We start from the raw sequence: 57,671 nt of genomic DNA on the forward strand, positions 1-57,671 counted from the left end.
TAGGTCTCGACCGGCTCGGGGATGCCGAACTCGAGCGCCTTGTCGATGAGCGTCCACTTGTGCAGGTCGTCCCAGTCGACGAACGTGACCGCGATGCCGGTCTTGCCGGCACGGCCGGTGCGCCCGGCGCGGTGCAGGTACGTGTCCGGGTCGTCCGGGATCGTGTGGTTGATGACGTGCGTGACGTCGTCGACGTCGATGCCGCGGGCGGCGACGTCCGTCGCGATGAGCACGTCGCGCTTGCCGGCCTTGAAGGCGGCCATCGCGCGCTCGCGCTGTTCCTGGTTGAGGTCACCGTGCACGGCGGCGGCGTTGAAGCCGCGGTCCTTCAGTTCCTCGACGAGCTTCGCCGCGGCGCGCTTCGTGCGCGTGAAGATGACGGTCTTGCCGCGACCCTCGGCCTGCAGGATGCGGGCGATGACCTCGTCCTTGTCGAGCGAGTGCGCGCGGTAGATGACGTGCTTGATGTTCGCCTGCGTCAGGCCCTCGTCCGGGTCCGTCGCGCGGATGTGCACCGGGCGGGACATGAAGCGGCGGGCGAGCGCGACGATCGGCGCCGGCATGGTCGCCGAGAACAGCATCGTGTGACGCACGGCGGGGACGGCCTGGAAGATCCGCTCGATGTCCGACAGGAAGCCGAGGTCGAGCATGCGGTCGGCTTCGTCGAGGACGACCTCCTGCACGTGGGAGAGGTCGAGCAGGCGTTGGCGCTGCAGGTCGATCAGGCGCCCCGGGGTGCCGACGACGATCTGGGCGCCGGCCTTGAGCTGCTCGATCTGGCCCTCGTACGCCTTGCCGCCGTAGATCGAGACGATCGTGGTCGGGCGGTTCGAGGTGGCGAGCTCGAGGTCCTCGGTCACCTGCACCGCGAGTTCACGCGTGGGGACGACGACGAGCGCCTTGACGCCGGGCTCGGGGTCGGCCCCGAGGCGCTGGATGAGGGGGAGGCCGAAGCCGAAGGTCTTGCCGGTACCGGTCTTGGCCTGGCCGATGATGTCCTGGCCGGTGAGGGCGAGCGGGATCGTCTGCTGCTGGATCGGGAAGGGCTCGCTGATGCCCTTCGTCGCGAGCGCGTCGACGATGTCCTGCTCGATGGAGAGGTCTGCGAAAGTCAATGGATCACCTTGGTCCTGGTGGGAGTCCCGGCCAGTCTACCGGCGAGGTCGGCCCGCCCCGGTCCACGGGCGTCCGGAGCAGGCCGGGCCGGCCCGTATGCTGTGTCCGTGGTGTCGTGGTGGAACCGGAAGCGCGCTGCGCAGCTCGCCGCCGCGTGGCTCGCGTCGCGCAACCCGCGCGGCGCCTCGCCAGTCGAGCGGCTGCAGCTCGACGACGTCAGCCCCGAGCTCGACGTCTTCCTCGGGCAGGCCGCGTACCTGCAGCTCTCGCTGTACGAGACGATGGGCCGTGCCGGTGCCGCTGCGCCGACGATGTCCGGTCGCCTGGTGACCGGCGTGCTCGCCACGGCCGCCCTGGACCGGCACCGTACCCTCGTCGCCGAGATCGAGCGGTCCGGCGGTGACCCGGCTGCCCTGATGGAGCCGCACCGCGCCGCGATCGACCGCTTCCTGCTCCGCACGAGCGGCGCGGACTGGTACGAGTCGATGCTCACCGGGTACGTGACCGCGGGCATCCTCAACGACCTGTTCAGCAGCCTGCTCCGCTCCCTGCCCCTGGACGTGCGGCAGCGCCTGCGCTCCGTGTACGACGGGCGTGAGGAGCGCGCGGTCGTCGACGAGCTCGCGGCGCACATCGAGCAGGACCCGCGCGTCGGCTCGCGGCTCGCGATGTGGGGGCGTCGTCTGGTCGGCGACACGCTGCTCGTGGCTCGGTCGGCACTCGCGTCGCACGCCCGGCAGGACCAGGCCCGGCTCGAGCCGGTGTGGACCGAGCTCATCGCGGCGCACACACGTCGGATGGACGCGCTCGGGCTGACGGCCTAGTCGTCGGCCACCGCCGGCCTGGTCGGCCGCTGCGTCGGCGCATTCAGGCCTTGGCGTGCTCGAAGTACGTGTCGTCGGCTGCGGAGCGGCGCCGGCCGAGCACCCACTCGGCCACGACGGCCACGAGCAGCGCACCGACGAGCGCGACGACCCAGATCCAGGTGCCGTCGTAGCGCCAGCCGGCCCAGGTCAGGGCTTCCCAGACGACCGCGGCCACGACGCCGCCGACGACCGGGCCGAGCAGCACGCCGCGCGTCGACCGCCACGGCACCACGACGTGCGCGACGGCCCCGAGGATGAGGCCGCCGAGCACGGCGAAGAGCAGCTCCACGTCAGGCGACGAAGCCGATGCGGCGCGACTCCTCGGCGCCGACCTCGACGTAGGCCAGCGAGGCGACCGGCACGATGAAGCGACGGCCCTTCTCGTCCTTCAGCGACAGGTGGGTCGACTGCGACTCCAGGGCCTGTGCGACGGCCTGCTCGATCTCCTCGGCGGTCTGGGCGGTCTCGAACGCGATCTCGCGCGGGCTGTTGATGATGCCGATCTTGATGTCCACGTGCTCAGCGTACCCATGCGTCCCCCGGCCGGATCGACCGTTCGCCGCGGGCGCACGCGTTGGCGCGGGACCGTGGCTGTCGGCCGTGCTCGGTAGCGTGTGGCCGTGCCCCGGACCCTGCTGACGACCACGCCCGACGACACCGACGTCGTCCGGCCGCTCGGGGCGGACCCGGCGCAGGACGCCGTCCTCGCGCTGCCGGACGGGGCCCACGCCGCGGTCCTCGGTGCGCCGGGGACCGGGAAGACCACGACGCTCGCCCGACTCGTCGCCCGGCGCATGAACCGGTCGGACGCGGTCTCGTCGGACGGCCACGCCACGGTCGTCGCACTGACGTCGGCGCGCACCGCCGCCACGGCCCTGCGGGACCGACTGGCCGCCACGGTCGACCGGGTGGTCCCCGGTGCCCTCGCGCGCACGGTGAACTCGCTCGCCTTCCAGGTCGTCGCGCACGCGGCCGCCGCCCAGGGTCAGGACGCGCCGACGCTCCTGACCGGTGGCGAGCAGGACCGGATCATCGGTGACCTGCTCGCCGGGCACGACGCTGACGGCACCGGGCCCGCGTGGCCGGAGCCGATCACCGCGGTCGTCCGCGAGCGCGCCGGGTTCCGGACGGCGCTCCGGGACGTCATGATGCGTGCGGTGGCGGCCGGCATCGAGCCCGAGGACATGCGGGAGCTCGGGGACGAGGCAGGACGACCCGAGTGGCGTGCGGTCGGGGACTTCGTCGACGAGTACCGCGCGGCGCTCACCGCGTTCCGCTCGACCTCGCTCGACGCGGCGGAGCTCGTCGCGTACGCCACCGCCGCGGTGCTCCGCGGGCAGGCCCCACCGAGCGTCGCGGCACTGCGGCTCGTGGTGGTGGACGACACCCAGGAGCTGGTCGAGGGCGAGGTCGCACTGCTCGGCGCGCTCGCCCGGTCCGGCACGCAGGTCGTCGCGTTCGGCGACCCGGACATCGCGTCCTCGGCGTTCCGCGGAGCCGAACCGGACGTGCTCGGTCGGCTCGCGGTGCGCCTCGGCGTGCCGCGGGTCGAGGAGATCGTCCTCGGGACCGTGCACCGGCACCCGGCTCCGATCCGCGAGCTCGTCGGCGCCGTGACGGGCCGCATCGGCGCCGCGGCGGCCGGTCGCCAGCGGACGGCCGCCGCGTCGACCACCGACGCCCGCTCCGACGCGGTGCTGCACCTCGAGGCGGGCAGCCGGTCGGCGCTCGTCGTCGCCGTGGCCCGACGCCTCCGTGAACACCGCCTGCTCGACGGGGTGCCGTGGCACCGGATGGCCGTCGTCACCCGCAGCGGTGCGGCGATCCCCGAGCTCGTCCGTGCGCTCTCCGTCGCCGAGGTCCCCGCCACCGCCGGTGCCGCTCCGGTCCGACCCCGCGACGACTCCGCCGCACGTGCGCTCCTCGACGCTGCCGCGGTGTCGCTCGACGTCCTGCCGCTCGACGCCGACCTGGCCACCGCGTTCGCCACGGGACCGCTCGGCGGACTCGACACCCTCGCGATGCGCCGACTCCGACTCGCCCTGCGCCGCGAGGAACTCGCCGGTGGCGGGACCCGGACGGCGGACGAGCTCCTCGTCGAGGCGCTCGGGGCGCCGGAACGGCTCGCGACCGTCGACGCCGGGTTCGCCCGTCGCGCCACCCGTCTGGCCCGCAGCCTGGTGCAGGCGCGTGCCGACGCGGACGGCGGGGCGAGCATCGAGGAGATCCTCTGGGGACTGTGGGAGCGCAGCGGGCTGGCCGGGGTCTGGGGAGGACAGTCGGCGGCGGGCGGTGTCGGTGCGGCCGAGGCCGACCGGCACCTGGATGCCGTGGTCGGGCTCTTCACCGCCGCGAAACGCTTCGTCGAGCGGACGCCGGACGCTCCGGCACGCGTCTTCGTCGACGACCTGCTCGGGGCGGACCTGCCCGAGGACTCGATCGGACCCGACCGGACCGCTGGGCGGGTCCGCGTGCTGACCCCGTCCGCGACGATCGGGCTCGAGTGCGACGTCGTGGTGGTCCTCGGGCTGCAGGACGGCGTCTGGCCGAACACCCGCGTCCGGGGCAGCCTGCTCGACCCGGACGGGCTCGTGCGCGCCGCGAACGGGATCGCGCACGGTCCCGTCGACGACCGTGCCGCCGTGGTCGCCGACGAGCTGCGGCTCTTCGCCCGTGCGGTGTCCCGCGCCACCACCCAGGTCGTCGTCGGCACGGTCGCGAACGACGACGAGGCGCCGTCGCCCTTCGTCCGGCTCGTCCCGGTGCCGCCCGACCGCCAGCCCGCCGCGCACCCGCTCTCGCTCCGCGGGCTCGCCGGGTCGCTGCGGCGCCGGGTCGTGACGACCGGCGATCCCGAAGCGGCGTCGGCCCTCGCCCGGCTCGCCGAGGCCGAGGTGCCGGGCGCCTCGCCGGACGACTGGTACGGACTCGCCGAGCCCACGACCGACGACCCCCTCGTCGACCTCGACGCCCCGCCGGCACCCCTGCACGAGGGCGGCGAGCCGGTCGCACCGGCGGTCTCCGTGTCGCCGTCGCGGATCGGCACGTTCGAGGAGTGCCCGGTGCACTGGTTCGTGCAGACCTTCGGCGGTGGCGCTCCGAGTCCGGCGATGGGCATCGGCACGATCGTGCACGAGACGATGGAGCACGCGACCGACGTCGACGTCGAGTCCCTGTGGGCACGGGTCGAGGCGCGGTGGGGCGAGCTGACCTTCGAGTCGCCGTGGGTCGCCGACCGCGAGCGGGCCCGGACCCGTCGGATGATCGAGGGCCTCAGCGACTACCTCCGGACCTTCGCCGGGGCGGGGCGTCGACTGCTCGGCGCGGAGACGTCCTTCGCGCTCGAGACCGGCCCGGCGCGGCTGCGGGGGAGCATCGACCGGATCGAGGTCGACCCGGACGGGCGCGTCAGCGTCGTGGACCTGAAGACCGGCCGCTCGATGCCGAGCGAGAAGAACGACATGCCCGCGCACCCGCAGCTCGGCGCGTACCAGCTCGCGGTCGAGGACGGTGCGGTCGAGGGTGTCCCGGCCGGGTCCTCGATGGCCGATGCACGGCTCGTGTTCGTGCAGAACCCGCGGAGCGGCTCGGCCTACTCGGAGCGCACGCAGCACGCGTTCGACGACGAGGCGCGTGCGGCGTACCGGGAGCGGCTGCACGAGGTCGCCCGGGGCATGGCCGGCCGGACGTTCCTGGCGCGCGTCGACGACCACTGCGCCAAGGCCCGGACCGGGGTCGAGTGCCGGATCCACGTGGTGGGGGAGGTCACCTGGTGACGACGGACACGAGCGGGACGACGGACACGAGCGGCGCTGGGGCGCGTCCCACCGTCGACGCGCCCCTGACGCCCCAGCGCGACGCGGACGCCGTCGCCGACGCCCTCGGACGCCCCCGTCCGACCGCCCAGCAGCGCGCCGTCATCGAGTCCCCGCTCGCACCGGCGCTCGTCGTGGCCGGTGCCGGCAGCGGCAAGACCGAGACGATGGCGTCGCGCGTCGTGTGGCTCCTCGCGAACGGGTACGTCCGACCGGGCGAGATCCTCGGACTGACCTTCACCCGCAAGGCCGCCGGCGAGCTCTCGGTCCGGATCAACGACCGGATCCGTGCGCTCGAGGACATCGGACTGCTGGACGCCGGCGACGCGTTCGAGGCGCCGACCGTGTCGACCTACAACGCCTTCGCCAACGCGGTGTTCCGCGAGAACGCCCTGCTCGTGGGGCGGGACGGCGAGTCACAGGTGCTCACGGAGCCGTCCGCCTGGCAGCTCGCGCGCCGGGTCGTCGTGGCCGCCCGGGACGACCGGCTGGCCGGGCTCGACCGCGACGTCGACACCGTCACGGCCGCCGTCGTCGCCCTCGCCGGTGCCGTGTCCGAGCACCTGGTCGACCCGGACCGGCTCCGTCGCTTCGCCGTCGACTTCGGCGCCCTGCTCGAGCTGCCGGGCAACAACCGCGGCAACCCGTACAAGGCGGTCACCGACGCGGTGCGCGCCGTCGGGGCCCTCGAGCCGCTCGTCGAGCTCGTCGAGGAGTTCCGGCGGCAGAAGGTCGACCGCGGCTTCGTCGAGTTCTCCGACCAGATCGCGCTCGCCCTCGCGGCCGCCGAGTCCGCCCCCCGCGTGGTCGAGGACCTGCGCACCCGGTTCCGCGTCGTCCTGCTCGACGAGTACCAGGACACCTCGGTGGTGCAGACGCGCTTCCTCGCCCGGCTGTTCCGCGGGCACCCGGTGATGGCGGTCGGCGACCCCCACCAGTCGATCTACGGCTTCCGCGGTGCGAGCGCGGCGAACCTCGCGCGCTTCCCGCGGGACTTCGGCGACGGTGACACCGTCCCCGTCACCTTCGCGCTGTCGACGAGCTGGCGGAACCCGGTGGACGTGCTGGCCGGGGCGAACGCCGTCGTCGGGCCGCTGTCCGACGCGTCGGAGGTCGCGGTCGAGCGCCTCGCCCCGCGACCCGGTGCGGACGCCGGCACCGTCGACGTGGCCTTCCCGGAGACCCTGCCGGAGGAAGCCGACGCCGTCGCCCGGTGGTTCGCCGCGCGCCGCGCGGCCGACCCCGCCGCCTCGATGGCGCTCCTCCTGCGCTCACGGAAGGACCTGGCCGCGTTCACCGGCGCCCTGGCCGACCACCGCGTCCCGTTCCACGTGCTCGGCACCGGCGGACTCCTCCAGCGGCCGGAGATCGTCGACCTGGTCGCCTGCCTGCGGGTGCTGCACGACCCGGCCGCAGGGAACGACCTCATCCGCCTGCTCGCCGGCGCCCGGTGGCGTGTCGGTGCCGCGGACGTCAAGGAGCTGCACGGTCTCGCGCGCTGGCTGTTCAGCCGCGACCACACCCACCAGCGACTCGACGACGACGTGACGGCGGCCTTCCGGGCGTCGGTCGCGGTGGGCGAGCACGGGTCGATCGTCGACGCCCTGGACTTCGTCGCCACCGCCCCGGACGAGCACGGCGCGCTCGCCGCGATCAGTCCGGCGGGCCGGGCCCGGATGCGCGCGCTCGGGCAGCAGCTCGCCGCACTGCGCGCCCGGGCCGCCGGCGACCTGGTCGACTTCGTCACGCTCGTCGTGCAGGAGATGCAGCTCGACGTCGAGGTCGCGGCGCACGAGCAGGGGAGCGGCGCGTTCCTGGACGCCTTCGTCGACGAGCTCGCCGGCTTCGTGACGACCGACGACCGCGCCGACCTCGGGGCGTTCCTCGGGTGGATCGACGCGGCCGCGCGGCGCGACGACATGGGGCCGCGGTCCGAGGAGCCCGAGGCCGGCACGGTCCAGATCCTGACGATCCACGGCTCGAAGGGTCTGGAGTGGGACGCCGTGGCCGTGCCCCGGCTCGTCGAGGGCGCGCTGCCGGCCCGGCCGCAGGAGGGTTCGTCCGGCTGGCTCGGCTTCGGACGCCTGCCGTACGAGTTCCGCGGCGATGCCGAGGAACTCCCGCGGCTCGACTGGCGGGGACGCGCGTCCCAGAAGGAGGTCGTCGACGCGATCGACGCCTACCGCGAGCAGGTCGCCGCACGCAACGAGGACGAGGAACGCCGGCTCACATACGTCGCTCTCACGCGGGCGCGGCACGACCTGCTCGTGTCCGGCTCGTTCTGGGCCGGTGGCGTCCGGCCGACGGAGCCGAGCCGGTACCTGCGCGACCTGGTCGACGCCGGGGTCGTCGGTGCCGACGCGGTCCCGGACGGCACCGTGCACGCGGAGGACCCGCTCGGCACCGACGGCGCTGTCCAGTCCTGGCCGCACGCCCCGTTCGGTTCCCGGGGGACGCGGGTCGTCGCGGCGGCCGAACGGGTCCGGAACGCCAACCCGGGAGCGGCCGGCCGCTTCGCCGCGGACATCGACCTGCTGCTGGCCGAACGCCAGGCCCAGCGGTCCGCCCGGCACGCGGTCGCGATCCCGCACCGCGTGCCGGCCTCGGGCTTCAAGGACTACCTCGCGCAGCCGGAGCGCGTCGCGGAGCGGCTGCGACGGCCGATGCCCGAGCGGCCGTACCGGGCGACCCGCCTGGGGACGCTCTTCCACCAGTGGGTGGAGCAGCGCGTGGCCCGTGGCGGATCGCTCGAGACGCTCGACGCCTGGGACGGCGAGCTCGACCTCGATCCCGACGAGCTCGGTGCGGCCGACGCGGACGCGGCGGTGACCGACGACGACGCCCGCCGACTCGCCGCGTTCCAGGAGACGTTCTCCCGGTCCCGCTGGGCGGACCGCGTGCCCGTCGAGGTCGAGCGCGAGATCCACATCCCGTTCCTCGGGCACAGCGTCGTCTGCAAGCTCGACGCGGTCTACGAGATCGACGGGCGCGCCGAGGTCGTCGACTGGAAGACGGGGAAGGCGCCGTCCGGCGCCGAGGACCTCGCGGCACGGCAGCTGCAGCTCGCGCTGTACCGCGTCGCCTACGCCGAGTTCACCGGGCGGCCGGTCGACGAGGTCGATGCCGTCTTCTACTTCGTCGCGGACGACCTCGAGGTGCGGCCGACCGACCTGCTGGACCGGGACGGGCTCGAGCGCGCCTGGCGCGCGGCACTCGGCTGATCCGGGCGCGACCGGATGACGGACTGGAGGATCGTGGCGGCGCCGCCACGCGCCTCCAGTCCGTCAGTCCGTCAGCCCGCAGTCCGCAGCCGGTCGGGCCGTCAGCCGTGTCGGCGTTCGGTGGAGGAGAGCAGCTGCTCGACCTCGCCGATCTCCATCGTGTCCGGCGAGACCGACTGGAGCGGTGCCGCGCTCGGCGTCTGCACCGCGTCGACCAGGCGGTGCATCATCGCGACGGCGTCGTCGACGACCTCGGTGCTCTTGGCCTGGACCCCGTGCAGCAGCCACTGCGCGGTCTCGAGCTCGTGGTACACCCGAGCGCGCTGTGCGAGCTGGCGGTCCCGCCCGCCACCCGCTGCCTGGTAGGCGGCGAGCACGGTGTCGAACGTGTCCGCCCGACCGGCGAGCACCCACGCGAGGTCCTTCGCCGGGTCGCCCAGCCGGAGCTCGCCCCAGTCGAGCATGCCCGTGACGGTGTCGCCGTCGACGAGCAGGACACCGGTGCCGAGGGCGCCGTGCACCACGGTCGGCGTGAACTGCCACAGCTGCTGGTCGCGGGCCGCGCCCTCCCAACGCTCCTTGAGCGCCGCCGGGACGAGCTTGGTCGCGACCGCGCGGTCCATCACGGAGACGGCCGAGCGCAGGACCTCGAACGGGGTGAGCGACGGAAGACCCGCGTCGGTGACGAAGCTCGTGGGCAGCAGGTGCACCGCGGCGACGGCGCGACCGACCGACGCGGCGAGCTCCGGGCGTTCGCCGAGGTCACGGAGCGCGGGGTGGGTCCCGGGCACGTACGACGTGACGATCGCGCGGGTCGAGCCGATCGGAGCCTGGCCGCGGTACTCGGCGACGGCGAAGGGCAGTCGCGTCCGGATGCCGGCGCTGAGCGCGCGGATCGCGACGAGGTCGGCGGACTGACGCGCTTCGGCCCGCTGGTTGCGCGGACGCCGGATCGCGGACAGGGTGCCGTCCGCCTCGCGCAGCACGGCGGACTCGAAGTCACCGGACGCGGCGGAACCGAGCGGACGTGTGCCCGTCACGAGCAGGCCGGACACGGCCGTCGTCGCCAACGCGGCTAGAGTGAACTGGGATCCCGCCATGCCCCTCAGGGTAGGTCCGCGGTCGACGTGCGAGCGTGCGCCACGCTGGCCTGTGGAACCCCGGGGACGCTCCACAGGCTCCCGCCGAGAAGACCACGCCGACCCGAGGAGCCCTCCGCCGTGACCGTCGAGTTCGCCGCCAGACTGCCGCTGTCCCGCAACGAACTCGACCGCGATGCGGAGTTCCGGACCACGCCCGACCTCGACCGCGTCCTGCGCGACGACCCGGCGACCCGCTGGCTGCCCGTGCACCGGGGCGAGCTCCTGCGCGAGACCGACGGTGCGCTGCGGTTCGTGCGGGCCGAGGCGGTGCCCGAGGACGCGGTGACGCTGTACCTGGGGCGGGCCGTCGTGGACGCTCCCGACGCTCCCGCGGGCACACGCTTCGTCGCCGTGCTCGTCGACGACCGGACCGCGACCGCGATCGAGCCGGACGACGACGCCTGGGTCAGCCTGCGCATGTTCGGCACCGAGCTGTCCGCCCGCGACCAGGGTCTCGCGGTCGAGGCGGTGGCGATGGCGAACTGGCACGCGGTGCACGGGTTCTCGCCGCGCACCGGCTCCGTGACCGAGGTCGTCACGGGGGGCTGGGTCCGCCGCGACCCCGAGGGGCACGAGCACTTCCCGCGCACCGACGCCGCGATCATCGTCGGGGTCACGGACGCCGACGACCGGATCCTGCTCGGCTCGAACGCCGCGTGGGACGCCGACCGCTACTCGCTGCTCGCCGGGTTCGTGGAGCCGGGGGAGTCGCTCGAGGACGCCGTCCGCCGCGAGGTCTGGGAGGAGTCCGGTGTCCGGGTCGAGGAGCCCGAGTACCTCGGTTCGCAGCCCTGGCCGTTCCCGGCTTCCCTGATGGTCGGGTTCCGTGCCCGGGCCGTGGACGGTGACCCGTCGACCGCGCGTCCCGACGGTGTCGAGATCCTGGACGTGCGGTGGTTCTCGCGCGACGATGTCCGCGAGCGCGCCGGGGACACCCTGCTGCTGCCGGGGCGGACGTCGATCGCCCGCGCCATCATCGAGGAGTGGTACGGCGAGCCGCTCGACCTGCCGTGAGCGGGTCCCGTCGGTGCGGGGCGGCTCTTCCGTGAGCGGGGCTCCGTCGTGAGCGCCGACCCGCGCGTCGCCGTGGACGGGGTCCGACCGCCGTCACCGGACGAGCTCCTCGCCGCCCTCGACACCGAGCAGCGGACCGTCGCCCGGACGCTCCTCGGCCCGGTCGCCGTCCTCGCGGGTGCCGGCACCGGGAAGACCCGCGCCATCACCCACCGGATCGCCTACGGCGTCGCCACCGGGACGTACTCGCCGAGCCACGTCCTCGCGCTGACCTTCACCACGCGTGCCGCCGGCGAGCTGCGGTCGCGGCTCCGGGCCCTCGGCGCCGGGGCGGTGCAGGCGCGGACGTTCCACGCCGCCGCGATGGCGCAGCTCAGCTACTTCTGGCCGGACACCATCGGCGGGCACGCCCCCCGGATCGTCGAGTCCAAGGGGCGGGTGATCGCGCACGCCGCCGACACCGTCGGCCTGCACGTGGACACCCCGGTGCTCCGCGACCTGGCCGCCGAGGTCGAGTGGCGCAAGGTCCAGATGCTGTCCTACGACGAGTACGAGGCCGCCGCCGCGGACCGTGTGATGCCCCGTGACACGACTCCGCGCCGGGTCGTCGACCTGATGCGCGCCTACGAGCAGCTCAAGGACGACCGCCGCCAGCTGGACTTCGAGGACGTCCTGCTCGCGACGCTCGGCATGGTCGAGTCCGAGCCGCGGGTGGCGTCGTACGTGCGGCAGCAGTACCGGTTCTTCGTCGTCGACGAGTACCAGGACGTCTCGCCCGTGCAGCATGACCTGCTCCGGGCGTGGCTCGGCGGTCGGGACGACGTCTGCGTGGTCGGTGACGCCAGCCAGACGATCTACTCGTTCGCGGGCGCGTCGAGCCGCTACCTGCTCGGCTTCGGCTCCGAGTTCCCACGGGGCTCGATCGTGCGCCTCGAGCGGAACTACCGCTCCACGCCCGAGGTCGTGCAGGCGGCCAACACCCTGATGCGCGGGCAACCGGGTGCCCTGGACCTCGTCGCGCAGACCACCGAGTCCGGACCGGCACCGGGGGTGCTCGCGTGCGTGCACGACGGCGACGAGGCGCAGACCGTGGCCCGCCGCATCGCCGAGACGGTCGCCGCCGGCGCGTCCTTCGGGGACTGCGCCGTGCTCTACCGCGTCGGGGCGCAGGCCGCCGCACTCGAGTCGGCGCTCGGCCGCGCCGGCATCCCGTACCGCGTGCAGGGCGGCACACGGTTCTTCGACCGGCCTGAGGTCAAGCTCGCCGTGCACCACATGCGCGGCGAGGCCGTCCGCCGGACCGACGACGAGCTGACCCGTCGCGTGGGGCTCGTCCTGCAGCTGAGCGGATGGACGCCGACCGCACCGGAGGGCTCCGGAGCCGTGCGCGACCAGTGGGAGGCGCTGCAGGCGATCATGACCCTGGCCGAGGAAGCGCCGGCCGGCACGACCATGCAGCAGTTCACCCAGGACCTGGTCGACCGTGCCGCGACCCACCACGAGCCCGAGCTCGACGCCGTCACCCTGGCGACCCTGCACTCGTCGAAGGGCTTGGAGTGGCCCCACGTCGTCGTGGTCGGCGCCGCCGAGGGGCTGCTGCCGATCTCGCACGCCACGACCGACGACGAGGTCGAGGAAGAACGTCGGCTGTTCTACGTCGGTCTGACCCGTGCGCGCCGGTCCGTCACGGTGACGTGGTCCCGGCAGGGCTCCACGCGTGCCGGAGCCCGGGCGCCGAGTCGGTTCCTGGCAGCGCTCGACACGCGCAGCGAGGGTGCGGCGCCACCGGCTGCACGCTGACCGACAGGTCGTCCCGGTCGAACACCACCTGGTCCGCCCGGGGGTGCTGCGTCGTCGACGGTAGGCGCTGCACGAGCATCCGCGTCGCCGCCGCGGCCACCGCCGCCGTGCGCCAGGGGGAGAGCGGCGCTGCCGGACGCCCCCAGACCTGTGCGGCCACGGCTGCCCAGGCCGGGTCGGCGTCGACGCGGGCGTACTCGACGCACTGCAGACACGGCCCGGTGCCGGGCACCACGAACGGCCCGAGCCGGACCCGTCCGTCGCCGACCACGAGCGCGAGGTGCGGCGTGCCCCGTCGGGTCCACGCCGCGCGGAGTGCCGGGTCGACGACGTGGTCGGCCACGACCAGGGCCAGCCGGGGCTCCGGCTCGGGGAAGGACACCGGCCCGCCGAGCGGCGCCGTGGTCCGGACGACGGTCACGCCCTCGCCGAGGAGCATCTCCGCGACGGTGTCGGCGAGCGGACCGGCGCCGTGCACCTCGACCCGGGCGAGGGGCTCCGGGAGCACGTCGACGACAGCGGGCGAGGCCGTCCCGAGCACCCGCGCCGCGACCTCGGGTCGGCAGCCGACCGTCCGGGCGAGCGCGGCCAGGGCGTCACGCGCGGTCTCGCGGCGCAGCGCGCTCAGGAACCGTTCCTCGGCCGTGGTCGGCACGGGGACCACGGCGCGCGGCGGGTCGACCCCGAGCTGGACGGTCGCCGGGTCACGCCAGACGAACTCGAGGGTCGGGTCGATGCGGATGCCCATGCCCCGACGATGACGGACCCGCCACCCCGGTGGGGGCGACGGGTCCGATCTGTGGAGAAGTCGGGGTCAGCGGGACGGGGTGTCCCCGTCGGACGTCGGGGGCTCGTCGACCCCGCCCTGCTCGTCCTCGTGCGGGCGGTCGCCCGTCGAGTCCGCCAGCAGGTCGGCGAGGGCCTTGTCGAACGCGTCGTCCTCGGCCGAGCGACCCGGGTTCCGGAGCCGGAGCACGAACGCCTCCGGGTCGTCCACGTCCTCGGAGGTCGGGACGGCGTCGAAGTGCGCCCAGAGCGCGTCGCGGTCCTCGGCGCCGAGTTCCTCGGTCACGCGCTGCCACAGCGCCGCGGCCTCGCGCAGTCGGCGGGGCCGGAGCTCCAGGCCGACGAGCGTGGCGAACGCGGACTCCGCCGGGCCACCCGAAGCACGACGGCGGCGGACCATCTCGGCGATCGCGCCGGCGCGCGGCAGCCGGAAGGTCGCGGCCGCGGTGACGGTGTCGACCCAGCCCTCGACGAGCGCGAGCATGGTCTCGAGCCGGGCGAGCGCCGCCTCCTGCTCGGGAGTGCGCGGCGGGATGAGGGCGCCGGACGCGAGCGCGTCGCGGAGCTGCTCCTGGTTCGTGGGGTCGATCTCGGACGCGAGTTCCTCGACGCGGTCGAACGGGATGTGGATGCCCCGCGCGTAGTCGGTGATCGACGTGATGATGTGCAGCCGGAGCCAGCGGGCCGACCGGAACAGCCGCGCGTGGGCGAGCTCCCGCACCGCGAGGTAGATCCGGACCTCCTCCTCGGGGACGTCCAGGCCCTCGGCGAACTCGGCCACGTTCTGCGGCAGGAGCGCGGCGACCTGCTCGTCGAGGAGCGGCACGCCGACGTCGCCACCGGACACGACCTCCTTCGAGAGCTGCCCGACGACCTGCCCGAGCTGGATCGCGAACAGGGCCCCGCCCACGCCGCGCATGGCCTTCGAGACGTCCCCGAGCATCGCCTTGAGCTGCTCGGGTGCGCGCTGCTCGATGGCCTCGGTCAGGGCGTTCGCAATGCTCAGCGCGACCGGCTCGGCGATCTGCGCCCACACCGGGGTCGTCGCGGTCGCCCACTGCTCGCGCGTGAACGTGCTCGGCGTCGCGGTGAGCTCGGGGACCGAGGTCGCCTCGTCCAGCCACAGGGCCGCGACCTGGAACGCCTGGTCCGTCGCCTGCGCGGTGGCGGGGTCGACGGGGTGCTGGCCGTCGCGGGCGATGGCGGTCGCCCGCTCCGCCGCGACCGTGAAGTCGATGCCGTCGCCGCCGGACTGCGCCGCGCGCTGCAGCTGGCCCATCAGGTTCGCGACGAACGCCGGGTCGTTCGGCAGCCCCGCGGCGCCCGCGAGCTGCGACGGGTCGATCTGTCCCTCTCCGGAGAGCAGCTTGCGCAGCATCTCCTGGAAGTCGTCGTCCGGCCCCGGCTGCGGTTGATCAGGCATGCCGACTACGCTAACCGCTGCTCACGGGCCCGCGCCTGGGATGCTCCCGTGGGGACGCCCGGACCGCTGCGCCCACGGCGAACAGCCCGCCAGACGACGGGCACACGGCCCGTCAGCAGGCGGCCGCACCCTGTGGAAGGACGTCCGTGACCCTCTTCGCCCCCGCTCCCCGCCGTCGCTCGCGCGCCCGGACCGTCGGGTGGGCGTTCGTCATCGGGGCCGTGGTGCTCGGGCTCCTCGCGAGCTTCCTGCCGAGCCCGTACCTCATCGAGGTGCCCGGCCCGGTGTACAACACCATCGGCACCCAGCGGCAGGGGAGCGGCAAGGACGCGAAGGACGTCGAGCTCATCCAGATCGACGGCGCGGAGACGTACCCGACATCCGGTGCGCTCGACATGCTCACCGTCGGCATCCAGGGCGACGCCACGAACCGTCCGTCCTGGACGAGCGTCGTCCGCGCACTGTTCTCGCGGTCCGAGGCGGTCATCCCGGCCAGCGCGATCTACCCGGAGGGCACGACCACCCAGCAGGTGAACGAGCAGGACGCCGCGGACATGCAGTCTTCGCAGCAGTCGGCGGTCGCCGCGGCGCTCATCCACCAGGGCGAGGAGCTGCCCACGCGGCTCGAGGTCGGCTCCGTGCAGCCCGGGTCCGCTGCGGACGGCACCATCCGGAAGGGCGACGTCATCACGGCGTTCGACGGCGAGCAGCTCACCACGAACGTCGACGCCGGCACGCTGCGCGCCGCCGTGGCGAAGCACGGCACGTCGTCGCCCGCCACCGTGACGATCGAGCGGGACGGCGCGAGCCGCCAGGTCGAGGTCACCCCGCGCGACGAGCAGGGCACGGCGCTCCTCGGCGTCGGCGTGACCGAGCGCTACGACTTCCCGTTCCAGGTGAAGATCGCGCTGCAGGACGTCGGCGGGCCCTCGGCCGGCATGATGTTCGCGCTCGGGATCATCGACGAGCTCACCCCCGGCAAGCTCAACGGCGGGAAGCACGTCGCCGGCACCGGCACGATCACCGCGGACGGCGAGGTCGGCGCGATCGGCGGCATCCGCCAGAAGCTCTACGGCGCGAAGGACGCGGGGGCGACGGTCTTCCTCGCACCCGCCGACAACTGCGACGAGGTCGTCGGTCACGTCCCGGCCGGGCTCGACGTCTACATGGTCGCGACGCTCGACCAGGCCGTCACGGACCTGCAGACCATCGCCTCCGGGAAGAGCACCGACGGCCTCGCACGCTGCGGTTCCTGACGGCACGGTCCCGACCTGGCCGCGCACGCCGCGACGTGCGCGCACGTCGCGATCCGTGCCTCCAGGCCGTCTGCCGGGAGGCACGGACCACCTTCCTGAGTTCCCGTACAGTTTCACTGTCGGTGGCGACCAATAGGATCGACGCACTGACGGCCCGCCGCGCCGGGCCCGCCGGTCCGACACGTCAGGAGCACATCAAGTGACGACAACCTCGTCCACCTCGGGACCCTCTTCCTCCGGGCGGCGTTCGCCGCGGGTCCCGATCGTGGTCACGATCATCGTGCTGGCCGCACTGGTGATCGGCTTCTTCATCTTCGCCAGCCTGTACACCGACTACGCGTGGTTCTCGCAGCTCGGGTTCCAGCAGGTCCTCACCACCCGGTGGATCGCAGGCACCTCGATGTTCGTCGCCGGCTTCCTGGGGATGGCCGCGCCGGTGTACGTGAGCATCGCGCTCGCGTTCCGGTTCCGGCCGGTCTACGCCAAGCTCAACTCGCAGCTCGACCGCTACCAGCAGGTCATCGAGCCGCTGCGCCGTGCGGTCATGATCGGCATCCCGGCGGTCCTCGGCGTCTTCGCCGGGCTCTCCACGGCCGGCCGCTGGAGCATGGTGCTCGAGTACTTCAACCGGACGTCGTTCGGCAAGACCGATCCCCAGTTCGGCCTGGACATCGGCTTCTACGTGTTCGAGCTGCCGTTCTGGCGCGCGATCGTGGCGTACTCGTCGGCGGTCGTGCTCATCGCCGGGATCGCGGCGCTCGCCGCGTGCTACCTGTACGGAGCCCTCCGGTTCGGCGGGCGCGAGGTCCGCATCTCCCGCGCCGCGCGCATCCAGCTCGCGGTGACCGCGGCCGTCTACGTGGCGCTGCAGGGCGTCAGCCTGTGGCTCGACCAGTACGCGGCCCTGACCAAGGACAACCCGCTCATCACGGGTGCGCAGTACACCGACGTCAACGCCGTCATCCCCGGTCGCGAGATCATGGCGGGCATCGCCGCGATCGTCGCGGTCCTGTTCGTCGTCACGGCCGTCATCGGCCGCTGGCGCATCTCGATCGTCGGCACCGGGCTGCTGCTCGTCGCGGCGATCGTCATCGGCGGCATCTACCCGTGGGTGGTCCAGCGGCTGCAGGTGAAGCCCTCGGAGCGCACCTACGAGTCGGCGTACATCGAGCGGAACATCAAGGCCACGCGGGACGCCTACGACGTCGCCGACGTGCAGGAGCAGAACTACGACGCGACGACCGAGGCGAGCTCGGGCGCCCTCGCGCAGGACGCCCAGACGACGGCGAACATCCGTCTCATCGACCCGAAGATCGTGTCGGACACCTTCAGCCAGCTGCAGCAGTACCGGCAGTACTACCAGTTCCCGAAGGAGCTGGACGTCGACCGGTACGACGTCAAGGGCCAGACCGAGGACACCGTGATCGCGGTGCGCGACATCGACCTCGACGGCCTCAGCGCCCAGGCGAACACGCAGTACAACCGGACCTTCGTCTACACGCACGGCTTCGGCGTGACCGCGGCCTACGGCAACCAGCGCGCGAGCGACGGCAAGCCGGTGTTCCTCGAGTCGGGCATCCCGTCGAGCGGCGCGCTCGGCGACTACCAGGAGCGCGTGTACTTCGGCGAGACCTCGCCGCCGTACTCGATCGTCGGCGGGCCCGAGGGCTCGAAGAACATCGAGCTCGACTACCCGTCCGGCTCGGACGACGACAACGGCGGCAACGCGACCACCACCTACCAGGGCAACGGCGGTCCGAGCCTCGGCAACTTCTTCAACCGGCTCGTCTACGCGGCGAAGTTCCAGTCGGAGCAGATCCTGCTGTCGAACGCGGTCAACAAGGACTCGCAGATCCTGTACGACCGCGACCCGATCCAGCGCGTCCAGAAGGTCGCACCGTACCTGACGCTCGACAGTGACGCCTACCCGGCGGTCGTCGACCACCGCATCCAGTGGGTCGTCGACGGGTACACCACGAGCAACGCCTACCCGTACTCGCAGAGCCAGAGCCTGTCGGACAGCATCAACGGCACGGAGTCGTCGACGTTCCGCACCGACCAGGTGAACTACATCCGGAACTCGGTGAAGGCCACGGTCGACGCCTACACGGGCAAGGTCACGCTCTACGCCTGGGACACGCAGGACCCGGTGCTCAAGACCTGGCAGAAGATCTTCCCGACGTCGATGCAGCCGGTGTCGGAGATGAGCGCCGAACTGCTCGACCACGTGCGGTACCCGACGGACCTGTTCAAGGTCCAGCGGTCGATCCTCGGCACGTACCACGTGACGAACGCGAACTCGTTCTACTCGGGTGACGACGCGTGGAACACCCCGCAGGAACCGACCTCGGGCACGAACGATGCCGACACCGCGGACGCGCAGACGACGACGAACGCGCTCGGGACGCAGACGACCGCGAACCGGTCCAACCTGCAGGACCCGTACTACCTGACCATGAAGGTGCCGGGGCAGGACACCGCGTACTCGCTCTACACGACGTACATCCCGCAGCAGTCGGCCGGAGCGAACAACCGCAACGTGCTGACCGGGTACCTGGCGGTGGACTCGGATGCCGGTGGTGCCGGCAAGGGCGAGAAGGCCAGGAACTACGGCAAGCTCACGCTCCTGACGATGCCGAAGACCGACAACATCCCGGGTCCGGCGCAGGTGCAGAACCTGTTCAACGGTGACACCACCGTGTCGCAGGAGCTGAACATCCTGAAGCGGGGCAACTCGACGGTGAAGCAGGGCAACCTGCTGACCCTGCCGGTCGGCGGCGGGTTCCTCTACGTGCAGCCCGTCTACGTCCAGTCGACGTCGAGCGGTTCGTACCCGCTGCTGCAGAAGGTCCTGGTGGCCTTCGGCGACAAGATCGCCTTCGAGGACACTCTCGACGAGGCGCTCAACAGCCTGTTCGGCGGCAACTCGGGTGCCACGGCCGGCGACCAGGGCGCCGCGAACGGATCCGGGTCGGGCGACAGCGGTTCGGGCGACACCGGCTCCGGGAACTCCGGGTCGAGCGGCTCCGGGTCGACCGACACGGGTTCGGGCTCGTCCGGTTCGACCGGGGGCTCCAGCTCCGGGAGTGCGACCGACAACGCCGCGCTGCAGCAGGCCCTCGCCGACGCGAAGTCCGCACTGCAGGACCGCCAGGACGCCTACGCGAAGAACGACCTGGTCGCTGCGGCAGAGGCCGACCAGCGCCTGCAGGAGGCCATCCAGGCGGCGACCGAGGCCGAGGGCGGGAACTGACACGCCGTGGCGGGGCACTCGATTTGTGCCCCGCCACGGGCGTGTGTAGGCTGTTCAACGTGCCGCGGGGTGGAGCAGTTCGGTAGCTCGCTGGGCTCATAACCCAGAGGTCGTAGGTTCAAATCCTGCCCCCGCAACCAAGCGTCACACGAAGGCCCCGGTCCAGTCGGACCGGGGCCTTCGCCGTTCCCAGTGTCCGCCGACGCCTTCCGTCGCTACGCTCGGCGGATGAGCACCCTGACGATCGCCGCCGCTCAGTTCGCGCCGGTCGACGACCCGACCGCCAACCTCGAGACCGTCCGTCGCGCAGCCGTCGACGCCGCTCGGCGCGGAGCGGACCTGCTCGTGACCCCGGAGTACACCTCGTACTTTACCGCGGACCTCGACGACCGGTTCGTCGCCGCGGCGGAGCCCCTCGACGGGCCGTTCGTCACGGGGCTGGCCGACCTCGCGCGGGAGACCGGGATCGCGATCGTCGCCGGCGTCGCGGAGGTGGGCGAGGGGGAGCGGTTCCGCAACACCCTCGTCGCCGTGCTGCCCGACGGGTCGATCGGCGCGACGTACCGCAAGGTCCACCTGTACGACGCGTTCGGCTCCCGGGAGTCCGACCGCATCGAGTCCGGTGCGACCGACCAGCTGCCGGTCGTCACCGTCCAGGGAGTCCGGGTCGGCCTCGAGACCTGCTACGACCTGCGCTTCCCCGAGGTCACGCGTCGCCTCGCCGCGGCCGAGGGCGGTGCGGCGGACGTCGTCCTCGTCCCGGCGGAGTGGGTGCGGGGTCCGGGCAAGGAACACCACTGGCGGACGCTCCTCACCGCCCGCGCGATCGAGAACACCGTGTGGGTCGTCGGTGTCGGGCAGACGCCGCCGGTGGGCATCGGTTCGTCCGTCGTGCTCGACCCCTCGGGCGTCGCGGTCGCGGCGGCAGGGGCGACACCCGGGCTGCTCGTGGCGACCGTCGACACCGCCGTGACCGACTCGGTGCGCACGGTGAACCCGTCCCTGGGCCTGCGGCGGTACGACGTCGTGCCGCGCGGCTGACGTCACCGAGCGACGGCAGCTCCCGCTCAGGACCGCGCGCGGAGCGCCCCGAGCCGGCCCACGGCGTCCTCGAGCACGCTCCGGCGCTTGCAGAACGCGAAGCGCACGAGCGAGCGGTAGCCCGGCGCGTGCTCGGGCCGCACGAACGCCGACACCGGCACGCCGACCACACCCGCGAGCCTGGGGAGCTCGAGGCAGAGCGCCCGGGCATCGTCGTACCCGAGCGGGGCGGCGTCCGCGATGACGAAGTACCCGCCGTCCGGGTGCAGGACGTCGAACCCCGCCTCCAGCAGCCCCTCGGCCAGGAGCGCGTGCTTCGCACCGAGCTCGGCGGCGATCCCGTGGAACACGGTGTCCGGCAGGCGGAGTCCCGCGGCGACGGCGGGCTGGAACGGGGCGCCGTTCACGAACGTCAGGAACTGCTTCACCGCCAGGACCGCGTCCACCAGCGGCGCGGGAGCGGTGAGCCAGCCGATCTTCCACCCCGTGGTGCTGAAGGTCTTGCCAGCGCTCGAGATCGAGATCGTCCGGTCCACCGCCCCGGGCAGCGCCGCGATCGGCACGTGCGGGACGTCGAAGGTCAGGTGCTCGTAGACCTCGTCCGTGACGACCAGGGCGTCGTACCGCTCGGCGAGCTCGACCACGGTCTCGAGCACCGCGCGCGGCAGCACCCGTCCGGTGAGGTTGTGCGGGGTGTTCACGAGGACGACGCGGGTGCGGTCCGAGAACGCGGCGCGTAGGACGTCCTCGTCCGGCAGGAAGTCGGGGGTCGTGAGCGGGACGGTGACGTGCGTGCCGCCCGCGAGCCGGACCAGGGCGCCGTAGGCGTCGTAGAAGGGCTCGAAGGTGATCACCTCGTCGCCGGGCTCGACGAACGCGAGCAGCGTCGCCGCGAGGGCCTCGGTGGCGCCGGCGGTGACGAGCACCTCGCGATCAGGGTCGACCGACAGGCCGTACCAGTGCGCCTGGTGCTCCGCGATCGCCGCACGCAGTTCGGCGGTGCCGCGTCCCGGCGGGTACTGGTTGACGCCGGCACGGACGGCGGCGACGGCGGCGTCGAGCACCTCGGCGGGTCCGTCCTCGTCCGGGAAGCCCTGCCCGAGGTTGATCGCACCCGTCGCCGCGGCGAGGGCGCTCATCTCGGCGAAGACCGTCGGGGCGGGCGACCCGTCGGGCCCCAGGAGCATGGCTCCCTCGGCGGCGCGGAGCCACGGTCCGGTGCGGTGCATGTGCGTCCTCCCGATGCGCCGGACGCCCTCGGTGCGCCGGGTGCACCCAACCTAGTGCGCGTGCGGACCGGATCCCGGGAACGGCTGCCCAGCCCACGCATAGGATCGCCATAGGCCGCTCGCAGCCCCAGCAGGAGCACCGCTCAGGTGGGTCCGGAAGACTGCACGAGCTTGAAAGGAGCACGTCCAGCATGACCGACACCACGCCACACGGCCGCGGCGACGACGACCGTCCCGAGGACCTCCACCGTCAGGGCTCAGCAGAGGACGCCACCCACGGGACCGCCGACCACGGCGAGCCGACGCGGGACGACTCCGGACAGCCGAGCGCAGCCACGAGCTCGCCCGACCACGACCACACCGACGTCATCGAACCCGGTGGTGCGAACGAGACCGACGTCCTGTCGACCTCCGGCGACCACCCGACGGACCGGTACACCGCGCCGTACCCGACGATCGCCGGCGACGCCGCCCCCACGTCCGGTGGGTACGGGTCGCACACGACGCCGTACGGCCAGCAGGACCAGTACGGCCAGGCCCCCACGAGCCAGTACGGCCAGCAGAGCCAGTACGGCGAGCAGAGCCAGCAGAGCCAGTACGGCCAGCAGGACCAGTACGGCCAGCAGGACCGGTACGGTCAGGCTCCCACGAGCCAGTACGGCCAGCAGAGCCAGTACGGCCAGCAGGACCGGTACGGTCAGGCTCCCACGAGCCAGTACGGCCAGCAGAGCCAGTACGGCCAGCAGGACCAGTACGGCCAGGCCCCGACGAGCCAGTACGGCCAGCAGAGCCAGTACGGGCAGCAGCCGCGCTACGGCGAGTACGCCCAGGACAGCACGAACACCGCCGGTACCAGCGCCTACGGCTCATCGCAGTACGCCTCCGCCGCTCAGCCCGGCTCCGCGCAGGCCCCGTCCTCGGCGACGAGCGCCTTCGGCGACGTCGACGGCTCGAACCAGCGCAACGGCCACTACTTCGGCGCGGCCCCGACAGCCGGCGACGGAACCGCGTCGGCTACGAAGACGAAGGACGGGCGCAACAAGCTCGTGCTCCCGATCGTCGCTGGCCTGGTGCTCGCCGGGCTCGTCGGCGGCGGTGCGGGATGGGCCGCCGGGGCCTCGCAGGCCAGTGGTGGCACGGTCGTCGGGTCGAGCTCGTCGCAGAACGGCGGCAACCTCACGGTCAACGACTACAACAACGCCACGGTCGTGACGGCCGTCGCCGCCCAGGCCACGCCGTCGGTCGTCACGATCAACGTCTCCGCGGGCTCCGAGGGCGGCACCGGTTCCGGCGTCGTCTTCTCGAAGGACGGGTACATCGTCACGAACACCCACGTGGTGACGCTGGACGGCGACAGCGGCAACGGCACCATCACGGTGACGACCTCCGACGGCAAGATCTACCCGGCGAAGCTCGTCGGCACCGACCCGACCGTCGACCTCGCGGTGATCAAGATCGACGCGACCGACATGAAGCCGATCACGTTCGCGAACTCGTCCGACCTGAACGTCGGCGACACCGCGGTCGCGATCGGCGCACCGCTCGGCCTGTCGAACACGGTCACCGACGGCATCGTCTCGACGCTGAACCGCAGCATCCAGGTCACGTCGAGCGCACCGAGCCAGGGCGGCGACTCGAACGAGGGCGGCAACGGCAACGGCGGCCCGTTCGACTTCTGGGGCAACGGCGACAACGGCAGCAGTTCGTCGTCGAACACCACCGTCTCGCTCCCGGTCATCCAGACCGACGCGTCGATCAACCCGGGCAACTCGGGCGGTGCGCTGCTCGACTCGAAGGGCAAGCTCATCGGCATCAACGTCGCGATCGCCAGCGCCGGCAGCTCCTCGTCGTCCGAGGGACAGTCCGGCAGCATCGGCGTCGGCTTCTCGATCCCGTCGAACCTGGTGCAGCGCGTCGCGAACGAGATCAAGGACAACGGCTCCGCCACGCACGGTCTCCTCGGTGCGACGGTCGGTGACGCGGCGGAGGACGCCAGCGCCAAGCAGATGGGCGCCCTCATCAAGTCGGTCTCGTCCGGCGGCGCGGCGGCGAACGCCGGCCTGCAGAAGGGCGACGTGGTCACCAAGATCGGGTCCGCCACGGTCTCCGACGCGACCGACCTCACGGCGCAGGTGCGCTTCTTCGCCGGTGGCGCGAAGACGACGATCACCTACATCCGCGACGGCCAGACGCGTGAGACGGACGTGACGCTCGGCACCTACAAGGGCTGACGCAGGTCCAGGACGGACGGGAGGCACGGTGCCAGCTGGCACCGTGCCTCCCGTCCGTATCGGTGTCGACCCGTGACGGTGCCGCGCCCGCAGGCTCAGGTGAGCGGCCCGGCACGTGGGCGGCCCGGCACGTGGGCGGCCTGGCCGCTTGATAGGCTCGGGGTCGCTCTGCGGGGCGGGCGCCGTCCGCGGTGCGCCCCGCGCACCAGTCAGGACCCCGAGGTACGCATGCAGACAGACGGACAGCCCCTGCCGGGGGTCTCGTACGTGATGCCGGTGCTGAACGAAGTGACCGAGGTGCGTGCCGCCGTCGGCAGCCTGCTCGAGCAGGACTACGCCGGTCCGTTCGAGGTCATCCTGGCCCTCGGTCCGTCGATCGACGGCACGAACGAGCTCGTCGCCGAGATGAGCGCCGCAGACCCCCGGATCCGGGCGATCGAGAACCCGGTCGGGTCGACGCCCGCCGGGCTCAACGTGGCGATCCGGGCGTCCGTGCACCCCGTGGTCATCCGGGTCGACGCGCACTCGGTGCTCCCGACCGACTACACACGCGTCGCCGTCCGCGTGCTGACCGAGTCGGGCGCGGACAACGTCGGTGGGATCATGCACGCCGAGGGGCGGACGCCCTTCGAACGCGCCGTCGCCCACGCCTACGGCAGCCGCGTCGGTCTCGGGGGCACGCCCCACCACGTCGGTGGCAAGGCCGGACCGGCCGAGACCGCGTACCTCGGTGTCTTCCGGCGGGACCGGCTGTTCGAGGTCGGGCTCTTCGACGAGGGCATCAAGCGCGGACAGGACTGGGAGCTCAACCGTCGTCTGCGGCAGACCGGCGGCACCGTGTGGTTCACGCCGGAGCTGGTCGTGACCTACCGCCCGCGCCCGAGCCTGCGCCGACTCGTCCGGCAGTTCGTCGCCACGGGGCTGTGGCGCGGCGAGCTCGCCCGCCGCTTCCCGGCGAACAACGGCGTGCGCTACTTCGTACCCCCCGCGATGGTCACGGCGGTCGCGCTCGGGCTCGTCGCCGGGGTCGTCGGCGTCGTGGGCGCCCTGCTCCGCAGCCCGCTGGCGTGGGCGATGACCGGGTTCGCCGTCCCCGCCGTGTACCTGCTCTTCGTCGTCGTCGGCTCGGTCGTCGTCGCACGGCGGTCAGGGCTCGCGACCCTGCTCTGGCTGATCGTGGTGCTGCCGTGCATCCACGTGGGGTGGGGTGTCGGCTTCGTGGTCGGCTTCCTGACCCGGACCTCCGAACTGACCACCCACACGGGACGGTGACCTGGAACCTTGACCGACGACTCCACCGCACGCGGCTCCGCCCGTCCGACCTCCATCGCCGAGCTCCGCGCGGTCGCGCAGCCGGACGAGGTCCGTTCGCGGGCCAACGCCGAGCACTGGACCGCCTCGCTGTACCTGCGTGACGTCTCGCCGTACCTGACCTGGATCCTGCTGAAGACCCGCGTCAGTGCCAACCAGGTCACCGGGCTGATGATCCTCGTGGGGTGGAGCACCGCCGCGGCGCTGCTCGTCCCGGGGATCTGGGGCGCGCTGCTGGCACTCGTGCTCGGGCAGCTGCAGATGCTCGTCGACTGCTGCGACGGCGAGGTCGCGCGCTGGCGGGGGACCCGGTCGCCCGCCGGGGTGTTCCTCGACAAGGTCGGGCACTACACGACCGAGGGACTGATCCCGATCGCGCTCGGTGTCCGGGCGGCGACCTGGCCGGTGCAGGGCGCTGACTGGATGTGGACCACGATCGGCTGCGCGCTCGGCCTGGTCATCGTGCTGAACAAGGCGCTCAACGACATGGTGCACGTCGCCCGCGCGAACGCCGGACTCGCGAAGCTCGTGGACCGCCGGGACGCGGGCACCGCGCCGTCCGGCCGTCGACTGGCAACGCTCCGCCGGGCCGCTCGGTTCCTGCCGTTCCACCGCCTGTACCACTCCGTCGAACTGACGATCCTGGCCTTCGTGTTCGCGCTCATCGCGCTCGTGGTCGGTCACCCGCTCGCCGACCGTGTGCTCGTCGGCGCGCTGCTCCCGCTCGCCGTGCTCGCCACCGCCGGGCACTTCCTGGCGATCATGTCGTCGAAGCGTGTCCGCGCGTGAGCCAGGGCACCGTCCGTCGGCACGCCGCCCCGCATCGTGGACGCCCGCGCATCGCCGTGGTGGTCCTGACCCAGGGCACCCGGCCCGCGGACCTGCGACGTGGGATCGACAGCGTGCTCGCCCAGCGGGACGTCGACCTGGACGTCGTGTGCGTCGGCAACGGCTGGGAGCCGACCGACCTGCCCGAAGGGGTCCGTGCGCTCGCGCTGCCGGAGAACCTCGGGATCCCGGCCGGACGGAACGCGGGGGCCGAGGTCGTCGACGGCGACCACGTGTTCTTCCTGGACGACGATGCCTGGGTGCCGTCGGACACCTTCCTGCGCGACGCCGTCGAGCTGCTCGACCGCGACCCGTCGCTCGGCCTGGTCCAGCCGCGGGTCGTCGACCCGACCGGTGCGGCCAACCCGCGGCGCTGGGTGCCGCGCATCCGGAAGGGCGACGCCGCCGACTCGTCCCCGGTGTTCTCGGTGTGGGAGGGCGCGGTCGTCCTGCCGATGGACGTCTACCGGGCCGTCGGGGGATGGGGCGCCGAGTACTTCTACGCGCACGAGGGCATCGAGCTCGCCTGGCGTGTGTGGGACGCCGGACGCCGGGCCTGGTACGCCGGGGACCTCGTCGCGAACCACCCCGCGATCGACCCCGCTCGCCACACGGAGTACTACCGCCTGAACGCCCGGAACCGGGTCTGGCTCGCTCGACGCAACCTGCCGGCACCCCTGCGTCCGCTGTACGTGGGTTCGTGGGCAGCGATCCAGGTCGCGCGGTGGTGGCGACACCCGGCCCGCCTGCGCACCTGGTTCGCCGGCGCCCGAGAAGGCTGGACGTCGGACTGCGGGCCGACCCGCACGATGGGGTGGCTGACCGTCGCCCGCATGACGCTCGCCGGGCGCCCGCCCGTCGTCTGAGTCCGATCCGATCGCCCGAGGAGCACCATGCCGATCATCCGTGACGCCACGACCGCCGTGCGGCTCGTGCAGCGTCTCCTGCGGTCCCGTCGGAGTCGCCAGCAGCTCGCGCGCCGCCTGCGGACGCAGTCGCGACTCGCGCCGGGGTCCGTCGAGATCGCCGTGTACTTCGCGGACGGACCGGTCAACATGTACCAGGTGCGGCAGTGGTACGCCCCGCTCGCCGAGCTCGCGGCCGAGCACCCGGTCGCGATCCTGTCCCGGAGCCCCGGCACGATGCTCGCCCTGCTCGACGAGTCGCCGGTGCCGGTGGTCTACGCCCGCCAGGTCGTCGACCTCGAGCGCTTCGTCGACGAGCAGGCACCGAAGATCGTCCTGTACGTCAACCAGAACGCCCGCAACTTCCAGATGATGCGGTACGGGCGGATGTGGCACGTCTTCGTCAACCACGGCGAGAGCGACAAGATGTACATGACCACGAACCAGTTCAAGGCGTACGACTACGCCCTGATCGCCGGGGACGCCGCCCGGGACCGGCTCGCGGACGCGCTCTGGGACTACGACCTGGACCGCCGGACGATCGCCATCGGACGCCCGCAGGCCGACCACTTCGCGGGCGACGTGCCGTACCCGGAGGACGACCGGACCGTCGTGCTCTACGCCCCCACGTGGGAGGGCGACCGTGCCGCGGCTGCGTACGGGTCGATCGCGAGCCACGGCGTGGAGCTCGCCGAGCGGCTCCTGGCGTCCCCCCGGCACCGGCTCGTCTACCGTCCACACCCGCGGAGCGGCGTGCTGGACGCGGACTACCGCGCCGCCCACGAGCGGATCGTCGCCGCGATCAGCGCCGCCAACGTCGCCGACGCCACCGCACACCACGTGTACGACGACGGCCCGGAGCTCGGATGGCAGCTCGCCGCGGCGGACGTCGCGATCACCGACATCAGCGCCATGATCTACGACCGGCTCGCGGTCGGGAAGCCGCTGATCGTCACGCGCCCGGTGGCGAGCGGTGCGGACGTCGACGAGCGCGGGTACCTGTCGGACGCGAACTGGTTGCTCGCAGACCAGGCCGGGGACGTCGTCGCCCGGGTCGACGCCGCCGCGAACGACGCCGAAGAGCTCGCGAAGCTGCGGCACTGGGTCGAGCGGTACTTCGGGGACACCGCGCCGGGCGTCGCGACCCGACGCCTGCACGAGGCCGTCGACCGGCTCGTTGCGCGGTGGCACGAGGTGGCCGCGGAGCACCGGGCCGGCTGAGCGCTCCGCCGCGGGTCTGGGGGAGCGGTCCGCCCGGCGGCCGGAGGCGCAGCCGACCGAGTGCTGTCGGGTCACGGCGCGGCGCCCCGGTACGTCAGGCCGCACGGCGGTCCCCGACCAGCGACATGCGCCACAGGTACTCGGAGCGGTCCGGGCGTCGCCAGCGGACGACGACGACACCGGTGTCCTCGGGGTCGGCGCCGAAGACCGCGATGGACAGGGACCGTCCCGGGTCGAGCTGGTTCACCGCGAGCGGCGGGCAGTACCCGTTGCCGAGGTGCGTCAGCGAGATGGCGTGGAGGGGTTCGGATCCGGTGTTCACCAGGTCGTAGCGACGAGGTGCCCGGGAACGATCGACGGTGAACGGGACTGCGTAGGCCGTGGTCGGGTGGTGCATGCCGGTCACGCTAGGGGGAGGGTCCGACGTCGGGGCCGCTCGGGCCGCGGTGGGGCTGGCGCCTGTGCAGGGGGTCGGTCGGGGGACCGGGTGTGGAGGAGGGAGCGGGTCAGACGCCGTAGTCGGCGGCGTACGCGGCGAGGGCCTTCTCGATGGTGTCGTCGAGCTGGAGTCGACCCTTGTCGAGGTACAGCCCGCGGTCGCAGAAGCGGCGCAGGTCCTTGTCGCTGTGCGAGACGAAGAACAGCGTGCGCCCGCCCGCCAGGAGCTCCTCGATGCGCTTGTAGCACTTCTCGCGGAAGGCCTTGTCGCCGACGGCCAGGACCTCGTCGACGAGGATCACCGGCTCGTCCAGGCGGGAGATCACGGCGAACGCGATGCGCACCTTCATGCCGCTCGACAGGTGCTTGTACGGGGTGTCGACGAAGTCCGCGATCTCGGCGAACGCGATGATCTCGTCGAAGGCGTCGCGGATCTCGGCCCGGCTCATCCCGTGCAGCCCGGCCGTCAGGAAGACGTTGTCGCGGACCGTGAGGTCGCCGACGAACCCGCCGGTGATCTCGATGAGCGGGGCGACACCGGCACCCACCCGCACCCGCCCCTCGTCGGGGAGCATGACCTGCGCGACGAGCTTGAGCAGGGTGGACTTGCCCTGGCCGTTCCGTCCGACGACACCGATCGCCTCGCCCGGGCGGACGTCGAACGACACGCCCCGGAGCGCCCAGAACTCGTCCGCGCGCTTGCGGCGGGAGCTCCCGGCGAACAGGTCCTTGAAGCTGCGGCTCGCCCGACGGTTCCGCTTGAACCGGATGCCGGCGTCGCGCACGGAGATCACGGGGGCGGTGGTCGCCGCGCGCTCGCGGGGCTCGGTCGAGGTCATCACAGCTCCTTCAGGACGCGGTGCTCGCTGCGGCGGAACACGACCAGGCCGACCGCGAGGACGACGATCGTGACGAGGACGGACACGAGCACCTCGAACCAGTTCAGCTGGTTCGGGAAGAACGCCGAGCGGTAGATGCCGAAGATGCCGCTCAGCGGGTTGAGCGCCGCGAGGTCGCGCAGCTTCTCGGGGAGCGCGGTCGTGCCGTAGATGATCGGCGACGCGTAGAAGAAGAACCGCAGCACGAGCTTCACCGCGCGCTCGAGGTCGCGGAAGAACACCACGAGCGGCGCCACGATCAGGCCGATGCCGTAGACCAGGCCGGCCTGCAGCAGGATCGCAAGCGGGTACAGGGCCAGACCCCAGTGCACGTGCGCCCCCGTGGCGATCGCGAAGACCGCGAGCACCGGCAGGCTCAGCAGGAACTCGATGCCCTTCGACGCGTTGACCCGCGCGACCCAGATGCTCCGGGGGATGGTCGTCGATCGGATCAGCTTGGCCTCGCTCGTGAAGGCCCGGGTGGAGTCCGAGACGGCACCGGTGAACCACATCCACGGCAGGAGCGCCGACAGCAGGAAGACGATGTACGGCTCTTCGCCGACCTTGCCGCGGTGGAACACCTGCGTGAAGACGAACCAGTAGATCGCCGACATGACGAGCGGGTCGAGGATCGACCAGAGGTAGCCGAGCGCGGACGTCGAGTAGCGGACCCGCAGGTCGCGGGAGGTCAGCAACCACAGCGCATGCCGGTAACGGCGTACCGCGCCCCGGTTCACCAGGGGGCCGGTGGTCCGGGACGCGGTCTGCGCACTCGCTGTGGTCACGGTGTCCCTTCGGGCGGAACCGCCCAGGGGGTCATGACGGTTCAGGCGAACAGGTCGTTCGCGCGCTCGAGGTCTTCCGCGAAGTCGATCTCGACGGCGTACAGGTCGGAGATGTCGACCGGCGACCAGCGTAGCCCGTCCTCGGCGATGGCAGCCTCGATGCCGCCCTCGAAGTACTCCTGGTCGTCGACGCGCCCGAGCTGACGGATGAGCGCCGGCTTGTCGGCCGACGAGACGTAGTTGATGCCGACCGCTTCGCCGAGACCGCCGACGACCTGCTTCGACAGCTTGTGGATGCAGCCCTGCGCGTCCACCGTGTACTTGACCTCTTCGTCGGAGACCTTCTCGGTGTTCACGCTGACGAAGGACCGGTCCTGGTCCATCATGTCCGCGGCGCGGACGAGCGCGCGCGGGTCGAAGACGACGTCGCCGTTCATCCAGAGGACGCCGCCCTTGCCCGTGGCCTTGAGCGCACGGAGCAGGGACTTCGAGGTGTTCGTGGAGTCGTAGGACTCGTTGTAGACGAAGTTCGCCTCGGGGAAGGCCTCGACGATGTACTCGGACTTGTAACCGACGACGATCGTCACGCGGGCGCTCGAGCCGAACGCGGCGCGGATGTTGTCGAACTGCTGCTGCATGATGGTGCGGCCGTCGCTGAGTTCGGTCAGCGGCTTCGGCAGGCTGCGCCCGAGGCGGCTGCCCATCCCCGCTGCGAGGATGACGATCTGCGTTGTCATGCTGGTCCCTTCCGGTGTCCGCCCGCGCGCCCCGTGGGGCACGGGCGGGCCTCGTCGAGTCTGCTCGCTCCAGGTCTGCGTTTCCCGTGAACGCGCCGCTCCCGCGCGGATCGGCACGGGGCGGATCGGCAGGGCAGACTGTCTCGGGACCGGTTCTGAGCAGGTTTCCAAGTGGTGAACACTCCGTCGTGCCCTGGTGAATGATACGGAACGAGTCGGGATCGGGGTACGGCATCGTCCGGTTCGTGCCCGATTCGTGACCCGGGCGGCGAGCGTGTCCCGCCGTGTCCGGAACCCGTTGGTACGGTGGGGCGGTGGCAGCGGCAGATGACGACGACGTGTACGTGACGTCCGACGCTGCGTGGATGACCGAGGTGGACGATGCCGAGGGGGACGCCACCGACGACGACTTGGGGGACGGGGATGCGCGCGACGCCTCCGCTGGTGACGGCATGACCGACGACACGACGACGACGGTCAGCGACCCGGCGGTGACGGAGCCTGCCACGGCGAGCACGATCGCGGCGAGCACGACCGCCGCGGGCCCGTCGCCCGCCAGCCGTCCGGCGCCGCGCAAGGGCAAGGGGCGCGGGCGCGTCTCCCGACCGGTCCAGACCGCCGCCGTGCGCGACGACGCGGCAGCACGTGATGCGGCGATCGAGCAGACGACCACGTCTGGGCAGACCGCGGCGCCCGCGAAGGACACGGCATCCGAGCAGTCCTCGGCGGCCCCGACGGCGGCGGACGACGCCGGCACGACCGCGGCGCAGAAGAAGAAGCGCGTGCCGAAGCGCCAGCCCGCCGCCCGCGAGACCCCGGCCGCGACGAAGACCCCGCAGCAGCCCGTGGTGCTCCGTGCGAGCGGCCTCGTCAAGCGGTACGGCCAGACCCTCGCGGCGGACGAGGTCGACCTCGAGATCCGCCAGGGCTCGATCTTCGGCGTCGTCGGCCCGAACGGCGCCGGCAAGACCACCACGCTCTCGATGATCACCGGCCTGCTGCGCCCCGACGCCGGCACCGTCTCGGTGCTCGACCACGACGTGTGGTCCGACCCGACGGCTGCCAAGCGCGACCTCGGGGTCCTGCCCGACCGGCTCCGGTTGTTCGACCGGCTGACCGGCGCGCAGCTCCTGCACTACTCCGCGACGCTCCGCGGGCTCGACGGTGCGACGGCGCGGAAGCGCAGCGCCGACCTCGCCCAGGCGTTCGGCCTCGGTGAGGCGCTCGGGCGCCAGGTCGCGGACTACTCCGTCGGCATGGCGAAGAAGATCGCCCTCGCCGCGACGCTCATCCACTCGCCCCGCGTCCTGGTCCTCGACGAGCCGTTCGAGTCCGTCGACCCGGTCAGCGCCGCCACGATCACCGAGATCCTGCGTCGCTACACGCGCGGCGGCGGCACCGTGGTGCTCTCCAGCCACTCGATGGAGCTCGTCCAGCGCACGTGCGACTCGGTCGCGATCATCGTCGGCGGCAAGGTCCTCGCCTCCGGCACGATGGCCCAGGTCCGCGGTCGTCGGAGCCTCGAGGACAAGTTCGTCGAACTCGCGGGCGGCCGCGTCGTGGCAGAGAGCATGGAATGGTTGCACAGCTTCTCCGACTGAGGGTCGACCTGCTCGCGGGCGGTGTCCGCGGGGGAGCTCGGCAGTCGGTCCTCGTCGTGCTCGGCAGCCTGCTCGGCCTCGTCGCCGCGGTGTTCGTCGCCGGTGAGCTCCTCGGACTCCGGTCCGCGCCCGTCGAGATCGCGCGCTCCGTCGCGGTGCCGGTCGGGGCGTTCCTCGCGGTCGCCTTCACGGTCGTGCCGCTCGTCGTCGGCGGGACGGACCAGTTCGACCCCCGACGCTTCACCGTCTTCGGCCTCGACCGTCGCCAGCTCGCGGTCGGCCTCGGTGTCGCCGGCCTCGTCGGCGTGCCCGTGCTCTCGGTGGCGATCGTCGCGGTCGGGCAGGTCGGGGCGTGGTCGCGCTCCGGCGGGCTCGGCGTCCTGGCGGTCCTCGCCGCGCTCCTCGGGACGCTCACCTGCGCCCTGCTCGCCCGTGTCGGCTCCGCCGTCGGTGCCGCCCTGATCGGCCCGCACCGCTCCCGTGACGCCGGGTGGCTCGCCGCCCTGGTGGTCGTCGTGCTCGGCCTGCCGGTCGTGTCGCTGCTCGTCCGCGGCCCCTGGACCGACGCCACGAGCACCGAGGCCTCCCGCGTGGCCGACGTCGCGGGGTGGACCCCGTGGGGCGCCGCATGGGCGGTGCCCGCCGACGTGGCGAGCGGCCGGGTGGGCGAGGGCGTGCTCAAGCTCCTCGTCGCACTGGTCACGCTCGGGCTCCTCGGGCTCGCCTGGTGGGCCCTCGTCGGGCGCGCGCTCGAGACCGTCGACGGTCGCGCCACGGCTCGTCGCTACCGCGGCCTCGGCTGGTTCGCGCGCCTCGGGTCCACCCCGGTCGGCGCCGTCGCGGCCCGTGCGCTGACCTACTGGGCGCGGGACCCCCGGTACCGCATGTCGTACCTGGTGATCGTGTTCGTGCCGATCGTGGTGATCCCGCTCGGTGTCGCCGGGGTGCCGTGGCACTGGACCGCCCTCGTGCCGCTGCCGCTGATGGCGTTGATCGCCGGGTTCCTGCCGCACAACGACGTCTCGTACGACAACACCGCGGTGTGGCTGCACGTCGCCTCGGGAGCGCCCGGGTGGAGCGACCGCCTCGGTCGGCTCGTCCCGCTGCTCGTCGTCGGGCTCCCCGCCGTCGTGCTCGGCGCGGCGGTGTCCGCGCGGCTGTTCGGCGACTGGACGGCCTTCCCGCTCCTGGTCGGTGTCGCCGGCGGGGCGCTGCTCGCGGGCCTCGGCCTGTCGAGCGTCGTGTCGGTCCTGCTGCCCTACCCGACGGTCCGTCCGGGTGACCACCCGTTCCAGCAGCCCCAGGCCGCCGGCACGACGGCCGCGGTCGCGCAGACGACGATGGTCGTCGGGATCCTCGTCGCGGCGATCCCCGCGGTCTGGCTCGCGGTGCTCGCGCTGAGCGACGGTCCCGAGCCCTGGGCGGTGCTCACGCTGCTGGTCGGCCTGGGCGTCGGTGCTGTCGTCCTCGTCTCGGGGGTGGCCCTCGGCGGTCGACTCTTCGACCGGCACGGACCCGACCTGCTCGCCGCCGCGCAGCGGAACTGACCCGAGCGACTCGACCCGCGCACGCCGTCCGGATCAGCCCGATCCGCGCTCCCGACCCGGCGCAACCCGACCCGAGCGCCGACCGGCGCGCCCGACGCGACCGCACGCCGGGCGGGAGGCGCGCGGCAGCCCCGCCACGCGCCTCCCGTCCGATGCGGCGGCAGCCGCACCGTCGTACCCTGGTCCCATGAGCATGACGGAACCCGGCGGCGGCCTCGACGTGATGGACCGCGAGCTCGAGAAGCTCCTCGAGGAAGAGGCGATCGAGCCCGGCGACCACGAGCGGTTCTCGCACTACGTCAAGAAGGACAAGATCCTGCAGTCCGCCCTGACGGGGAAGCCCGTCAAGGCGCTCTGCGGCAAGAAGTGGATCCCTGGTCGCGACCCGGAGAAGTTCCCGGTGTGCCCCGACTGCAAGGCCATCTACGAGAAGATGCGGGCCGAGTAGCGCCGCTCAGATCACGAGCGTCGGGATGGCCGGGTCGCCCCGACCGATCCGTGACGCGTCGACCGGCAGTTCTGCCTTCGCACGCTTGTGGTGCGCGCGGGCGGCCTCGACACCGGCGACCCCGGTGAAGGCCGGGTCGACCTCGCCGTGGTCGACCACGGGCACCAGGAGCGGCCGCTCGTCGGGGCCGACCTGTCCGGTCGTCAGCACCACCTCGGCCGTGGCGACCCCGTTCCGCAGCCGTCGACCGGCTTCCTTGCGGCCACCGGTCGAGGCCTTGTCGGCGGACTTCTTGGCCACCGGCACCCAGTCGCCCCCGTCGGTCGCCTCGTGCGCGACGAGCTTGAACACCATGCCGGCGGCGGGGTGCCCGGAACCGGACACGACGCTCGTCCCGACGCCGTAGGAGTCGACCGGGGCGGCCCGGAGCGCGGCGATCGTGTACTCGTCGAGGTCGTTCGTGACCGTGATCTTCGTCGCCGGGGCGCCGAGCCGGTCGAGCTGTGCTCGGACCGACGCGACGACGGACGGCAGGTCGCCGCTGTCGATGCGCACCGCGCCGAGCCGGCCGTCGGTCAGGCGGACGGCGGTCTCGACCGCGGCCTCGATGTCGTAGGTGTCGACGAGCAGGGTCGTGGCGTCGCCGAGGGCGTCGAGCTGGGAGCGGAACGCGGCCTCTTCCGAGTCGTGCAGGAGCGTGAACGCGTGCGCGGCGGTCCCCATGGTCGGGATGCCCCAGGTGCGCCCCGCCTCGAGGTTGCTCGTCGCCCCGAACCCGGCGATGTACGCGGCGCGGGCCGCGGCGACCGCGTTCCACTCGCCCGTCCGGCGGGAGCCCATCTCGGCCAGCGGCCGACCGTCCGCCGCGGAGACCATGCGGGCGGCGGCGCTCGCGATCGCGGAGTCGGCGTTGTGGATGCTCAGCGCGAGGGTCTCGAGCACGACGGACTCGGCGAACGTGCCCTCGATCTGCAGGATCGGCGAGTTCGGGAAGAAGACCTCGCCCTCGCGGTAGGCGCGGATGCTGCCCGTGAAGCGGTAGTCGGCGAGCCAGGCGGCGGTGCCCTCGTCGATGACCCGGCGGTCGCGGAGGAACCCGATCTCGGCGTCCCCGAACCGGAAGTCCGTCAGCGCCGTGAGGAATCGCCCCAGCCCCGCGGCGACGCCGTACCGGCGGCCGTCGGGCAGCCGACGGGTGAAGACCTCGAAGACGCACCGTCGGTCGGCGGTGCCGTCCTTGAGGGCGGCGTCCACCATGGTGAGTTCGTACTGGTCCGTGAGGAGCGCGCTGGTCACCTCCCCGACACTACCCAGCAGCGGCCTGGAGGCGCGGGGCGCGCCCGGCAGGTCGGCCGTGGTGGACGCGAGGGCGGCTGGGGTGCGGGCGTGCGGGGCGGGCGAGCGCGAGCGGGGAGCGCGAGCGGGGAGCGCGAGCGGGCGGAAGGTGCGGGGCGGTGGGCGGTGGTGGCGCGGTTTCCGCCCGTTCGCGTGGGGGCGGGGCGAGGTGCGCGGCGGGCTGGGCGAGCGGGGAGCGCGAGCGGGCGGAAGGTGCGGGGCGGTGGGCGGTGGTGGCGCGGTTTCCGCCCGTTCGTGTGGGGGGCGGGCTGAGGCGGGGCGTGGGGCGGACCGCGGGTGTGCGGGCGTCGGTACGCTGGGGGCCGTGACGGATGCACCGATCGGAGTCTTCGACAGCGGGGTCGGTGGACTCACGGTGGCCCGGGCGATCATCGACCAGCTGCCGCGCGAGAGCATCCGGTACGTCGGGGACACCGTACACTCGCCGTACGGCCCGAAGCCGATCGCCGACGTCCGCCGCTACGCGCTCGAGGTCATGGACGACCTCGTCGACCAGGGCGTCAAGGCGCTCGTGATCGCGTGCAACACGGCCTCGTCCGCGGTGCTCCGGGACGCGCGCGAACGGTACGAGCAGGCGTACGGCATCCCGGTCGTCGAGGTCATCCAGCCCGCGGCGCGCGCCGCCGTCAAGCAGACCCGCACCGGGCGGATCGGCGTCATCGGCACGGTCGGGACGATCGCCTCGCGGGCGTACGAGGACGCGTTCGCCGTCGCGGCCGACGTCACGCTCGCCCTCGCCGCCTGCCCGCGCTTCGTCGAGTTCGTCGAGGCTGGGGACACCTCGTCGCCGGCGCTCCGCGAGGTCGCCGCGCAGTACCTCGCCCCGATCCGGGCGGCGGACGTCGACACCCTGGTCCTCGGGTGCACGCACTACCCGCTGATGTCTGCCGCGATCCAGTACGTCATGGGCCCGGACGTCACGCTGGTGTCGAGCGCCGAGGAGACCGCGAACGACGTCTACCGACGGCTCGTCGAGCACGGCCTCGAGCGGACCGCCGCCGAACCGCCCACGTACTCGTTCGAGGCCACCGGCGAGGACCGGAACGGCTTCATCCGACTCGCACGCCGCTTCCTCGGTCCCGAGGTCTCGAGCGTCGGACACCTCCAGACAGGGGCGATCACGTTGCCCCGCACCGAAAGGACCCTATGAGCACCCGCATCGACGGCCGCAGCGCCACCGACCACCGTCCCGTCACCATCGAGCGGGGGTGGAGCACGCAGGCCGAGGGCAGCGCACTCATCTCCTTCGGCAACACGAAGGTGCTCTGCACCGCGAGCTTCACGAACGGCGTGCCGCGTTGGCTCGCCGGCAAGGGCACCGGCTGGGTCACCGCCGAGTACTCGATGCTGCCGCGCTCGACGAACGAGCGCATGCAGCGCGAGTCGATCAAGGGCCGGGTCGGCGGCCGGACGCACGAGATCTCGCGGCTGATCGGGCGCTCACTCCGCGCGGTCATCGACACGAAGGGCCTCGGCGAGAACACCCTCGTCATCGACTGCGACGTGCTGCAGGCTGACGGGGGCACCCGCACGGCGTCGATCACGGGCGCGTACGTCGCGATGGTCGACGCGATCGAGTGGGGCCGCGACAAGGGCTTCATCGCGAAGAAAGCCACTCCGCTCACCGACAGCGTGCAGGCGATCTCCGTGGGCATCGTCAAGGGGGAGCCGATGCTCGACCTCGCCTACACCGAGGACTCGGCGGCCGACACCGACATGAACATCGTCACGACCGGCTCCGGCAAGTTCATCGAGGTGCAGGGCACGGCCGAGCACGCGCCGTTCGACCGCGAGGAGCTGAACACGCTGCTCGACCTCGGCCTGGCGGGCAACGCCTCGCTCGCGGCGATCCAGCGCGAGGTGCTGGGGCTGTCCTCGTGACCGGGCGCAGCGTCGTCCTCGCCACCCACAACGCCGACAAGGTCGTCGAGCTGCGGGACATCCTCGGCGACGCGCTCGGCCACGGCGTCGAACTCGTCGGCTACGACGGACCGGAACCCGTCGAGGACGGCGACTCGTACGCGGCGAACGCGCTCATCAAGGCGCGCGCGGCGGTGGCGCACACGGGACTGCCGGCGCTCGCCGACGACTCCGGGATCGCCGTGGACGCGCTCGACGGCGCCCCGGGCATCCACTCCGCGCGCTACGCGGGGACCAGGGTGGACGCGGACAACATCGCGCTGCTGCTCCGGAACCTGGAGGGCGTCGTGGAGCGGACCGCCGCGTTCGTCTGCGCGGCGGCGTTCGTGACCCCGGACGGGACCGAGCACGTGTTCGAGGCGGTCTGGAACGGCGAGGTGACGACGGAGCCGATCGGCACCGGCGGGCACGGCTACGACCCGGTGTTCCGGCCGGACGACGCGGACCGGACCTCGGCCGAGCTGACCCGCGACGAGAAGAACGCCCTGTCGCACCGCTCGAAGGCCTTCCGGGGCATCGCACCGATCGTCCGCGAGCACTTTCAGGCCTGACGCGCCTGACGGCCCAGCCGTCAGGATGCCGCCGTAGCCGCGCAACGCCCCGGGCACACGAGACGCCCCCAACGCACGAGACGCCCCCGGCAACGGGGGCGTCTCGACGGTTCGGGGGCGTCTCAGTCCGTCAGGGCCGTTCGCGCTCGGCCTCGGCCTCGGCCTCGGCGGCGTGCTTGGCCTTCCGAGCGGTCCGCCAGTAGTGCAGGCCCGCGGGCACGACCGTGACCAGCACCGCGAGGATGAGGATCACGTCGATGTAGTTCCGCACGACGTAGGCGATCGGCGGGATGTACCCGAGGAAGTACCCGAGGAAGGTCACCCCGACGCCCCAGATGATCGCGCCGATCGCGTTGTACAGCGAGTACTTCTTGTAGTTCATCCGCCCGACCCCGGCCGCGATCGGCAGGAAGGTCCGCACGACCGGCACGAAGCGCGCCAGGATCACGGCGAGCGGGCCGAAGCGGTGGAAGAACGCGTTCGTGCGGTCGACGTTCTCCTTCGAGAACAGGCCGCTCTCCTTGCGCTCGAAGATCGGTGGGCCGGCCTTCTTGCCGATGTAGTACCCGAGCTCCCCGCCGAGGAACGCCGCGGCGCCGATCATCAGCGCAGCGACCCAGATCGGGATCCCGCCGATCTGGCCGCCGCGGTCGAAGGCGAACAGGCCGGTGATCACGAGCAGGCTGTCACCGGGGAAGATGAACCCGATCAGCAGGCCGGTCTCCGCGAAGACGATCCCGCAGACGACGAGCACGGCGATCGCGCCGAAGTGGTCGAGGATGTACTGCGGGTCGAGCCAGGGGATGAGGGCGAGGGGAAGCGCGTGCATGGTTCTTCCGGTCGAGGTCGGGGTCACGGGGGACACCCGCTCGACGAGGGTACCGCCCAGTCCCTGTCGAACCATCCCCCGGGAGACTGATGCGCCCCGCCCTGGTGCGGAAGGAGGGACTCGAACCCTCACGCCTGGGGCACAGGAACCTAAATCCTGCGTGTCTACCGATTCCACCACTCCCGCGAGCAGCGGCAGTCTACCGAGCATGACCGGCGGGGCAGACGGGCACCGATCCTCCAGACCGATCGCGCGCCCGACCACCTGCGTCACCGCAGCCTGCGGGGCAGGTACCGCGGTACGTACCGCAGCAGCACCCCGACACCGACCAACCCGAGGACGCCCATGACCCCGCTCGCGAGCGCGAGCGACGCGACCGCCGTGACCCCAGAGATGACCAGCGGCGCCGCCGCCGACCCGAAGTCGCCCGTGAAGCGCCACGCGCCGAGGAACGGCGCGGGTTCCCCGCGGGGCGCGAGGTCCGCGCCGAGCGTCATGAGGATGCCGGATCCGACACCGTTCGCGAGTGACATCCCGATCGCGATCGCGACGAACCAGCCGACGCGGGCGTCCAGGTGCCCGCTCCACGCGAGCAGGAAGTAGCTGACCGCGAGGCCGAGCATGCACGGCAGGGCGCTCGCCAGACGCCCCCAGCGGTCCATGATCTGCCCGCTCGTGTAGAACAGCGCGAAGTCGACGGCACCCGCGATGCCGATCACGAGCGCCGCGGTCGAGTCGTCCATGCCGACGCTCACCGCCCAGAGCGGCAGGATCACCTGGCGGCCGGCGCGGAGCGCGCCGATGAGCGCGGCGCCGCTGCCGAGCCGTGCGAGGACTCCGCGGTGCTCGCGGAGGGTGCGGAAGAGGCCCTGCGCCTCGCGCTGCACGAACTGCGCGCCGGTGTCGGTGGGCGGTTCGAGCGGGTGGCGGACGTCCGCCCCGTCGGCTGCGGTCGGTGCCGTGGTCGCGTCTGCCGGCCGGGAGGATCGTGGCGGCACCCGCAGACCGCGTGTGCCCGTCGCGGGGTCGCGCAGGACGAGCAGGACGACGGCCGCGGCCAGGCAGCAGGTCACGTGGATCCAGAAGGCGCTCTGGGTCGTGCCGGTGAGGTGCACGACGGCGGCGGAGATGAACGGTCCGACGAAGTAGCCGAAGCGGAAGACCCCGCCGAGGCTGGACAGGGCGCGGGCGCGGATCCGGAGGGGGATCGCGGTCGTCATGTACGCGTGCCGGGCGAGGGCGAACACCGCCGTCGAGACGCCGACCAGGAACACCCCGACCGCGAGGACCCAGGGGTTCGGCGCGACGGTGCAGACGAGGAGCCCGACGACCGAGACGACCGCCGCGCCGATCATCGCGTTCCGCTCGCCGATCCGGCCGACGACGATCCCGGAGGGCACGTCGCCGATGAGCTCCCCGACCAGGATGAGCGCGGCGACGAAGCCCGCGAACGCCAGGCTCGCCCCGAGTGACGACGCCGCGATCGGGATGATCGGGATGATCGCGCCCTCGCCGATCGCGAAGAGCGCCGCGGGCAGGAAGCCCGACAGCAGCACGCCCCGGAAGTCGAAGGCGTCGTCCCTGGTGCTCGTCATCGTCGAGCCACGGTACGCCGGTCTCGGAGTTACCCTGGACGCATGCGTGTTCTGGCGGCGATGAGCGGTGGGGTCGACTCAGCAGTGGCCGCGGCACGGGCCGTCGACGCCGGGCACGACGTGGTCGGCGTGCACCTGGCCCTGAGCCGGATGCCCGGGACGCTCCGCACCGGCAGCCGCGGGTGCTGCACGATCGAGGACTCGATGGACGCCCAGCGCGCCGCCTCGGCCCTCGGCATCCCGTACTACGTGTGGGACTTCTCGGCGCGGTTCAAGGAGGACGTCGTCGACGACTTCGTCGCCGAGTACCAGGCCGGTCGGACCCCGAACCCATGCATGCGCTGCAACGAGCGGATCAAGTTCGCGGCGCTGCTCGAGAAGGCGCTCGCGCTCGGGTTCGACGCCGTCTGCACGGGGCACTACGCCTCGATCGTGACCGGGCCGGACGGCGCCCGCGAGCTGCACCGGTCGGCGGCGTGGGCGAAGGACCAGTCGTACGTCCTGGGTGTGCTCACCGCGGAGCAGCTCGAGCACGCGATGTTCCCGCTCGGGGCCACCCCCTCGAAGGACGAGGTCCGGGCCGAGGCGGCGGCGCGCGGGCTCACGGTCGCGCAGAAGCCCGACTCCTACGACATCTGCTTCATCCCGGACGGCGACACCCGCGGCTGGCTGGCCGACCGCGTCGGGACCGCCCCCGGTGCCGTGGTCGAGCGCGACGGTACGGTGGTCGGCGAGCACGAGGGTGCCACGGGCTACACGGTCGGGCAGCGCCGTGGGCTGCACCTGGGCCGGCCGGCGCCGGACGGCAAGCCCCGCTTCGTGCTCGAGATCCGTCCGAAGGACAACACCGTGGTCGTCGGCCCGAAGGAGGCGCTCGACGTGTCCTCGCTCGCCGGGTCCCGGTACACCTGGGCCGGGTCCGCGCCGGCCGACCCGACGGTGCCCTTCGCGTGCGAGGTGCAGATCCGTGCGCACGGCGACCCCGTGCCGGCGACCGCCCGGGTGGAGGACGGCGCGCTCGTGGTGGACCCGGACCAGCCGCTGTCGGGCGTCGCCCCCGGGCAGACCGCGGTGGTCTACGTCGGCACCCGGGTGCTCGGGCAGTGCACCATCGACCGGACGGTGTCCGCGGTCCCGATCCCCGCCTGACCGTCCCCGGTGGTCCCCGCGGTGCGCCGCGCCGGGGCACGTTCGTCGCTGCGTCCCGCGTCGGCGGTGCACGGTAGAACTGACGCATGAGCGAGACCGACGCCACGTTCGAGACCATCGACCCGGACGACCTCGACGCGGCCCAGGCCCAGCGCGAGGTCGACCGGCTGCGCGTGCGCATCAACGAGCTGCGCGACCAGTACTACGAGGGCAACGGCTCGACGGTCTCCGACGGCGAGTACGACGGGCTCGTGCACCGCCTCGACGCGGTCGAGCAGCGGTTCCCGGACCTGCTCACGCCGGACAGCCCCACGCAGACCGTCGGCGGCCAGGCGCAGACCGTGCAGTTCGCGCCGGTCGAGCACGCCGAGCGGATGCTGAGCCTGGACAACGTGTTCAGCCCCGACGAGCTGACCGACTGGGCCGTCAAGGTGCAGCGGGACGCTGGCGCCGAGCGCGTGCGCTTCCTCACCGAGCTGAAGATCGACGGTCTCGCCATCAACCTGCGGTACGAGCACGGACGGCTGGTGTCGGCGGCGACCCGCGGCGACGGCGTGGTCGGCGAGGACGTCACCGGGAACGTGCGGACGATGGGCACGATCCCCGACCGGCTCGCGGGCACCGGACACCCGCCGCTGGTCGAGGTGCGGGGGGAGATCTTCTTCCCGGTCGAGCAGTTCGACGAGCTGAACGCCCGGCAGCGCGACGCGGGGGAGCGCGTGTTCGCGAACCCGCGGAACGCCGCTGCAGGGTCCCTCCGGCAGAAGGAGGAGGGCAAGTCCGAGGCGAAGCGCGCGCTCATGGTGGACCGCCTGCAGCGCCTCCGGATGCTCGTGCACGGGATCGGTGCGTGGCCCGTGCGGGAGCTCGAGTCGGAGACCGACGTGCACGCCCAGTCCGAGGTGTACGAGCTGCTGCAGACCTGGGGCCTGCCGACGAGCACCCACTACCGGGTGTTCGACACCATCGACGAGGTGCAGGTGTTCGTCCGTGACTACGGCGACCGCCGGTCCTCGGTGGAGCACCAGATCGACGGCATCGTGATCAAGGTCGACGACCTGGCCCTGCACGAGGAGCTCGGGTCGACCTCGCGGGCGCCGCGGTGGGCGATCGCCTACAAGTACCCGCCGGAAGAGGTCCACACGAAGCTCCTCGACGTGGTCGTCAGCGTCGGGCGCACCGGCCGGGCCACCCCGTTCGCCGTGATGGAACCGGCCGAGGTCGCCGGGTCCGTCGTGCGCCAGGCGACCCTGCACAACCAGGACGTCGTCAAGGCCAAGGGCGTGCTCATCGGCGACACGGTCGTGCTCCGCAAGGCGGGCGACGTCATCCCCGAGGTCCTCGGCCCGGTGGTGGAGCTGCGCGACGGCAGCGAGCGCGAGTTCGTGATGCCCGAGACCTGCCCGGAGTGCGGCACGCCGCTCCGCCCGGCGAAGGAGGGCGACAAGGACCTGCGCTGCCCGAACGCCCGCAGCTGCCCGGCGCAGGTGCGCGGCCGGGTCGAGCACATCGCGTCCCGCGGCTCGCTCGACATCGAGGGCCTCGGCGAGGTCGCGGCCGCCGCACTGACCCAGCCGCTCCACCCCGAGACGCCGCCGCTCGTGACCGAGGCCGGGCTGTTCGACCTGACGATGGAGGACATCGTCGGGATCGAGGTCATCGTCCGCGACGCCGAGACCGGCATGGAGAAGACCGACGAGGACGGCACCCCGAAGCGTGTGACGCCGTTCAGTCGGGCGCGCAAGAAGACCGATCCGCCGTTCGACCCGGACGCCCGCGGCTCGGACCACACCGGTGCGCCGAGCCGGTACCCGTCGAAGAACGCGTTCGAGATGCTCGCGAACATCGACGCCGCGAAGACGAAGCCGCTCTGGCGCATCCTGGTCGGCCTGAGCATCCGGCACGTCGGACCGGTCGCCGCCCGTGCCCTCGCGAACCACTTCGGCTCGCTCGACCGCATCCGCGAGGCCTCTCGCGAGGACCTCGCGGCGGTGGACGGCGTCGGCGGGATCATCGCGGACGCCCTGATCGACTGGTTCGCCGTCGACTGGCACCGCGAGATCATCGACCGCTGGACGGCCGCCGGCGTGCAGTTCACCACCCCCGACCACCCGGGGCCCGGCGCCGCGGTGGAGGGCGGCGTGCTGACCGGCCTGACGGTCGTCGCGACGGGGTCCCTCGAGGGGTACACGCGAGAGGGTGCGCAGGAGGCGATCATCGCCGCGGGCGGCAAGGCCGCGTCGAGCGTCAGCAAGAAGACCGACTACGTCGCCGCCGGCCCCGGTGCCGGGTCGAAGCTCACGAAGGCCGAGCAGCTCGGTGTCCGGATCATCGACGCGGAGCAGTTCCGGCTGCTCGTCACCGAGGGGCCGGACGCGATCGCGCCGGAACCCGAGCCGGAAGGCGAGACCGCCGAGCCGGAAGGCGAGACCGCCGAGCCGGAAGGCGAGACCGCCGAGCCCGAGGCCGCCGTGCCGGACACCGCCGTGGACTGACCCAGCACGGTCTCCGGGCCAGACCGGGGTACGCCACACCCCGGTCGGTACCCAGTTCGGGGCACAAGTTGCAGCGTGCATGCCGCTCCGCGGCCATTCTCCTTACACTCGGAAGGGCATCACTCGTCGCCTGGAGGGGGACGGCGAGACGGCCTTCCCGGGGGAGACCATGCTGCTCATCGCCGCGGCCCTGCTCACCGCCTCGATGCACTCGCTCGGAGTGATCGAGGCCCCTGGGGTGCCCACCGTCGCACACGGTGTCGTCGCTGCCGCTCCGGCGAGCGCCGCGGACGGACTGCTCGGCACCGCGCGGGGCACGGACTTCCTCGCCGACCTCGCGACCGTCGACCGGGACGCGCTCGCGGCCGCCGGGCACGACGACCGGGTGCTCGCCGCCGCGCAGGACACTCCGCCGGCGGCGACCGACGTGGCCGGGTGGTGGTCCGCGCTCGACGACACCACGAAGGCCCGCCTCGTTGCGCTCGCCCCCTCGGTCGTCGGGAACCTCGACGGCGTCCCCTACGACGTCCGGGACCGGGCGAACCGGCTCGCCCTCGGGATCGACCTCGCCTACCCCGGCACCACGGCGGCCGAGCGCGCGATGCTCGACCAGGTGCGGGACTCCCTCGAGCACGCCGCGGGGACGCCGTACCGGTCGCTCGTCGTGCTCGACACCCGGGGGACGGGCCGCGCGGCGATCGCGGTCGGCGACCTCGGGACTGCAGCGGACGTCACGGTCGTCGTCCCCGGCATGTTCTTCACCGTCGGCGGTCAGATGCACGACTTCACGGACACCGCCGGCGACGTGTACCGCGAGCAGACCGCGGTCGCCGGACTGGCGCGCCCGGACACCCGGCACGGCAGCGGCACGGGCGAGGCCGTACTGGCGTGGATGGGCTACGAGACGCCGGACCTGTCGAACATCCTGTCGCTCGACCTCGCGAAGACCGGCGCCGGGCGGCTCGAACGACTGGTCGACGGGCTCGACGCCGTGCGCGGGCCGGGGGAGAGGCCGCGGCTCAACGTCGTCGCGCACTCGTACGGGTCGACCACGGCGATGATGGCCCTGGCCTCCGGGCGGATGCAGGCGGACACGCTCACGGTCCTCGGCTCGCCCGGCAGCGACGTCCGTTCCGCGGCGCAGCTCGCCGTCCGCCACGGGCAGGTGTTCGTCGGTGACGCGCACGACGACCCGATCGCGGGCACCGGGTACTTCGGTACCGACCCGGGTTCGGCAGGGTTCGGCTCGACGCTGCTCGACCTGTCGGACGACCTCGCGGCGCAGGGCGAGGGCACGTTCCGTCGGCCGGTCGGGCACAACGACTACCTCAAGCCCGGGACGGCCTCGCTGCACGACGTTGCGCTCATCGCGGTCGGCCGCGGCGACCTCGTCCGGCACCAGGGCGGCGGCGGACCGGGCGGTGACGGCTCGACCCAGCCCCTGCCCGACATGTACCTGGTGCGCCCCCAGGACCTGCAGCCGCGGGACTGACCGCACCGCCCGACCGCCTGCCGGGGCCGTGGCGAGGCGGGCCGCGGCCGACGGACCGACGTGCCACGATCCTCCAGGCCGGCCCACGTGCTTCCTGAAGGGGTTCCTGTGGGCCGGTGCAGCCACCGACGGTTCCACGGCAGAACCACCCCAGACCACGCCCGTACGGTTCCGCCATGCGTGCGTTGCGGTGGCCCGGTGCCCTCTTGTCGTTCGTGGCGATCTCCGGCCTGGCCGGGATGCTCGTCGCGGTCGCGGTGACGCCGGCGGTCGCCGTCGCCGGCGAGGGCACCTCCGGCGCGGTGGCGTTCTTCGAGGACCTGCCGAGCTACCTCGACATCCAGGCCCCGCAGCAGGTGTCCTCCGTCTACGCGACGCAGGGCGGCCAGCAGGTCAAGATCGCGTCCTTCTACAGCGAGAACCGGACCGACGTCACCTCGAACGCGATGGCGGACACGCTCAAGCAGGCCGCCATCGACACCGAGGACCCGCGCTTCCGGCAGGAGGGCGGCATCGACGTCCTCGGCACCATCCGCGGCGTCGCGGCGACCGTCGTCGGCGGCGACGTGCAGGGCGGGTCGAGCATCACGCAGCAGTACGTCAAGAACGTGCTCGTGCAGCAGTGCGAGGAACTGACCGGCAAGGACGCAGCCGACACGCAGAAGAAGATCGCCGCCTGCTACCAGGACGCCGCCGGGGTCACCCCGCAGCGCAAGCTCCAGGAGATGCGGTACGCGATCGCCGTCGACAAGAAGTACTCGAAGGACCAGATCCTCACCGGGTACCTCAACCTGGTCGGGCTCGGCGGACGGGTCTACGGCGCCGAGGCCGGAGCCGAGTACTACTTCGGCGTGCACGCGAAGGACCTGTCGCTCCCGCAGTCCGCGACGCTCGTGGCGATCCTGAACAACCCGTCGAACCTGCGCATCGACCAGCCGAACGACAAGGACAACGGGCAGGCGAACGGCTACGCCCTGACGAAGGACCGCCGTGACTACGTGCTGCAGCGCATGTACGTGCACCACGACATCTCGAAGGCCCAACTCGACCAGGCGAAGGCCACCCCGATCACGCCGAAGATCACCGACACGGCCAACGGGTGCTCCGCCGCGGCGAGCACGTACGACGCCGGGTACTTCTGCGACTACGTCCGGAACCAGGTGCTGCAGGACCCCGCGTTCGGCAAGACCGCGGCGGACCGGATCGAGACGCTCGACACCAAGGGGCTCGAGATCCACACCTCGCTCGACCTCGACCTGCAGGCCCAGGCCCAGTCGGCGCTGTCGTCCTACGTCCCGGCCACCATGGACGGCGTCGACGTCGGTGGGACCAACGTCACCGTCGAGCCGGGCACCGGTCGCGTGCTGTCGATGGTGCAGAACACGAGCTACACGCAGAGCGACAACGGCGGTGCCGGCGCGACCGCGATCAACTACAACGCGGACACCGCGTACGGCAACTCCGGGGGGTTCCAGACCGGTTCGACGTACAAGGTGTTCACCCTGGCGGAGTGGCTCGCGTCGGGGCACACCCTGTCCGAGTCGGTCAACACGACCGAGCACACCTTCCCGCAGTCCGAGTTCACGAACTCCTGCGTGCGACTCGGCGGCGACCCGTGGAAGGTCGCGAACGCCGAGAGCGTGCCCGCCTCGATGACCGTGCAGGCGGCGACGTCGGAGTCGATCAACACCGCGTTCGGCGCGATGGCGAAGCAGCTCGACCTCTGCAAGATCAAGGAGACCGCGCAGGCGATGGGCATCCACCAGGCGGACGGGTCCGCGCCGGACTCCAACCCGGCGTCGGTGCTCGGGACGAACAACCTGTCGCCCATCGACCTGGCGGAGGCCTACGCGGGCTTCGCGAACGGCGGCATCGTCTGCACCCCGACCGTGATCGACTCCGTCAAGGAGGCCGACGGCACGAGCATCACGCCGTCGCCCTCGTCCTGCACCCGGGGCGTCTCTCAGGAGGTCGCCGGCACCGTCGACTACGCCCTGCAGGGGGTCCTGACCGGCGCCGGTACCGCGGCCACGGCGAACCCGGGCGACTCCGTGCCGAAGTTCGCGAAGACCGGCACCACCGACGGTGACGTGCAGAACTGGCTCGTCACCTCGACGACGAAGTACACGAACGCGACCTGGATCGGGAACGTGCAGGGGAACGTCGGGCTCGCGAACGTGCCGTTCCCGCACGGGACGACCGGGTACAGCGCGAAGTTCGGGGTCGGCCGCTCGATGATGACCTACCTCGACCAGACGCTGTCCGGCGGGGCGCTGCCGGCGCCGGACCCGGCCATGATCGGTTCTGTGGCGAAGGCGCCGTCGCCGTCCTCGTCCGGTGACTCGACTGCGGGTTCGGCTGCGGGTTCGGCCTCGTCCGGGCAGGGCGCCGGTTCGACGCCGTCCGCGCCGTCCACGCCAGCTGCTCCGGCTGCTGGTGGTGCTGGTGCTGGTGCTGGTGCTGCGGCCGGGTCTGGTTCTGGGTCTGGTTCGACGGGCGGCGGTGCGTCCGGCGGCGGATCCGGGAAGGGCGGGACGACCGGGCCCGGCTCGGGTTCCGGCAAGTAGCGGACAGGAGGCGCGGTGCCGGCTCGGTGGGTCGGCGCCGCGCCTCCGCTGTGTGCGCAGGCCGCGTGCGGCGTGCGGCGTGCGGGGCGCGGCGCGCGGTGCGGCGGCGCGTGGCGTGCGGTGCGGCTGTGTGTGGCGCGGGGCACGTGGCGGCGAGCGGGCGAAGTACGCGGTGTCCCGCGGGAGTGGCGCGACGATTCCGCCCGCTCGGGTTCCGGGGTCGGCTGCGCGCCGCGGGACCGGGCCCGCGCGGCGGACCGGGGCCGTGCCTCCAGGCCGTGACGGGGCGATGCTCGCGACCGCGAGCGAGCGTTCCGTGCGGTGCGCGCTCCGGGCGGCGAGCGGGAAGCGCCCACTCGCGTGTAGCGAGGCGGCGAGCGGGCGGAAAGGGCGCGTCGCCTGGCGGGGTGGTCGCGGATACCGCCCGCTCGCGGTGGCGGGGCGGCGTCGCGACCGCGGGCGGCGGGGTCCGTGCGGACGGGAGGCGGCGAGCGGGCGGAAAGGGCGCGTCGCCTGGCGAGGTGGTCGCGGATACCGCCCGCTCGCGGTGGCGGAGCGGGGTTGGGACCGCGGGGACGCGGTTCGTGCGGATGGGAGGCGGCGAGCGGGCGGAAACGGCCCTTCACCTGGCGGGGTGGTCGCGGATACCGCCCGCTCGCGGTGGCGGGGTGGCGTCGCGACCGCGGGCGGCGGGATCCGTGTGGACGGGAGGCGGCGAGCGGGCGGAAACGGCCCTTCACCTGGCGGGGTGGTCGCGGATACCGCCCGCTCGCGGAACGGGAACGGGAACGGGAACGGGAACCGGGGCGGGGTGGGAACGGGCCCGGAACCGGAGCGGGACCCGCGCGTCGGGACCGGCCAATAGACTGGTGCGCATCCCACGAACCGATCGACGGAGCACCATGCCTGACATCACGAGCGAGCAGGTCGCGCACCTGGCGAACCTCGCCCGCATCGCACTCACGCCCGACGAGATCGAGAAGCTGACCGGGGAGCTGTCGCACATCGTCGAGAGCGTCGCCAAGGTCGCCGAGGTCGCGACCGACGACGTCCCCGCGACGAGCCACCCCGTGCCGCTCGGCAACGTCACCCGACCCGACGTGGTGGGGCAGACGCTGACCCAGGAGCAGGCGCTGTCCGGTGCCCCCGACTCCGACGGCGAACGGTTCCGGGTGACGGCGATCCTCGGCGAAGAACAGTAGGCGACAGAAGATGACCGACGACATCACCAAGCTCAGCGCCGCGGCGCTCGCCGACGCCCTCGTGGCGCGCGACGTCTCGAGCGTCGAGGCCACCCAGGCCCACCTCGACCGCATCGCGGCCGTCGACGGGGACGTCCACGCGTTCCTGCACGTCAACGAGAACGCCCTCGCCGTCGCGAAGTCGATCGACTCGCGCCGCGCGGCCGGGGACGACCTCGGTGCCCTCGCGGGCGTGCCGATCGCGATCAAGGACGTCCTGTGCACGCAGGACATGCCGACGACCTCGGGTTCGAAGATCCTCGAGGGCTGGCGGCCGCCCTACGACGCCACCCCGGTCGCCAAGCTCCGCGCCGCCGGCCTCGTGCCGCTCGGCAAGACGAACATGGACGAGTTCGCGATGGGCTCGACCACCGAGTTCTCGGCCTACGGTCCGACGCACAACCCGTGGGACCTCGACCGGATCCCCGGCGGGTCCGGCGGCGGTTCGGCCGCCGCGGTCGCCGCGCACGAGGCACCGTTCGCCCTGGGCTCCGACACCGGCGGCTCGATCCGCCAGCCGGGCGCCGTCACGGGCACGGTCGGTGTGAAGCCGACGTACGGAGGGGTCAGCCGCTACGGCGCGATCGCGCTGGCGTCGAGCCTCGACCAGATCGGCCCGGTGTCGCGGACGGTCCTCGACGCCGCGCTCCTGCACGACGTCGTCGGCGGGCACGACCCGAAGGACTCCACGTCCATCCCGGACGCCTGGCCGTCGATGGCCGCGGCCGCGCGCGAGGGCCTGCAGGCGGACACACTCCGCGGGCTCAAGGTCGGCGTCGTGAAGGAGCTCGCCGGTGGCGAGGGCTTCCAGGCCGGCGTCACGCAGCGCTTCCAGGAGACCGTGGCGATCCTCGAGGCCGCCGGTGCCCAGGTCGTCGAGGTCGACGCCCCGAGCTTCGCGTACGCGATCAGCGCCTACTACCTGATCCTGCCGGCCGAGGCGTCGTCGAACCTCGCGAAGTTCGACTCCGTGCGCTTCGGCCTGCGCGTCACGCCCGAGAACGGTGCGACCGTCGAGGACGTCATGGCCGCCACGCGCGAGGCCGGCTTCGGCCCGGAGGTCAAGCGCCGCATCATCCTCGGCACGTACGCCCTGAGCGCGGGCTACTACGACGCGTACTACGGCTCCGCGCAGAAGGTCCGCACCCTCGTGCAGCGCGACTTCGCGGCCGCGTTCGAGCAGGTCGACCTGCTCATCAGCCCGTCGGCCCCGACCACCGCCTTCCCCCTGGGGGAGCGGCTCGACGACCCGCTGTCGATGTACCTCAACGACCTCACGACGATCCCGGCGAACCTCGCCGGCGTGCCCGGCATGAGCATCCCGAACGGCCTCGCGCCCGAGGACTCGCTGCCGACCGGTGTGCAGCTGATGGCCCCGCAGCGCGAGGACGCCCGCCTGTACCGCTACGGCGCCGCCCTCGAGCGTCTGCTCGAGCAGCAGTGGGGCCACCCGCTCATCGAGAGCATCCCGGACCTCGACCCGTACCAGCAGTCCGCTGCGCAGGAAGGTGTGATCTGATGGCGCAGAAGGACGCGCTGATGGACTTCGACGAGGCGCTCGAGCGCTTCGAGCCGGTGCTCGGCTTCGAGGTCCACGTCGAGCTCGCGACGAAGACGAAGATGTTCTCGGACGCCCCGAACTTCTTCGGTGGCGAGCCGAACACGAACGTGACGCCGGTCGACCTCGGGCTCCCCGGGTCGCTGCCGGTCGTGAACGAGCAGGCCGTGCGCTACTCGATCCAGCTCGGGCTCGCGCTCGGCTGCTCGATCGCCGAGTCCTCGCGGTTCGCCCGGAAGAACTACTACTACCCGGACAACCCGAAGAACTACCAGATCTCGCAGTACGACGAGCCGATCGCGTTCGAGGGCGAGGTCGAGGTCGAACTGGCCGACGGCACGATCTTCACCGTCCCGATCGAGCGCGCCCACATGGAGGAGGACGCCGGCAAGCTGACCCACGTCGGCGGTGCCACCGGTCGCATCCAGGGCGCCGAGTACTCGCTCGTCGACTACAACCGCGCCGGTGTCCCGCTCGTCGAGATCGTCACGAAGCCGATCTTCGGTGCGAAGGACCGCGCCCCCGAGCTCGGTGCCGCCTACGTGCAGGTCATCCGTGACCTCGTCCGTGCGCTCGGCGTCTCCGAGGCCCGCATGGAGCGCGGCAACCTGCGCTGCGACGCGAACATCTCGCTGCGCCCGTGGGGCCAGGAGCAGCTCGGCACCCGCACCGAGACGAAGAACGTCAACTCGTTCCGCGCCGTCGAGCGCGCGATCCGCTACGAGATCCAGCGGCAGGCCGCGATCCTCGCCGCCGGCGGCACGATCACGCAGGAGACCCGGCACTGGCACGAGGACACCGGCCGCACCTCGGCCGGCCGACCGAAGTCCGACGCCGACGACTACCGCTACTTCCCGGAGCCCGACCTCCTGCCGGTCGTGCCGGACCCCGCCGTCATCGAGGAACTCCGCGCGTCCCTGCCGGAGGCCCCGGTCGCCCGTCGCCGTCGCCTCAAGGGGGAATGGGTCTTCAGCGACCTCGAGTTCCAGGACGTCGTGAACGGCGGCCTGCTGGACGAGGTCGAGGCCACCGTCGCCGCGGGTGCGTCGCCGCAGGCCGCCCGCAAGTGGTGGACGGGCGAGATCAGCCGCGTCGCGAACACGCAGGAGACCGCCGCGGGTGACCTCGTGTCGCCGCAGCACGTCGCCGAGACCATCGCGCTCGTCGAGTCCGGGGACCTGACCGACCGCCTGGCACGCCAGGTGCTCGAGGGCGTCATCGCCGGCGAGGGCTCGCCCGCCCAGGTGGTCGAGTCGCGTGGGCTCAAGGTCGTCTCCGACGACTCCGCCCTGACCGCCGCCGTCGACGAGGCCCTCGCGGCCCAGCCGGACGTGCTCGCCAAGATCCAGGACGGCAAGGTCCAGGCCGCGGGCGCGATCATCGGCGCGGTCATGAAGGCCATGAAGGGCCAGGCCGACGCGGCCCGGGTCCGCGAGCTGGTCCTGGAGCGCGCGCAGCAGTCGTAGCGCGACCAGCAGACGGACTGGAGGCACGTGGCGGGTCCGCCACGTGCCTCCAGTCCGTCTCGCGGCCCGTCTGCGGTGCGGTCACCGATCCTGGGGACGCGTCAGCGACCCGGTGACAGGATGGGTCGTGACCGCAACGATCCGCGCCGTCGGGACCGCCGTCCCCACCACCACCCTCGACCAGGCGGCGGTGCGGGACCTGTTCGCCGGCCAGCCCGACCTCGGCAGGCTCGGCCGCCGACTCGTGCCGGCCGCCTTCGACGGGTCCGACGTCGCACACCGGCACACGGTCCTCGAGGAACTCGACAGCGCGCGGCCCGGCGGCACCTTCCGGCAGGACGACGGCGCACTCGTCTCGCCGTCCACGGGCACGCGGAACGACCGCTACCGGGACCTCGCCCCGGCCCTGTTCGTCGCCGCAGCCCGGGACGCCGTCGAGCGCGCGGGGATCGAGCCCGCACGGGTGACGCACCTCGTCACGGTGTCCTGCACGGGGTTCACCCAGCCCGGGCCGGACATCGACGTCGTCGCGCAGCTCGGACTGCCCGCCGGGGTCTTCCGGCACCACATCGGCTTCATGGGGTGCTGCGCGGCCTTCCCGGCGCTCCGCATCGCCGCCGCGTTCACCGAGGCCGACCCGGACGCGGTCGTGCTCGTCGTCTGCGCGGAGCTCTGCACGCTGCACGTCCGCGCCTCGGACGACCCAGACCAGATCGTCGCGAACAGCGTGTTCGGGGACGGGGCCGCCGCGGTCGTCGTGACGCAGGGCGGGCCCGGGCTCCGGATCGAGCGCTTCGCCACCGCCACGGTCCCCGAGGGGGCCTCCGAGATGGCGTGGAACATCGGCGACGAGGGCTTCGAGATGATCCTGTCGACGGCCGTGCCGAAGCTCGTCGGCGTGCACGTCCCGGCAGCGGTGCAGGGGCTGCTCGGCGAGGGCGAGACCCCGTCGGACGTGCCGGTGTGGGCGGTGCACCCCGGTGGCCGGGCGATCGTCGACCGCGCGCAGGACTCGCTCGGGCTGCCGGACGCGGCGGTCGCCTCGAGCCGGAACGTGCTCCGCGACCACGGCAACATGTCGAGCGCGACGGTGCTGTTCGTGCTCCGTGACGCCCTCGAGCAGGGTGTGCCGGACGGGTCGTCGCTCGTGGCGGTCGCCTTCGGCCCCGGGCTGACGGTGGAGAGCGCCCGACTCACGGCGGTCCCGGCGTGAGCGGGCGTGCCGGAGGGGGGCCGCGCCTCCAGGCCGTGGACCTGAGCGCCCGCGCGACGGACCTGCGCGAACTGATGGACGACCCGGACTGCGACCCGCGCGCCTTGGAACGGACCTTCCGGCGGTTCGCCGTCGTGAACGCCCTGGTCAGCGGGTGGCGCGCGGCGTGGCGGACGCACGTCGTGCCGGCGCTGCCCGCCTCGGGACGCGCGCGGATCCTGGACCTGGGGTGCGGCGGGGGCGACCTGGCCCGGGCGCTCGTGCGCTGGGCGGGGAGCGACGGGTTCGCGGTCGAGGTCGTCGGGATCGACCCCGACGAGCGGGCGATCGCGTCGGCGCGCCGCTCCACCCCGCGGGGCGTGACGTTCCGACAGGCGTCGAGCGGCGAGCTCGTGGCCGCGGGGGAGCGCTTCGACGTCGTGGTGTCGAACCACGTGCTGCACCACCTGGACGACCCGGCGCGAGCGGCGTTCCTGGCGGACTCGGAGCAGCTCGCGACGAGTCGGGTGCTGCACTCGGACATCCGGCGGTCGCGGCAGGCCTACCGGGCGTACGCGGTGGCGTCGCCGCTCGTGGCGGCCGGGACGTTCGTGCGGGTGGACGGACTGCGGTCCATCCGGCGGTCGTTCACCGTGCCCGAGCTGCAGGACGTGCTGCCGGCGGGGTGGCGGGCGGAGCGGGCGGCGCCGCACCGGGTGCTCGCGGTGCGGGACGCCTGAGGGGAGCCCCGCGCGCGCCGGGTGCGCCGCGCGCGCCGCCAGCCGCGCGCTACGGGCGCAGCAGCACCTTGATCGCCCGCCGCTCGTCCATCGCCGCGTACGCCTCGGCCGCCTGCTCGAGGGGCAGCTCGAGGTCGAACACCTTGCCCGGCTCGATCGCCCGCGACAGCACGTCGGGCAGCAGCTCGGGGATGTACGCGCGCGCCGGGGCCATGCCGCCGCCGACGGTGATGTTCTTCGCGAACAGGAACGGCATCGGCAGCTCGGGGTCGCCCGCCGGGACGCCCACGTAGCCCACCGCACCACCGGGACGGACGACCCGGAGCGCCTGGTCCATGCTCTCCGCGGTGCCCACGGCCTCGAGGGCGCAGTCCGCGAGGTCCCCGCCGAGCAGCTCCCGCACCGCCGCGACGCCCTCGTCGCCGCGGGTCTCGACGACGTCCGTGGCGCCGAACTCCCGCGCGAGGGCCTGACGGTCGGCGTGCCGGCTCATCGCGATGATCCGCTCGGCACCCAGGCGCGCGGCCGCGAGCACGGCGGACAGCCCGACCGCGCCGTCGCCGACGACCACGACGGTCTTGCCCGGCCCGACCCCGGCGGAGACGGCCGCGTGGTGCCCGGTCGAGAAGACGTCCGACAGCGTCAGCAGCGACGGCACGAGGTCGTCGTCCACGTGACCCGGCACGACGACGAGCGTCGCGGCGGCGTCCGGCACGCGGACGTACTCGGCCTGCGCGCCGCCGAGCGGGTGCCCGTACGCGTCGGGCGTCACGCCGAAGGTCGACCCGTGGTCGCAGCCGCTCGTCATGCCGTGCGCACAGGCCTGGCAGGTGCCGTCGTTCGTGGTGAACGGTGCGATCACGAAGTCGCCGACGGACAGGCCGGTGACCGCGTCGCCGAGGGTCTCGACGACACCGACGAACTCGTGGCCGATCGCGCGGGGTTCCGTCGTGTCGCGGACACCACGGTACGGCCAGAGGTCCGACCCGCAGACGCAGGCTGCGGTGACCTTGACGACGGCGTCGGTGGGGTCGATGACGGTGGGGGCGTCACGCTCCTCGACGCGGATGTCGCGGGGGGCGTGGATGACGGTTGCGCGCACGATGGGCCTTCCGATCGGTGGTGGTCACGGCGCGTGCCGAGACGCGCCAGGGTGCCGGCGCCGTTGCGGGACCCGTCGACACTACGCTTCCCGGGTGGACGACGACCGGTACGGCAGTGACGTGCTCTCGGGCGACTGGCGCTCGCAGGGCGTCAAGAAGGTGCGGCAGGTGCCGCTCGAGCGCGACATGGTGCTCGAGGACCCGGACTCCGGCTGGGCGGGCGCCGTCGTGGGCCTCGAGGCGGGCAACGTCTCCTTGGAGGACTGGAAGGGGCGCACCCGCGCCTTCCCCTTCACCGGGCAGTTCCTGCTCGAGGGCGAACTCGTCACGCTCGGCCGCCCGCAGGCCCCGGTCGGCCGCTCCGGGGGTGCGCGTCCGGCCGCCGGTTCGACAGGTGGTGCGGCTGTCCCGGCCGGGAGGATCGGGGCAGCGCCCGCCGTCCGGCACGCGTCCGACGGTGGTCGCCTCCGCACCGCGTCCGGGTCGTTCGCGGTCGAGCAGCAGCGCGCGCGGGTGGCGCTCCCGTCGCGGATCATGGTCGAGGGCAGGCACGACGCCGAGCTCGTCGAGAAGGTCTGGGGCGCCGACCTCCGCGTCGAGGGCGTCGTGGTCGAGTACCTGGAGGGCGTCGACAACCTCGCCGAGGTGCTCGACGAGTTCCGGCCCTCGCGTGACCGTCGTGTCGGCGTGCTCGTCGACCACCTCGTCCCCGGGTCGAAGGAGTCCCGCTTCGCCGACGCCGTGATGCGCGGGAAGTGGGGCGCGCACGTCCTGGTCGTCGGGCACCCGTTCGTGGACGTCTGGCAGTCGGTGAAGCCGTCGCGGCTCGGGCTGACCGAGTGGCCGACGATCCCGCGCTCGATCGAGTGGAAGAAGGGGATCCTGCAGCACCTCGGCTGGCCTGCGGACGAGCAGGCCGACGTCGCCCGTGCCTGGCAGCGGATCCTCGGGCAGGTGCGGACCTTCGCCGACCTGGAGCCGCAGTTGCTCGGACGCGTCGAGGAGCTCATCGACTTCGTCACCGAGCCGAAGGCCTGACCCACCCGGCCACCCGCGCGCTCCCGCTGCGGGGCGGGCGCACCACGTGCCTCCCGGCCGTTGCGGCCTGCCCGCGTGCCCGCCTCGCCCACGCGAGCGGGCGGAATCCGCGGCGCGCGTCCGCCTGAGCCATCCGTTCTCGCCCACTCGCCGGGGTGGGCGCTCCCGCGTCGGACGCGCGTGCGCGTGAGCGGGCGGAATCGGAGGCAGAATCGCGCACGCGCCATCCGTTTCCGCCCGCTCGCGCGCGGTCCCGGGGTGAACGGCGTGTCGCGGCCTACTGTTGAGGGATGGACGGCATCGACGGGCGTGTACGCGGCGCCGTCGACGTGTGGCTCCGCTGGCTGCCGCGGTGGCAGATCGGCACAGCACGGCCGAGGACCCGGATCTGCGGGAAGTGCACCGGGTCCCCGATCGCGAGTGCGGCGGGCTTTGGGCCGGACGTCCCGCACGCCGTGCAGCACGCACTGATCGGGCGGATCTCGAC

Annotated in this window: 45 protein-coding genes and 2 tRNA genes (2 of these 47 cut by a window edge); 31 read left to right on the forward strand and 16 right to left on the reverse strand. The window is 72.7% G+C overall.

What is annotated here, in order from left to right; translation table 11 throughout:
- Positions 1-1,115: the 5' portion of a DEAD/DEAH box helicase gene (locus DEU32_RS01080; RefSeq protein ID WP_114848971.1), read on the reverse strand. Its footprint begins 382 nt before the window's first position; 1,115 of the gene's 1,497 nt are visible here — the first part of the coding sequence; its start codon is at positions 1,113-1,115; its stop codon lies beyond the left edge, outside the window.
- A 108-nt stretch (positions 1,116-1,223) separates the two neighbouring features.
- Between DEU32_RS01080 and DEU32_RS01085 the strand changes: the two genes are divergently transcribed.
- Positions 1,224-1,940: a ferritin-like fold-containing protein gene (locus tag DEU32_RS01085; protein WP_229666750.1), complete on the forward strand. Its 717-nt coding sequence runs from the start codon at positions 1,224-1,226 to the stop codon at positions 1,938-1,940.
- A 43-nt stretch (positions 1,941-1,983) separates the two neighbouring features.
- Here DEU32_RS01085 and DEU32_RS01090 read toward each other — a convergent pair whose 3' ends face one another.
- Together DEU32_RS01090 and DEU32_RS01095 are read right to left on the reverse strand one after the other, a co-directional pair.
- Positions 1,984-2,271: a hypothetical protein gene (locus DEU32_RS01090; protein ID WP_114848972.1), complete on the reverse strand. Its 288-nt coding sequence runs from the start codon at positions 2,269-2,271 to the stop codon at positions 1,984-1,986.
- Between the two features lies 1 nt (position 2,272).
- The gene (locus DEU32_RS01095) at positions 2,273-2,497 is read right to left on the reverse strand and encodes a DUF3107 domain-containing protein (protein ID WP_058741489.1); all 225 of its coding nucleotides are present in this window, start codon (positions 2,495-2,497) and stop codon (positions 2,273-2,275) included.
- A 105-nt stretch (positions 2,498-2,602) separates the two neighbouring features.
- Here DEU32_RS01095 and DEU32_RS01100 point away from each other — a divergent pair, with 105 nt between their 5' ends.
- Together DEU32_RS01100 and DEU32_RS01105 are read left to right on the forward strand one after the other, a co-directional pair.
- Positions 2,603-5,758: a UrvD/REP family ATP-dependent DNA helicase gene (locus tag DEU32_RS01100; protein WP_181819155.1), complete on the forward strand. Its 3,156-nt coding sequence runs from the start codon at positions 2,603-2,605 to the stop codon at positions 5,756-5,758.
- Complete coding sequence (locus DEU32_RS01105; RefSeq protein WP_114848974.1) at positions 5,755-9,018, forward strand: ATP-dependent DNA helicase; 3,264 nt, start codon at positions 5,755-5,757, stop codon at positions 9,016-9,018. The genes DEU32_RS01100 and DEU32_RS01105 overlap by 4 nt, the downstream gene beginning before the upstream one ends.
- Positions 9,019-9,119: 101 nt before the next feature.
- Here DEU32_RS01105 and DEU32_RS01110 read toward each other — a convergent pair whose 3' ends face one another.
- Entirely contained in the window at positions 9,120-10,118 is a 999-nt protein-coding gene (locus DEU32_RS01110) for a phosphotransferase (RefSeq protein WP_114848975.1), read from the reverse strand.
- Between the two features lie 120 nt (positions 10,119-10,238).
- Between DEU32_RS01110 and nudC the strand changes: the two genes are divergently transcribed.
- Positions 10,239-11,174 carry an NAD(+) diphosphatase gene (gene nudC, locus DEU32_RS01115; protein ID WP_114848976.1) on the forward strand — a complete coding sequence of 312 codons (936 nt, stop codon included), beginning with the start codon at positions 10,239-10,241 and terminating at the stop codon, positions 11,172-11,174.
- A gap of 48 nt (positions 11,175-11,222) precedes the next feature.
- Complete coding sequence (locus DEU32_RS01120; RefSeq protein ID WP_114848977.1) at positions 11,223-12,974, forward strand: ATP-dependent helicase; 1,752 nt, start codon at positions 11,223-11,225, stop codon at positions 12,972-12,974.
- Here the strand turns inward: DEU32_RS01120 and DEU32_RS01125 are convergent.
- On the reverse strand, positions 12,859-13,722 hold the full coding sequence (locus DEU32_RS01125; protein WP_114848978.1) for a TOMM precursor leader peptide-binding protein: 864 nt from the start codon (positions 13,720-13,722) through the stop codon (positions 12,859-12,861). The genes DEU32_RS01120 and DEU32_RS01125 overlap by 116 nt on opposite strands.
- Before the next feature lie 66 nt (positions 13,723-13,788).
- Complete coding sequence (locus tag DEU32_RS01130; RefSeq protein ID WP_114848979.1) at positions 13,789-15,183, reverse strand: zinc-dependent metalloprotease; 1,395 nt, start codon at positions 15,181-15,183, stop codon at positions 13,789-13,791.
- Positions 15,184-15,329: 146 nt separating this feature from the next.
- On the opposite strand from DEU32_RS01130, the gene DEU32_RS01135 reads away from it, so the two are divergent.
- The 4 genes from DEU32_RS01135 (at position 15,330) to DEU32_RS01150 (ending at position 20,733) form a co-directional block, all read left to right on the forward strand.
- Entirely contained in the window at positions 15,330-16,439 is a 1,110-nt protein-coding gene (locus tag DEU32_RS01135) for a PDZ domain-containing protein (RefSeq protein WP_114848980.1), read from the forward strand.
- 265 nt (positions 16,440-16,704) lie between these two features.
- Positions 16,705-19,692, forward strand: coding sequence for a UPF0182 family protein (locus DEU32_RS01140; RefSeq protein ID WP_181819156.1), 2,988 nt, complete (start codon positions 16,705-16,707; stop codon positions 19,690-19,692).
- Between the two features lie 63 nt (positions 19,693-19,755).
- Positions 19,756-19,832 (forward strand) — tRNA-Met (locus DEU32_RS01145).
- A gap of 88 nt (positions 19,833-19,920) precedes the next feature.
- Positions 19,921-20,733: a carbon-nitrogen hydrolase family protein gene (locus DEU32_RS01150; protein ID WP_114849181.1), complete on the forward strand. Its 813-nt coding sequence runs from the start codon at positions 19,921-19,923 to the stop codon at positions 20,731-20,733.
- A 26-nt stretch (positions 20,734-20,759) separates the two neighbouring features.
- Here DEU32_RS01150 and DEU32_RS01155 read toward each other — a convergent pair whose 3' ends face one another.
- Positions 20,760-21,962 carry an aminotransferase class I/II-fold pyridoxal phosphate-dependent enzyme gene (locus DEU32_RS01155; protein WP_114848981.1) on the reverse strand — a complete coding sequence of 401 codons (1,203 nt, stop codon included), beginning with the start codon at positions 21,960-21,962 and terminating at the stop codon, positions 20,760-20,762.
- Positions 21,963-22,153: 191 nt separating this feature from the next.
- On the opposite strand from DEU32_RS01155, the gene DEU32_RS17440 reads away from it, so the two are divergent.
- The 5 genes from DEU32_RS17440 to DEU32_RS01180 all read left to right on the forward strand — a co-directional run bounded on the left by DEU32_RS17440 (position 22,154) and on the right by DEU32_RS01180 (position 28,458).
- Positions 22,154-24,193 carry a S1C family serine protease gene (locus tag DEU32_RS17440; protein WP_258554742.1) on the forward strand — a complete coding sequence of 680 codons (2,040 nt, stop codon included), beginning with the start codon at positions 22,154-22,156 and terminating at the stop codon, positions 24,191-24,193.
- Positions 24,194-24,421: 228 nt separating this feature from the next.
- Positions 24,422-25,465 carry a glycosyltransferase family 2 protein gene (locus DEU32_RS01165; protein ID WP_114848982.1) on the forward strand — a complete coding sequence of 348 codons (1,044 nt, stop codon included), beginning with the start codon at positions 24,422-24,424 and terminating at the stop codon, positions 25,463-25,465.
- Positions 25,466-25,474: 9 nt separating this feature from the next.
- On the forward strand, positions 25,475-26,293 hold the full coding sequence (locus DEU32_RS01170) for a CDP-alcohol phosphatidyltransferase family protein (protein ID WP_114848983.1): 819 nt from the start codon (positions 25,475-25,477) through the stop codon (positions 26,291-26,293).
- Entirely contained in the window at positions 26,290-27,198 is a 909-nt protein-coding gene (locus DEU32_RS01175; protein WP_114848984.1) for a glycosyltransferase family 2 protein, read from the forward strand. Before DEU32_RS01170 ends, DEU32_RS01175 begins: the two co-directional genes overlap by 4 nt.
- Before the next feature lie 27 nt (positions 27,199-27,225).
- Positions 27,226-28,458: a CDP-glycerol glycerophosphotransferase family protein gene (locus DEU32_RS01180; protein WP_058741503.1), complete on the forward strand. Its 1,233-nt coding sequence runs from the start codon at positions 27,226-27,228 to the stop codon at positions 28,456-28,458.
- 94 nt (positions 28,459-28,552) lie between these two features.
- Here DEU32_RS01180 and DEU32_RS01185 read toward each other — a convergent pair whose 3' ends face one another.
- The 4 genes from DEU32_RS01185 to DEU32_RS01200 form a co-directional block, all read right to left on the reverse strand.
- Positions 28,553-28,855 carry a hypothetical protein gene (locus DEU32_RS01185; protein WP_144802355.1) on the reverse strand — a complete coding sequence of 101 codons (303 nt, stop codon included), beginning with the start codon at positions 28,853-28,855 and terminating at the stop codon, positions 28,553-28,555.
- Positions 28,856-28,964: 109 nt separating this feature from the next.
- A complete protein-coding gene (locus DEU32_RS01190; RefSeq protein WP_058741505.1) occupies positions 28,965-29,735 on the reverse strand; it encodes an ABC transporter ATP-binding protein in 771 nt (256 codons plus the stop codon).
- Positions 29,735-30,559, reverse strand: coding sequence for an ABC transporter permease (locus tag DEU32_RS01195; RefSeq protein WP_083519884.1), 825 nt, complete (start codon positions 30,557-30,559; stop codon positions 29,735-29,737). Before DEU32_RS01195 ends, DEU32_RS01190 begins: the two co-directional genes overlap by 1 nt.
- Positions 30,560-30,600: 41 nt before the next feature.
- Positions 30,601-31,296, reverse strand: coding sequence for an NTP transferase domain-containing protein (locus DEU32_RS01200; protein ID WP_114848985.1), 696 nt, complete (start codon positions 31,294-31,296; stop codon positions 30,601-30,603).
- 314 nt (positions 31,297-31,610) lie between these two features.
- Here DEU32_RS01200 and DEU32_RS01205 point away from each other — a divergent pair, with 314 nt between their 5' ends.
- From DEU32_RS01205 to DEU32_RS01215, 3 genes are all read left to right on the forward strand, one after another.
- Complete coding sequence (locus DEU32_RS01205; RefSeq protein WP_308423646.1) at positions 31,611-32,897, forward strand: ABC transporter ATP-binding protein; 1,287 nt, start codon at positions 31,611-31,613, stop codon at positions 32,895-32,897.
- Positions 32,873-34,444, forward strand: coding sequence for an ABC transporter permease (locus tag DEU32_RS01210; RefSeq protein WP_141860618.1), 1,572 nt, complete (start codon positions 32,873-32,875; stop codon positions 34,442-34,444). The genes DEU32_RS01205 and DEU32_RS01210 overlap by 25 nt, the downstream gene beginning before the upstream one ends.
- 187 nt (positions 34,445-34,631) lie before the next feature.
- Positions 34,632-34,892, forward strand: a complete 261-nt coding sequence (locus tag DEU32_RS01215) for a DUF3039 domain-containing protein (RefSeq protein WP_114848987.1) — start codon at positions 34,632-34,634, stop codon at positions 34,890-34,892.
- Positions 34,893-34,898: 6 nt separating this feature from the next.
- Here the strand turns inward: DEU32_RS01215 and DEU32_RS01220 are convergent, their stop codons facing one another.
- Positions 34,899-36,188 carry a nicotinate phosphoribosyltransferase gene (locus DEU32_RS01220; RefSeq protein ID WP_114848988.1) on the reverse strand — a complete coding sequence of 430 codons (1,290 nt, stop codon included), beginning with the start codon at positions 36,186-36,188 and terminating at the stop codon, positions 34,899-34,901.
- A gap of 364 nt (positions 36,189-36,552) precedes the next feature.
- On the opposite strand from DEU32_RS01220, the gene murI reads away from it, so the two are divergent.
- The 3 genes from murI to rdgB are packed head-to-tail and all read left to right on the forward strand — an operon-like array spanning position 36,553 to position 38,719.
- A complete protein-coding gene (murI, locus tag DEU32_RS01225) occupies positions 36,553-37,398 on the forward strand; it encodes a glutamate racemase (protein ID WP_114848989.1) in 846 nt (281 codons plus the stop codon).
- Positions 37,395-38,129 carry a ribonuclease PH gene (gene rph / locus DEU32_RS01230; RefSeq protein ID WP_058743126.1) on the forward strand — a complete coding sequence of 245 codons (735 nt, stop codon included), beginning with the start codon at positions 37,395-37,397 and terminating at the stop codon, positions 38,127-38,129. The genes murI and rph overlap by 4 nt, the downstream gene beginning before the upstream one ends.
- Positions 38,126-38,719 (forward strand): RdgB/HAM1 family non-canonical purine NTP pyrophosphatase, encoded by a 594-nt coding sequence (rdgB, locus tag DEU32_RS01235; RefSeq protein WP_114848990.1) that lies wholly within the window; start codon positions 38,126-38,128, stop codon positions 38,717-38,719. The genes rph and rdgB overlap by 4 nt, the downstream gene beginning before the upstream one ends.
- Before the next feature lie 130 nt (positions 38,720-38,849).
- On the opposite strand, the gene DEU32_RS01240 is transcribed toward rdgB, so the two are convergent.
- The 3 genes from DEU32_RS01240 to DEU32_RS01250 form a co-directional block, all read right to left on the reverse strand.
- A complete protein-coding gene (locus DEU32_RS01240) occupies positions 38,850-39,548 on the reverse strand; it encodes a DedA family protein (RefSeq protein ID WP_114848991.1) in 699 nt (232 codons plus the stop codon).
- A gap of 102 nt (positions 39,549-39,650) precedes the next feature.
- A tRNA-Leu gene (locus DEU32_RS01245) sits at positions 39,651-39,734 on the reverse strand.
- Positions 39,735-39,817: 83 nt separating this feature from the next.
- Entirely contained in the window at positions 39,818-41,143 is a 1,326-nt protein-coding gene (locus DEU32_RS01250; protein WP_058743129.1) for an MFS transporter, read from the reverse strand.
- Between the two features lie 42 nt (positions 41,144-41,185).
- Between DEU32_RS01250 and mnmA the strand changes: the two genes are divergently transcribed.
- From mnmA to DEU32_RS01295, 9 genes are all read left to right on the forward strand, one after another.
- Positions 41,186-42,292 carry a tRNA 2-thiouridine(34) synthase MnmA gene (mnmA, locus tag DEU32_RS01255; protein ID WP_114848992.1) on the forward strand — a complete coding sequence of 369 codons (1,107 nt, stop codon included), beginning with the start codon at positions 41,186-41,188 and terminating at the stop codon, positions 42,290-42,292.
- An 86-nt stretch (positions 42,293-42,378) separates the two neighbouring features.
- Positions 42,379-44,787, forward strand: a complete 2,409-nt coding sequence (ligA, locus tag DEU32_RS01260; protein WP_114848993.1) for an NAD-dependent DNA ligase LigA — start codon at positions 42,379-42,381, stop codon at positions 44,785-44,787.
- 79 nt (positions 44,788-44,866) lie between these two features.
- On the forward strand, positions 44,867-46,279 hold the full coding sequence (locus DEU32_RS01265; RefSeq protein ID WP_147281383.1) for an alpha/beta hydrolase: 1,413 nt from the start codon (positions 44,867-44,869) through the stop codon (positions 46,277-46,279).
- Between the two features lie 176 nt (positions 46,280-46,455).
- Entirely contained in the window at positions 46,456-48,846 is a 2,391-nt protein-coding gene (locus tag DEU32_RS01270; RefSeq protein ID WP_114848995.1) for a transglycosylase domain-containing protein, read from the forward strand.
- Between the two features lie 902 nt (positions 48,847-49,748).
- Entirely contained in the window at positions 49,749-50,048 is a 300-nt protein-coding gene (gatC, locus tag DEU32_RS01275; protein ID WP_058728900.1) for an Asp-tRNA(Asn)/Glu-tRNA(Gln) amidotransferase subunit GatC, read from the forward strand.
- Positions 50,049-50,058: 10 nt separating this feature from the next.
- Complete coding sequence (gene gatA, locus DEU32_RS01280) at positions 50,059-51,606, forward strand: Asp-tRNA(Asn)/Glu-tRNA(Gln) amidotransferase subunit GatA (RefSeq protein ID WP_114848996.1); 1,548 nt, start codon at positions 50,059-50,061, stop codon at positions 51,604-51,606.
- A complete protein-coding gene (gene gatB / locus DEU32_RS01285) occupies positions 51,606-53,111 on the forward strand; it encodes an Asp-tRNA(Asn)/Glu-tRNA(Gln) amidotransferase subunit GatB (protein WP_114848997.1) in 1,506 nt (501 codons plus the stop codon). The genes gatA and gatB overlap by 1 nt, the downstream gene beginning before the upstream one ends.
- A 127-nt stretch (positions 53,112-53,238) precedes the next feature.
- Positions 53,239-54,324: a type III polyketide synthase gene (locus tag DEU32_RS01290; RefSeq protein ID WP_114848998.1), complete on the forward strand. Its 1,086-nt coding sequence runs from the start codon at positions 53,239-53,241 to the stop codon at positions 54,322-54,324.
- A 35-nt stretch (positions 54,325-54,359) separates the two neighbouring features.
- On the forward strand, positions 54,360-55,043 hold the full coding sequence (locus DEU32_RS01295) for a methyltransferase domain-containing protein (RefSeq protein ID WP_141863263.1): 684 nt from the start codon (positions 54,360-54,362) through the stop codon (positions 55,041-55,043).
- A 49-nt stretch (positions 55,044-55,092) separates the two neighbouring features.
- Here the strand turns inward: DEU32_RS01295 and DEU32_RS01300 are convergent, their stop codons facing one another.
- On the reverse strand, positions 55,093-56,145 hold the full coding sequence (locus DEU32_RS01300; protein ID WP_114848999.1) for a zinc-dependent alcohol dehydrogenase family protein: 1,053 nt from the start codon (positions 56,143-56,145) through the stop codon (positions 55,093-55,095).
- Between the two features lie 94 nt (positions 56,146-56,239).
- On the opposite strand from DEU32_RS01300, the gene DEU32_RS01305 reads away from it, so the two are divergent.
- Both DEU32_RS01305 and DEU32_RS01310 read left to right on the forward strand, forming a co-directional pair.
- Entirely contained in the window at positions 56,240-57,184 is a 945-nt protein-coding gene (locus DEU32_RS01305) for a DUF3097 domain-containing protein (protein ID WP_258554743.1), read from the forward strand.
- Positions 57,185-57,474: 290 nt separating this feature from the next.
- On the forward strand, positions 57,475-57,671 hold the 5' end (the start) of the coding sequence (locus DEU32_RS01310; RefSeq protein ID WP_114849001.1) for a spermidine/putrescine ABC transporter substrate-binding protein. It continues 454 nt past the right edge of the window; the window shows 197 of its 651 coding nt (coding positions 1-197); it begins with the start codon at positions 57,475-57,477; the stop codon falls past the right edge of the window.

The organism is Curtobacterium sp. AG1037 (genome assembly GCF_003349855.1).
In the GTDB taxonomy this organism is placed as follows: Bacteria; Actinomycetota; Actinomycetes; order Actinomycetales; family Microbacteriaceae; genus Curtobacterium; species Curtobacterium citreum.

Coding starts and splice junctions, on each gene's coding strand:
- DEU32_RS01110 (WP_114848975.1), bottom strand. CDS start 10,118: ATGGCGGGATCCCAGTTCACTCTAGCCGCGTTGGCGACGACGGCCGTG.
- DEU32_RS01125 (WP_114848978.1), bottom strand. CDS start 13,722: ATGGGCATCCGCATCGACCCGACCCTCGAGTTCGTCTGGCGTGACCCG.
- DEU32_RS01130 (WP_114848979.1), bottom strand. CDS start 15,183: ATGCCTGATCAACCGCAGCCGGGGCCGGACGACGACTTCCAGGAGATG.
- DEU32_RS01150 (WP_114849181.1), top strand. CDS start 19,921: ATGAGCACCCTGACGATCGCCGCCGCTCAGTTCGCGCCGGTCGACGAC.
- DEU32_RS01155 (WP_114848981.1), bottom strand. CDS start 21,962: ATGCACCGCACCGGACCGTGGCTCCGCGCCGCCGAGGGAGCCATGCTC.
- DEU32_RS17440 (WP_258554742.1), top strand. CDS start 22,154: ATGACCGACACCACGCCACACGGCCGCGGCGACGACGACCGTCCCGAG.
- DEU32_RS01165 (WP_114848982.1), top strand. CDS start 24,422: ATGCAGACAGACGGACAGCCCCTGCCGGGGGTCTCGTACGTGATGCCG.
- DEU32_RS01180 (WP_058741503.1), top strand. CDS start 27,226: ATGCCGATCATCCGTGACGCCACGACCGCCGTGCGGCTCGTGCAGCGT.
- DEU32_RS01185 (WP_144802355.1), bottom strand. CDS start 28,855: ATGCACCACCCGACCACGGCCTACGCAGTCCCGTTCACCGTCGATCGT.
- DEU32_RS01190 (WP_058741505.1), bottom strand. CDS start 29,735: ATGACCTCGACCGAGCCCCGCGAGCGCGCGGCGACCACCGCCCCCGTG.
- DEU32_RS01200 (WP_114848985.1), bottom strand. CDS start 31,296: ATGACAACGCAGATCGTCATCCTCGCAGCGGGGATGGGCAGCCGCCTC.
- DEU32_RS01210 (WP_141860618.1), top strand. CDS start 32,873: ATGGTTGCACAGCTTCTCCGACTGAGGGTCGACCTGCTCGCGGGCGGT.
- DEU32_RS01215 (WP_114848987.1), top strand. CDS start 34,632: ATGAGCATGACGGAACCCGGCGGCGGCCTCGACGTGATGGACCGCGAG.
- rph (WP_058743126.1), top strand. CDS start 37,395: ATGAGCACCCGCATCGACGGCCGCAGCGCCACCGACCACCGTCCCGTC.
- DEU32_RS01240 (WP_114848991.1), bottom strand. CDS start 39,548: ATGCACGCGCTTCCCCTCGCCCTCATCCCCTGGCTCGACCCGCAGTAC.
- DEU32_RS01250 (WP_058743129.1), bottom strand. CDS start 41,143: ATGACGAGCACCAGGGACGACGCCTTCGACTTCCGGGGCGTGCTGCTG.
- mnmA (WP_114848992.1), top strand. CDS start 41,186: ATGCGTGTTCTGGCGGCGATGAGCGGTGGGGTCGACTCAGCAGTGGCC.
- ligA (WP_114848993.1), top strand. CDS start 42,379: ATGAGCGAGACCGACGCCACGTTCGAGACCATCGACCCGGACGACCTC.
- DEU32_RS01265 (WP_147281383.1), top strand. CDS start 44,867: ATGCCGCTCCGCGGCCATTCTCCTTACACTCGGAAGGGCATCACTCGT.
- DEU32_RS01270 (WP_114848995.1), top strand. CDS start 46,456: ATGCGTGCGTTGCGGTGGCCCGGTGCCCTCTTGTCGTTCGTGGCGATC.
- gatC (WP_058728900.1), top strand. CDS start 49,749: ATGCCTGACATCACGAGCGAGCAGGTCGCGCACCTGGCGAACCTCGCC.
- gatA (WP_114848996.1), top strand. CDS start 50,059: ATGACCGACGACATCACCAAGCTCAGCGCCGCGGCGCTCGCCGACGCC.
- gatB (WP_114848997.1), top strand. CDS start 51,606: ATGGCGCAGAAGGACGCGCTGATGGACTTCGACGAGGCGCTCGAGCGC.